53 protein-coding genes, 1 tRNA gene and 1 pseudogene (2 of these 55 running past the window's edge) are annotated in these 57,671 nt (G+C 42.3%); 8 read left to right on the top strand and 47 right to left on the bottom strand.

The genetic code is table 11. The features are described from left to right. Both ACTJKA_RS02305 and ACTJKA_RS02300 read right to left on the bottom strand, forming a co-directional pair. A protein-coding gene (locus ACTJKA_RS02305; protein ID WP_440607616.1) for an amino acid permease crosses the window boundary here: on the bottom strand, window positions 1–354 show its 5' end (the start). The gene continues 1,032 nt to the left of window position 1, outside the view; 354 of the gene's 1,386 nt are visible here — the first part of the coding sequence; its start codon is at window positions 352–354; its stop codon lies beyond the left edge, outside the window. 138 nt (window positions 355–492) lie between these two features. After that, on the bottom strand, window positions 493–1,686 hold the full coding sequence (locus tag ACTJKA_RS02300) for an ornithine--oxo-acid transaminase (RefSeq protein WP_025207994.1): 1,194 nt from the start codon (window positions 1,684–1,686) through the stop codon (window positions 493–495). A gap of 209 nt (window positions 1,687–1,895) precedes the next feature. Between ACTJKA_RS02300 and ACTJKA_RS02295 the strand changes: the two genes are divergently transcribed. Further along, complete coding sequence (locus tag ACTJKA_RS02295) at window positions 1,896–3,338, top strand: sigma-54 interaction domain-containing protein (RefSeq protein WP_440607605.1); 1,443 nt, start codon at window positions 1,896–1,898, stop codon at window positions 3,336–3,338. A 27-nt stretch (window positions 3,339–3,365) separates the two neighbouring features. Here the strand turns inward: ACTJKA_RS02295 and ACTJKA_RS02290 are convergent, their stop codons facing one another. Together ACTJKA_RS02290 and rpoN are read right to left on the bottom strand one after the other, a co-directional pair. Further along, on the bottom strand, window positions 3,366–4,103 hold the full coding sequence (locus tag ACTJKA_RS02290; protein WP_440607604.1) for a FadR/GntR family transcriptional regulator: 738 nt from the start codon (window positions 4,101–4,103) through the stop codon (window positions 3,366–3,368). A 173-nt stretch (window positions 4,104–4,276) separates the two neighbouring features. Further along, complete coding sequence (gene rpoN / locus ACTJKA_RS02285) at window positions 4,277–5,575, bottom strand: RNA polymerase factor sigma-54 (protein WP_440607603.1); 1,299 nt, start codon at window positions 5,573–5,575, stop codon at window positions 4,277–4,279. A gap of 70 nt (window positions 5,576–5,645) precedes the next feature. Here rpoN and yvfG point away from each other — a divergent pair, with 70 nt between their 5' ends. Then, window positions 5,646–5,861, top strand: coding sequence for a protein YvfG (yvfG, locus tag ACTJKA_RS02280; RefSeq protein ID WP_017359206.1), 216 nt, complete (start codon window positions 5,646–5,648; stop codon window positions 5,859–5,861). Window positions 5,862–5,885: 24 nt separating this feature from the next. Here the strand turns inward: yvfG and ACTJKA_RS02275 are convergent, their stop codons facing one another. The 19 genes from ACTJKA_RS02275 to ACTJKA_RS02185 all read right to left on the bottom strand — a co-directional run bounded on the left by ACTJKA_RS02275 (window position 5,886) and on the right by ACTJKA_RS02185 (window position 26,201). Next, entirely contained in the window at window positions 5,886–7,211 is a 1,326-nt protein-coding gene (locus ACTJKA_RS02275; protein WP_440607602.1) for an MATE family efflux transporter, read from the bottom strand. Between the two features lie 63 nt (window positions 7,212–7,274). Beyond that, window positions 7,275–8,090: an ABC transporter ATP-binding protein gene (locus tag ACTJKA_RS02270; protein WP_440607601.1), complete on the bottom strand. Its 816-nt coding sequence runs from the start codon at window positions 8,088–8,090 to the stop codon at window positions 7,275–7,277. Window positions 8,091–8,103: 13 nt separating this feature from the next. Continuing rightward, window positions 8,104–8,910, bottom strand: a complete 807-nt coding sequence (nikD, locus tag ACTJKA_RS02265; RefSeq protein WP_440607600.1) for a nickel import ATP-binding protein NikD — start codon at window positions 8,908–8,910, stop codon at window positions 8,104–8,106. A 13-nt stretch (window positions 8,911–8,923) separates the two neighbouring features. Beyond that, window positions 8,924–9,757, bottom strand: coding sequence for a nickel ABC transporter permease subunit NikC (gene nikC, locus ACTJKA_RS02260; protein WP_017359202.1), 834 nt, complete (start codon window positions 9,755–9,757; stop codon window positions 8,924–8,926). Next, window positions 9,754–10,698, bottom strand: a complete 945-nt coding sequence (nikB, locus tag ACTJKA_RS02255; RefSeq protein WP_017368084.1) for a nickel ABC transporter permease subunit NikB — start codon at window positions 10,696–10,698, stop codon at window positions 9,754–9,756. Before nikB ends, nikC begins: the two co-directional genes overlap by 4 nt. 18 nt (window positions 10,699–10,716) lie before the next feature. Next, entirely contained in the window at window positions 10,717–12,336 is a 1,620-nt protein-coding gene (gene nikA / locus ACTJKA_RS02250; protein WP_283931112.1) for a nickel ABC transporter substrate-binding protein, read from the bottom strand. Between the two features lie 164 nt (window positions 12,337–12,500). Then, complete coding sequence (locus ACTJKA_RS02245; RefSeq protein WP_283931113.1) at window positions 12,501–13,664, bottom strand: DegT/DnrJ/EryC1/StrS family aminotransferase; 1,164 nt, start codon at window positions 13,662–13,664, stop codon at window positions 12,501–12,503. Continuing rightward, window positions 13,661–14,350, bottom strand: coding sequence for an acetyltransferase (locus tag ACTJKA_RS02240; protein ID WP_440607599.1), 690 nt, complete (start codon window positions 14,348–14,350; stop codon window positions 13,661–13,663). The genes ACTJKA_RS02245 and ACTJKA_RS02240 overlap by 4 nt, the downstream gene beginning before the upstream one ends. Further along, window positions 14,313–14,906: a sugar transferase gene (locus tag ACTJKA_RS02235; RefSeq protein ID WP_272511136.1), complete on the bottom strand. Its 594-nt coding sequence runs from the start codon at window positions 14,904–14,906 to the stop codon at window positions 14,313–14,315. The genes ACTJKA_RS02240 and ACTJKA_RS02235 overlap by 38 nt, the downstream gene beginning before the upstream one ends. A gap of 20 nt (window positions 14,907–14,926) precedes the next feature. Further along, window positions 14,927–16,456: an MATE family efflux transporter gene (locus tag ACTJKA_RS02230; RefSeq protein ID WP_440607598.1), complete on the bottom strand. Its 1,530-nt coding sequence runs from the start codon at window positions 16,454–16,456 to the stop codon at window positions 14,927–14,929. A 28-nt stretch (window positions 16,457–16,484) separates the two neighbouring features. Beyond that, entirely contained in the window at window positions 16,485–17,513 is a 1,029-nt protein-coding gene (locus tag ACTJKA_RS02225; protein ID WP_017359196.1) for a polysaccharide pyruvyl transferase family protein, read from the bottom strand. After that, the gene (locus ACTJKA_RS02220) at window positions 17,513–18,541 is read right to left on the bottom strand and encodes a glycosyltransferase family 2 protein (protein ID WP_017359195.1); all 1,029 of its coding nucleotides are present in this window, start codon (window positions 18,539–18,541) and stop codon (window positions 17,513–17,515) included. Before ACTJKA_RS02220 ends, ACTJKA_RS02225 begins: the two co-directional genes overlap by 1 nt. A 27-nt stretch (window positions 18,542–18,568) precedes the next feature. Continuing rightward, complete coding sequence (locus tag ACTJKA_RS02215) at window positions 18,569–19,672, bottom strand: EpsG family protein (protein ID WP_440607597.1); 1,104 nt, start codon at window positions 19,670–19,672, stop codon at window positions 18,569–18,571. Between the two features lie 14 nt (window positions 19,673–19,686). Then, the gene (locus tag ACTJKA_RS02210) at window positions 19,687–20,817 is read right to left on the bottom strand and encodes a glycosyltransferase family 1 protein (RefSeq protein WP_440607596.1); all 1,131 of its coding nucleotides are present in this window, start codon (window positions 20,815–20,817) and stop codon (window positions 19,687–19,689) included. Next, entirely contained in the window at window positions 20,810–21,649 is an 840-nt protein-coding gene (locus tag ACTJKA_RS02205; RefSeq protein ID WP_326115007.1) for a glycosyltransferase family 2 protein, read from the bottom strand. Before ACTJKA_RS02205 ends, ACTJKA_RS02210 begins: the two co-directional genes overlap by 8 nt. Window positions 21,650–21,651: 2 nt before the next feature. Next, entirely contained in the window at window positions 21,652–22,791 is a 1,140-nt protein-coding gene (locus ACTJKA_RS02200) for a glycosyltransferase family 4 protein (protein WP_440607595.1), read from the bottom strand. Next, on the bottom strand, window positions 22,757–24,631 hold the full coding sequence (locus ACTJKA_RS02195) for a polysaccharide biosynthesis protein (protein WP_024719856.1): 1,875 nt from the start codon (window positions 24,629–24,631) through the stop codon (window positions 22,757–22,759). The genes ACTJKA_RS02200 and ACTJKA_RS02195 overlap by 35 nt, the downstream gene beginning before the upstream one ends. A 165-nt stretch (window positions 24,632–24,796) precedes the next feature. Next, a complete protein-coding gene (locus ACTJKA_RS02190; RefSeq protein WP_048001965.1) occupies window positions 24,797–25,480 on the bottom strand; it encodes a CpsD/CapB family tyrosine-protein kinase in 684 nt (227 codons plus the stop codon). Then, entirely contained in the window at window positions 25,470–26,201 is a 732-nt protein-coding gene (locus ACTJKA_RS02185; protein ID WP_024719858.1) for a YveK family protein, read from the bottom strand. Before ACTJKA_RS02185 ends, ACTJKA_RS02190 begins: the two co-directional genes overlap by 11 nt. Before the next feature lie 257 nt (window positions 26,202–26,458). Between ACTJKA_RS02185 and slrR the strand changes: the two genes are divergently transcribed. Next, window positions 26,459–26,929: an HTH-type transcriptional regulator SlrR gene (gene slrR / locus ACTJKA_RS02180; RefSeq protein WP_017359189.1), complete on the top strand. Its 471-nt coding sequence runs from the start codon at window positions 26,459–26,461 to the stop codon at window positions 26,927–26,929. Between the two features lie 280 nt (window positions 26,930–27,209). Here slrR and ACTJKA_RS02175 read toward each other — a convergent pair whose 3' ends face one another. The 4 genes from ACTJKA_RS02175 to ACTJKA_RS02160 all read right to left on the bottom strand — a co-directional run bounded on the left by ACTJKA_RS02175 (window position 27,210) and on the right by ACTJKA_RS02160 (window position 30,542). Next, window positions 27,210–27,434, bottom strand: a complete 225-nt coding sequence (locus ACTJKA_RS02175; RefSeq protein WP_008347764.1) for a phage holin — start codon at window positions 27,432–27,434, stop codon at window positions 27,210–27,212. Window positions 27,435–27,578: 144 nt separating this feature from the next. Then, the gene (locus tag ACTJKA_RS02170; protein ID WP_007500130.1) at window positions 27,579–28,475 is read right to left on the bottom strand and encodes an iron-hydroxamate ABC transporter substrate-binding protein; all 897 of its coding nucleotides are present in this window, start codon (window positions 28,473–28,475) and stop codon (window positions 27,579–27,581) included. Window positions 28,476–28,491: 16 nt separating this feature from the next. Then, window positions 28,492–29,493 (bottom strand): FecCD family ABC transporter permease, encoded by a 1,002-nt coding sequence (locus ACTJKA_RS02165; protein ID WP_322536041.1) that lies wholly within the window; start codon window positions 29,491–29,493, stop codon window positions 28,492–28,494. Further along, window positions 29,490–30,542, bottom strand: a complete 1,053-nt coding sequence (locus ACTJKA_RS02160; RefSeq protein ID WP_409222516.1) for a FecCD family ABC transporter permease — start codon at window positions 30,540–30,542, stop codon at window positions 29,490–29,492. The genes ACTJKA_RS02165 and ACTJKA_RS02160 overlap by 4 nt, the downstream gene beginning before the upstream one ends. Before the next feature lie 310 nt (window positions 30,543–30,852). On the opposite strand from ACTJKA_RS02160, the gene ACTJKA_RS02155 reads away from it, so the two are divergent. Beyond that, complete coding sequence (locus ACTJKA_RS02155) at window positions 30,853–32,262, top strand: polysaccharide deacetylase family protein (protein WP_017359186.1); 1,410 nt, start codon at window positions 30,853–30,855, stop codon at window positions 32,260–32,262. Window positions 32,263–32,278: 16 nt separating this feature from the next. Here the strand turns inward: ACTJKA_RS02155 and abc-f are convergent, their stop codons facing one another. From abc-f to ACTJKA_RS02135, 4 genes are all read right to left on the bottom strand, one after another. Next, complete coding sequence (gene abc-f / locus ACTJKA_RS02150) at window positions 32,279–33,838, bottom strand: ribosomal protection-like ABC-F family protein (RefSeq protein WP_345911122.1); 1,560 nt, start codon at window positions 33,836–33,838, stop codon at window positions 32,279–32,281. A gap of 396 nt (window positions 33,839–34,234) precedes the next feature. Then, on the bottom strand, window positions 34,235–35,401 hold the full coding sequence (locus ACTJKA_RS02145) for a macrolide family glycosyltransferase (protein ID WP_345911123.1): 1,167 nt from the start codon (window positions 35,399–35,401) through the stop codon (window positions 34,235–34,237). Between the two features lie 186 nt (window positions 35,402–35,587). Then, the gene (locus tag ACTJKA_RS02140) at window positions 35,588–36,139 is read right to left on the bottom strand and encodes a hypothetical protein (protein ID WP_017359180.1); all 552 of its coding nucleotides are present in this window, start codon (window positions 36,137–36,139) and stop codon (window positions 35,588–35,590) included. 499 nt (window positions 36,140–36,638) lie between these two features. Continuing rightward, window positions 36,639–36,714: transfer RNA gene (locus tag ACTJKA_RS02135), tRNA-Arg, on the bottom strand. Between the two features lie 253 nt (window positions 36,715–36,967). On the opposite strand from ACTJKA_RS02135, the gene clpP reads away from it, so the two are divergent. Continuing rightward, a complete protein-coding gene (clpP, locus tag ACTJKA_RS02130; protein ID WP_007500118.1) occupies window positions 36,968–37,564 on the top strand; it encodes an ATP-dependent Clp endopeptidase proteolytic subunit ClpP in 597 nt (198 codons plus the stop codon). Between the two features lie 55 nt (window positions 37,565–37,619). Here the strand turns inward: clpP and ACTJKA_RS02125 are convergent, their stop codons facing one another. Beyond that, a complete protein-coding gene (locus ACTJKA_RS02125) occupies window positions 37,620–38,198 on the bottom strand; it encodes a TIGR00730 family Rossman fold protein (protein ID WP_041091288.1) in 579 nt (192 codons plus the stop codon). Window positions 38,199–38,334: 136 nt separating this feature from the next. Between ACTJKA_RS02125 and ACTJKA_RS02120 the strand changes: the two genes are divergently transcribed. Further along, window positions 38,335–38,676 carry a MazG nucleotide pyrophosphohydrolase domain-containing protein gene (locus ACTJKA_RS02120; protein WP_008347798.1) on the top strand — a complete coding sequence of 114 codons (342 nt, stop codon included), beginning with the start codon at window positions 38,335–38,337 and terminating at the stop codon, window positions 38,674–38,676. A gap of 230 nt (window positions 38,677–38,906) precedes the next feature. Here ACTJKA_RS02120 and ACTJKA_RS02115 read toward each other — a convergent pair whose 3' ends face one another. After that, a complete protein-coding gene (locus ACTJKA_RS02115) occupies window positions 38,907–40,529 on the bottom strand; it encodes a SulP family inorganic anion transporter (RefSeq protein WP_171465796.1) in 1,623 nt (540 codons plus the stop codon). A gap of 37 nt (window positions 40,530–40,566) precedes the next feature. Next, window positions 40,567–41,148, bottom strand: a complete 582-nt coding sequence (locus tag ACTJKA_RS02110) for a beta-class carbonic anhydrase (protein ID WP_017357909.1) — start codon at window positions 41,146–41,148, stop codon at window positions 40,567–40,569. A 562-nt stretch (window positions 41,149–41,710) separates the two neighbouring features. Between ACTJKA_RS02110 and ACTJKA_RS02105 the strand changes: the two genes are divergently transcribed. Together ACTJKA_RS02105 and ACTJKA_RS02100 are read left to right on the top strand one after the other, a co-directional pair. Continuing rightward, window positions 41,711–42,688: a 2-hydroxyacid dehydrogenase gene (locus ACTJKA_RS02105; RefSeq protein ID WP_345911133.1), complete on the top strand. Its 978-nt coding sequence runs from the start codon at window positions 41,711–41,713 to the stop codon at window positions 42,686–42,688. Between the two features lie 342 nt (window positions 42,689–43,030). Next, window positions 43,031–43,357: pseudogene (locus ACTJKA_RS02100) on the top strand (ribonuclease); the annotation flags it as partial. A 166-nt stretch (window positions 43,358–43,523) separates the two neighbouring features. Here the strand turns inward: ACTJKA_RS02100 and ACTJKA_RS02095 are convergent. The 13 genes from ACTJKA_RS02095 to hisIE all read right to left on the bottom strand — a co-directional run. Then, a complete protein-coding gene (locus tag ACTJKA_RS02095; protein ID WP_345911134.1) occupies window positions 43,524–44,765 on the bottom strand; it encodes a dicarboxylate/amino acid:cation symporter in 1,242 nt (413 codons plus the stop codon). A 13-nt stretch (window positions 44,766–44,778) separates the two neighbouring features. Beyond that, on the bottom strand, window positions 44,779–46,089 hold the full coding sequence (locus ACTJKA_RS02090; RefSeq protein ID WP_234900739.1) for an aminotransferase class V-fold PLP-dependent enzyme: 1,311 nt from the start codon (window positions 46,087–46,089) through the stop codon (window positions 44,779–44,781). Window positions 46,090–46,688: 599 nt separating this feature from the next. After that, window positions 46,689–47,561: a MurR/RpiR family transcriptional regulator gene (locus ACTJKA_RS02085; protein ID WP_039963728.1), complete on the bottom strand. Its 873-nt coding sequence runs from the start codon at window positions 47,559–47,561 to the stop codon at window positions 46,689–46,691. 248 nt (window positions 47,562–47,809) lie between these two features. Then, window positions 47,810–48,562, bottom strand: a complete 753-nt coding sequence (locus ACTJKA_RS02080) for an arylamine N-acetyltransferase family protein (protein ID WP_345911135.1) — start codon at window positions 48,560–48,562, stop codon at window positions 47,810–47,812. Window positions 48,563–48,600: 38 nt separating this feature from the next. Further along, entirely contained in the window at window positions 48,601–48,858 is a 258-nt protein-coding gene (locus ACTJKA_RS02075; RefSeq protein ID WP_008348124.1) for an HPr family phosphocarrier protein, read from the bottom strand. Between the two features lie 26 nt (window positions 48,859–48,884). Continuing rightward, window positions 48,885–49,835, bottom strand: coding sequence for a DNA-binding protein WhiA (gene whiA / locus ACTJKA_RS02070; RefSeq protein ID WP_008348125.1), 951 nt, complete (start codon window positions 49,833–49,835; stop codon window positions 48,885–48,887). Window positions 49,836–49,852: 17 nt separating this feature from the next. Further along, complete coding sequence (locus tag ACTJKA_RS02065; protein WP_008348128.1) at window positions 49,853–50,812, bottom strand: gluconeogenesis factor YvcK family protein; 960 nt, start codon at window positions 50,810–50,812, stop codon at window positions 49,853–49,855. Continuing rightward, a complete protein-coding gene (rapZ, locus tag ACTJKA_RS02060) occupies window positions 50,813–51,700 on the bottom strand; it encodes an RNase adapter RapZ (protein WP_345912327.1) in 888 nt (295 codons plus the stop codon). A 39-nt stretch (window positions 51,701–51,739) separates the two neighbouring features. Further along, on the bottom strand, window positions 51,740–52,204 hold the full coding sequence (locus ACTJKA_RS02055; RefSeq protein ID WP_008348133.1) for an 8-oxo-dGTP diphosphatase: 465 nt from the start codon (window positions 52,202–52,204) through the stop codon (window positions 51,740–51,742). A gap of 357 nt (window positions 52,205–52,561) precedes the next feature. Beyond that, window positions 52,562–53,512 carry a thioredoxin-disulfide reductase gene (gene trxB / locus ACTJKA_RS02050; RefSeq protein ID WP_029575420.1) on the bottom strand — a complete coding sequence of 317 codons (951 nt, stop codon included), beginning with the start codon at window positions 53,510–53,512 and terminating at the stop codon, window positions 52,562–52,564. Window positions 53,513–53,746: 234 nt separating this feature from the next. Further along, window positions 53,747–55,120, bottom strand: coding sequence for a C40 family peptidase (locus tag ACTJKA_RS02045; RefSeq protein WP_113746949.1), 1,374 nt, complete (start codon window positions 55,118–55,120; stop codon window positions 53,747–53,749). Between the two features lie 364 nt (window positions 55,121–55,484). Beyond that, window positions 55,485–56,945, bottom strand: a complete 1,461-nt coding sequence (locus tag ACTJKA_RS02040) for a tetratricopeptide repeat protein (protein WP_265153791.1) — start codon at window positions 56,943–56,945, stop codon at window positions 55,485–55,487. Window positions 56,946–57,075: 130 nt separating this feature from the next. Next, a protein-coding gene (gene hisIE / locus ACTJKA_RS02035) for a bifunctional phosphoribosyl-AMP cyclohydrolase/phosphoribosyl-ATP diphosphatase HisIE (protein ID WP_079919149.1) crosses the window boundary here: on the bottom strand, window positions 57,076–57,671 show its 3' portion. Its footprint extends 34 nt past the window's final position; only the last 596 of its 630 coding nucleotides appear in the window; the start codon falls outside the window, past its right edge; the stop codon is at window positions 57,076–57,078.

The following is a 57,671-nucleotide window of genomic DNA, read 5'->3' as shown; positions in this document are numbered from 1 at the left end:
ACACCAAAGCCAAACTGGGATATCAGGAAACCATCTTTGGAGTAGAATACCTGCTGACGTAAACTCCAGTCCAATTGTACACGCCCAGCTAAACCAATAAAGCCAGCCGATCATAAAGCCTGTGGACGGACCAATATATTTGGTTGCATACTCCTGAAAGGAACCAGCTGTCGGCATCGCCACTGCTAATTCACCAAGACAGAGCATGACCAAATACATGAGCAACCCGCCAATGATAAATGAAAGAATGGCTCCCCCTGGGCCTGCTTGATGAATAATGAGTCCTGATCCAAGGAAAAGGCCTGTTCCGATGACCCCACCTAAGGCAATCATAAAGAGATGTCTGCTTTTCATGGAACGCTCTAGTTCATTATGCTGTTCTGGCTTCAAATCCGTTTCCCCACTTTCACTCTTCTATTCATCAACCTTTGACAAAATTCGCCGTTCATTGAAAGAGAAAGGGAGAATTTGAAGGATTCTCCCCTTGATCATTTATGCTTGAAACAATGATTCAATATGATTGATTGCCCAATCCAAGTCTTCTTTTGAAATGGTAAGCGGCGGTGCAAATCGAATCACTGTCTCATGGGTTTCTTTGCATAACAGCCCCTCTTGCTTGAGCTTCTCACAATAAGGTCTAGCTGCCTCAGTCAGTTCCATCCCAATAAAGAGTCCACGCCCGCGTACTTCCTTAATGACAGGACTTTGAATGCGTGACAGTTTGTCTTTGAAATATTGCCCTAGCTCCAATGAGCGCTCGGCAAGCTTCTCATCGATTAACACATCTAGTGCAGCAAGTGATACTGCGCACGCAAGAGGATTCCCGCCGAAGGTAGACCCGTGAGACCCTGGATTAAATACACCTAAAATATCACGGTTTGCGACAACACATGAGATCGGGAATACCCCACCGCCAAGTGCTTTACCAAGAATCAGCATATCCGGCTCAATGTCTTCCCAGTCGCATGCAAACATCTTGCCGGTCCGCGCTAATCCCACTTGAATTTCATCTGCGATCAATAACACATGTTCCTTCTCACAGATCGCTTTTGCCTCTTTTATAAAGCCCTCAGGCGGCATGACAATGCCCGCTTCTCCTTGAATCGGCTCAAAGAGAAAAGCTGCTGTTTGCGGAGTGATTGCTTCTCGTAACGCCTCAATATCTCCATAAGGGATGAGCTTTATGCCTGGGAGCATCGGACCGAAACCTCTTTGATATTCTGCTTCCGAAGAAAGTGACACAGCCGTCATTGTACGACCATGAAAATTCCCGGTACATGCAATGATTTCTGCCCGATTCTCTTCGATTCCCTTGACATCATAGCCCCATCGTCTCGCTGCCTTTATCGCCGTTTCCACAGCCTCGGCACCTGTATTCATCGGCAATGCCATCTCTTTATTCGTTAATTTGCAGATTTTCTCATACCATGGGCCAAGCTGATCATTATGGAAGGCCCTTGATGTGAGTGTCACGCGGTCAGCTTGTGTTTTAAGCGCTTCAATAATGCGGGGATGGCGATGTCCTTGGTTCACTGCAGAATATGCACTGAGCATATCCATGTAGCGGTTGCCCTCAGGATCAGTCACCCACACTCCCTCAGCCTCTGAAATCACAATTGGCAACGGATGATAATTCGCCGCACCGTATTGTTCTGTTTGATGAATCAATGCTTTTGTCTGTGTCATCGTGTATTCCTCCTTCTATAAGCTTGCCTCTTTTGATTGGGTTCATCTTCACTCTTATGTTATGCAAGGATCATGCCAACTTAGTGATCGCTCTGTGCCTAGGATTGTGCTCATCTTTAACGCAAAATAATTTTGCATATGCAAAATTATTTAGAGGAAACCGCAAAATTTTTCATGTAAAATAGAGGTAATGTCTGGAGGTGGCGCAAGTGAAAAAAGATCAGCATACCGCAAAGCTCGAAAATGAGATTGATCTATATAAACAAATGCTCGATTTAATTGATGTTGGGGTTCACGCCATTGACGAAAATGGCAATACCATTGTTTATAACAAAAAAATGATGGAGATCGAATCTTTAAAACGTTCTGATGTCCTTTATAAAAATGTATTAGACCTCTTTGTGTTTCAGGATGAGATGCACAGTACACTTGTCCAAGCGCTGCGAACCGGGAAACAGACGGTTCATGCAAAGCAGACGTATCACAACTACAATGGTAAAGAAATCACAACGATTAACCATACATACCCGCTCGTACGAGACGGTTTGATTCAAGGGGCAGTTGAAATTTCGAATGATGTCACGAAACTGGAACGGCTCATTCATCACAATATGAAGAAAAAAGGAAACACACGCTTTACATTTGATTCAATCATTGGGGAAAGTCCTGCCTTTTTAGAAGTGATTGAACATGCGAAACGAGCCACACGTACCTCTTCTTATGTGCTGATTGTTGGTGAGACAGGGACGGGGAAAGAGCTATTTGCACAAAGCATTCATAATGGCAGCAGCCGTTCATCTGGACCATTTATTACGCAGAATTGTGCAGCACTGCCTGATAACCTGATTGAAAGTCTGCTTTTTGGAACACAAAAAGGGGCTTTTACAGGGGCAACAGATCAGCCCGGTCTATTCGAACAAGCACAAGGAGGTACACTGCTTTTAGATGAGATCAACTCATTACACCCAGCTCTTCAAGCAAAACTATTGCGCGTCTTGCAAGAGAAACGTGTAAGAAGGTTAGGCAGTACAAAGGAAGTCGCCATTGATGTGAGAGTGATTGCTAATATGAATGAGGACCCTGTGGATGCGATCGCAGGTGGACGGATGCGAAAGGATTTATTTTACCGGCTTGGCATTGTCACCTTGTTTATCCCGCCACTCTCTGAGCGAAAAGAAGACATCCCCACATTTGTCATGCATTTTATTCAAAAATATAATGAACTGTTTCAAATGAATGTGAAGGCGGCTGATGAAGAGGTACTTGCCCTGTTCCAAACGTATCATTGGCCGGGCAATGTAAGAGAACTGGAGCATGTGATTGAGGCTGGAATGAATATGATGATGGACGAAACATACTTAAGCATGCATCACCTTCCTTACCATTTCCGTTTCAAGCAAGGAGAAGGACGTCCTAGTGAACACATGCAGATGAGTCCGCTTAATCTATCAGCTGCAGCTGATACGTTTGTCTACACGAGCTCAGATCATACAACTGATTTCCAAACCCAAATGGAACGATTTGAAAAACAATACATCGTCCATTACTTAAATAAAATGGACGACAATATTTCACAGACTGCAAAGATATTGGGCATGAGCAGGCAAAGTCTGCAATATCGAATGAAAAAATTGCATATTTCTCGTCAATAATAGAGCTGTGCCGTTTTTCGGCACAGCTTATTGAATATCTGGCTTTCCTTCCTGTTCTTGTAGCACATCACCAAGAAGTTGTTCTACTTTTTCCAAATGTGTAAGCATCGCCCTCTCCGCTTCTTCTGGCTGCTTGTCCATGACAGCTTGATAAATACGTTCATGGTCTTTGTAAAGCTGACGTATGGACGCTTTTCTTGAAAATAACACGATTTTTCTCGTTTCCCGCATCGTTTCAATTAATAAGGATGAGACCTGATTCATTAACGCCGCTAGTAAATGATTCTTTGAGGCTTTGGCGATGGCAAGATGAAATGTGAGGTCTGCCTCCTCACCAATTTCTTTATGCGCTTCTGCACGCTTCATTTGTTCTAGTGCCTCCTGCAGTCGATGGAGGTCATCGTCTGTCCGCAGCAATGCTGCCTTTTTGACAGCACCTGATTCAATGATTGATCTCACTTCAAGAAGCTGTGCGATATCCTGCTGCTTCATCAAAAAAGCAGGAGATAAACAAAATGTGAGCTGCTCAGGATCGAACTGCTTCACATATGTGCCTTCTCCTTGCTTCATCTCTATTAATCCGATCGCTTTCAGAGCGGACAGCGCCTCTCTCACAGCGGAACGGCTGACTTGAAAATTTTCAGAAAGTGCTTGAACCGAGTCTAATTTTTCGCCTGGAAGAAGCTCCCCCGTTCGAATGGATTCGACTAATGCGTCCGCAATTTCTTCATATATTTTTTTCGTTTTGATTTGTTTATATTTCAATTGGTCTCACCTCATCACTGTTGTCTACCCCATCGGCTCATGCCCTATCTTATACTTTACCCCAAAATTCAGATCACACGTCTTCCCTTTTTTCAATTCTCAAGAAATCTTCTCTCACTCTTCCACTCATCAAAAAAGAAGCACGTGCCATTGTTTCTGGCATGTGCTTCTTTTTAATCATATCGCTTCCGTAGCGTGGAAGACGGAAGGTTCATTTGTTCACGATATTTAGCAATGGTTCTGCGAGAGACACGGATACCAAAGGTTTGCTGAAGCTGCGTCATGATTTGCTGATCCGAATACGGTTTTTTCTTATTTTCTGATTGAATCAGCTCCGCAATGTGGGTCTTCACTGTGTAGCTGGATGCTTCTTCGAGCGAATGCCCTTCTAGTTTCGCTTGGAAAAACTGTTTCATTTCCATTAATCCGTAAGGGGTCTGCACCATTTTCCCTTTGACTGTTCGACTCACTGTCGACTCATGCACTTGTAATATATCTGCAACCCGCTTCATCGTAAGCGGTTTCATTTTATGCTTCCCGGTCAGGAAAAAATCAGTCTGTTGTAAGATAATCTCACGAACGACATTTGTCATCGTTTGTTTTCTCTGCTTCAGCGCTTGAACAAGCCAATTGTACTGCTGCTGCTTTTCCTTTAGATACGTGTATGCTTCATGCCGCTTTTGATCTTGAATCATGGCGAAATACCCTTCATTCATTTCAATGTCCGGAAAAGCACGCTGGTTCAGCTCGAATGTGATGTGACCTCCCGCAGCTGTAATCAACACATCTGGTTCTATATACACATCCTCTTCTTCATAAGAGAAATGAAGGCCTGGTCTTGGTTCGAGAAGCGATACCTCATCTTGTATGGCTTGCAGGGTTTTCAACGGCATACCTGTTTTAGCTGCGATTTCCTTCCAAGCCTTCCTTGCGAAAAGAAAGAAATGCCCTTCGATGATCAGCTCTGCTTCATACCAGCGATCCTTTTTTCGTCTAAGCTGGAGCAGGATGCATTCTTGCAATGATCTAGCGCCAATACCGGCAGGCTCTAATGATTGAAGCTGATGAAGAACGGCCTCTACTTCTTCTGCCGAAGCCTGTAACACAGCGGCCATTTGGTCAACCGGTTCATTTAAATAGCCATTGGAATCAATGGACTCAATCATGAATTGAAAAATCCTTTGATTCTTTTCACTTAAATTCAAATCAATGGCCTGTCTCTTTAAATACATTTGCAGGCTTTCTTTTTGATGCGTACGATACGGCTCTGTCATTCGATCTTGCGTTCTTTTATGATAAACTGGTTGATAGCTGTCCGTGTCTTTCCGCTCAATCAGAGGGTTCTCAAGCGCTAACTGATCAAGATACTCACCCAGCTCTGCACAATTCAATTGCAGCAGCGTAATCGCCTGCCTGAGTTCTTGTGTGAGTACCTGCTTTAATACTAGTTCTTGTTGCAGTTTAAGGCTCATTGTCTCCCCTCCCTCTCATCATTTTACATGAAGATTGACGGACCGTATATACGAAATAGGAGTGATTTCCATGTCTGAACTTTTTTCCGTTCCATACTTTATTGATAACTTAAAACAGCACATTGCCATGAATCAACATGAAGACAAGATTCATGCCATGAACGCTTATTATCGTTCGGTGGTTTCTACACTTGTGCAGGATCAATTGACGAAAAATGCTGTTGTCTTGAAGCGAATTCAGCATCTCGATGAAGCGTACCAAAAGGTGAAAAAAGAAAGCGAATAAATGGACGACAAACAACACCCTTTCTCATGATTGCAAAGGGTGTTTTTCATGCAGGAAAAGCTTTTGATCCAGCTTCGATTTGTACATCATCAAAAAGCCGGACCGACCTACAGTATAAATGATAAAGGCAAACCATAGTCCGTGATTGTGCCATATCGGAATGACTGCCGCCTGAACAGCCACAAACAAAATCATCGCAAACAGCATTGAATTCCTAACAGGAGCAATTTCTGTCGCACCTGTGAATACACCATAAATCACCAAACCAAAACAAGCAGCGAACGGATAAAGAACGAGCCAATCGGCATATTGCAGTGTCACATCAAGAAGCTGAGGCAAATTTGTAAACAGGCTCAAAATCGGTACTTTAAAGAAAAAGTAACCTGCCGCAATGACACATGCCATCACAACTGCCCATTGTCTCGAAAGGGTTAATGTTTTATCATAAAGCGCTCGGTCGTTCGCACCTACTGATCTACCGACAAGGATGCTGGATGCATTGGCAAATCCATCGAACAAATAGGCCATGATGTAGTGAATTTGAAATAAAATGGCATTCGCCGCCAATTGCTCCGTTCCGAAAGACGCTCCCTTTGCTGTAAACATGTTGATCACGACAAGCAGACAGATCGTTCGGATAAACAAGTCTTTATTCACATGAAACATTTTCTTTACTGCACGTGTGTCCATCACCTGCTGGATAGACGGCATCCGAAAACCGTTTGACGTATGCTTCAAGATGATCAAGGCCCCTAACACAAAAGCAGTGAGTTCAGAGATCAATGTCGCCGCTGCCACACCTTTGACGGCAAAAGAAAACGCATGAACTAAGATCAATGCCAAGATCATATTCATGACATTGATCAAAATTTGTAAAGAAAGGGCTTCTTTCATTTTTGCCATCCCCATCAGCCAGCCGAGTATGACGTAATTCATCAAGGTAAATGGCGCTCCCCAGATCCGAATATGAAAATAGTCCGCTGCATATTCGCGCACATCAGCAGCAGGAGAGATGATCCATAATGCGGATTGAATAATGGGCCATTGAAGAGCAATAAAACAAAGCCCGACAATAATAGCCAGCAAAAAAGGCCTTAGAAAAGCAAGAACACCCTGCTCCTCGTTCTGCGCTCCGTTTGCTTGGGCAGCAAAAGCAGATGTACTTACCCGTAAAAAGCCAAACAGCCAGTACAATGTACTAAAAATGAGACTGCCGACTGCGACGCCTCCTATATAAGCGGGGTTGGCAAGCTGTCCGACAACTGCTGTATCGACAGCTCCAAGTAATGGCGTGGTCATCGTTGAAATGGTTAAAGGGATCGCCAAAGCTAAATATGCTCGATGGTTCACGATGCCACCTGCCTTTCATGAAAAATAGCCTCTCTTAAAAGAGGCATTGAGGGAATGAAAAAGTTAACGAACCGGCCTGCCAATCGTTCGAGACAAAGGGTGGCTGGCGAGCATTGCCTCCCTCATTTTCAGCACAGCTTCGTGCTCTGATATAAAGAAATCATCCTTCGATTGAAACTGAGCCACAAGCTCACCCTGATCAAGAATCGCTAATTGATCACTTAAATGATAGGCCGCTGTCAAATCATGTGTAATAAATAAGTATGCAAGCTTCAGCTCTTTCTTTAATTCGACTAACAAATCTAAAATGACAGCCTGCGTAACCATATCTAAGCTACTGACTGATTCATCCAGCACAATGAGCTTTGGCTGAAGCACCAGTGCTCTGGCGATGTTGATCCGCTGTAGCTGGCCGCCGCTAAATTGGTATGGGTACTTGGACAAATCCTGCTCACTGAGCCCTACTCTTTCTAACCAGTGAATCAGTATATGCTGACGTTTTTTACGGTTCATTGGTTCATAGTTTTCAAGCGGCTCAGATAGAATTTGTTCCACTGTCCACCTTGGATTCACCGCTGAATATGAATCTTGAAATACCGCTTGTACATTTCGGCGGAAATGCTGATGTGTCCGCTGATCTGCACGAATGATATCCTGACCTTCAAACAGAACTTGTCCGCTACTCGGCTTCTCTAGTCCAAGGATGATGCGGCCGAGTGTACTTTTCCCTGCACCACTTTGACCTAATAATCCAAGACAAGTGCCTTCTTCTATGGTCAAATGAACGTTTTTCAGGACAGGGGCTCTCCCTTTTGTCCTCATCAGAAACGATCGGTTGCCATATGAATGACTAACTGCTTTCATTTCTATTAAATGCAACGGTCTTCTCACCTCAAATCGGGCAAACAGCTGGAATGGATGGACGAGCTGCTAAAAGTTTCTTTGTATAATCATGCTTCGGGTGTTCAAAAAGCTCAAGAACTTCAGCCTTTTCAACGATTTTTCCTTGTTTCATCACCACGACCTCGTCTGCCATTTCTGCAATCACACTAAGATCGTGGGTAATGAGCAAAATCGCCGTTCCGTATTCATGACGAATTTGATTCAAGTGCTCAAGCACCAGCTTCTGATTGTGTACATCTAATGCGGTTGTCGGTTCATCTGCGATGATCAGAGGCGGATGCATACAGGCAGCCATAGCAATCATGACACGCTGGAGCATCCCCCCGCTTAATTCAAAAGGGTATTTACTCAGTAATTGATCTGGATGCGGCAGGTTCATTTTCTCTAAGGCTTTCATTGCCTGGACCCGTGCCTGCCTTTTACTGACAGCTGTATGCCGGCGGATTGTTTCAATCAATTGATGTCCAATTGTCCATACAGGCGTAAAGCTATTCATTGGATTTTGCATAATATATGAGAGATCTTTGCCACGAATAGACCGCATATGCTGTTCACTCAAACCGATCAATTCTCGACCTTGTAGAGTGATACTGCCAGTCACTTCCGTTGTTTTTCGATCAAGCATGTTTAAGATCGACATACTTGTCACCGTTTTTCCGCATCCGCTCTCACCAATTAATCCAACAATTTGACCGTGCTTTACCTCAAATGCTATTTCTTGAACAAGAGAAATGGTTCCTTGCGGCGTTTTCGTATGCACATGCAGGTTCTCTATGTTTAAAATAGACTCTTCCATCTGACTCATTCCTTTACACACGACGTTTGATGCCATATTTCTCTGAAAGGGCTTCTCCCAGTAAGTTGAATAGAATGACCACAGCCATAATCACAAGACCCGGATAAAGCATCAGCTGAGGATTTGTTTGAATATAAGATTTTCCTTCATGGATCATCGCTCCCCATTCAGGCGTAGGGGGCTGAACCCCTAAGCCTAGAAAAGACATGGCTGAAATGTCCATAATCGCCCAGCCCATTTCAAGTGTGCCCACAACCGCGAGTGGCGGCAGTACATTCGGAATCATATGCTTTCTCATGATATTCCAATGGGAAGTACCACTAATCTTCGCAGCTGCAATAAAGTTTTGTTCTTTTAAACTAAGGACCATCCCTCGAAAGACGCGAGCGTAATACACCCACTGCACAAGCATCAAAGCCAGCACCACTTGAGAAAGCCCCGGTCCAAAAATACCGACTAATCCAAGGATCAGTACCAAATTCGGAAATGCCATGACCCCGTCGCACAATCTCATCAATACGTGATCGATCCAGCCGCCTTTATATCCAGAAATCAGCCCTACGATTAAACCGATAGATAGAGAGGAAACAAAGATTAACAACGCACAGCCTAGTGAAATACGAGCACCATATAGAATACGAGATAAATTGCATCTTCCCAATTGGTCGGTGCCTAGAGGATACTCCCATGAAGAACCCTTTAGCTTCATTGCAAGATTGACAGCCGCTGGGTCATGCGGAGCGATCCATGGTGCACATATCGTCACAATGAGCAGGAGACCGAGCAGCAGCACACAGATCGAGATCATCTTTTGATGATAGAAAAGATGTTTTACTTTTGTCATCATGGCTGGCGGCCTTCCTTTCTAGAAATACGGGGGTCAATGAGCAGCAGAAGAAGATCCACTATCAAGCTGCTTAAGATAAAGATACACGCCGCCATCAACACATAAAATTGAATGACCGGCAGATCCCGGTTAAAGATCGCTTCAATAAAAAATCGTCCAAATCCAGGCCATGAAAAAACAGCCTCTACAATAATGGTCCCTGTGAGCAGCTTGCCAAGATTCACGCCAAGTCCTGTCAGCATCGGTGATATCGCCATTCTGAAGACATGTTTGAACATAATCGATTGTTCCTTTAACCCTCTCATTCTCGCATATTGAACAAAAGGCTCGTGAAGCGTCTCACTCACACTCGCTCGCAATAATCTCGTATACATCGCAATTAACGGCACAGCCAGTGTAATGGATGGCAGTACAAGATGTTCCCATGTACCAACACCTTCAACAGGTAAAAGATCGAGTTTCACTGAAAAAAAGAAGATGAGCAAATACCCCAAAACAAAGGTCGGGATAGATGCTCCTAGGAAGGAAATCAACCGGCTCACATGATCTACAACGCCATTTTTTCTCACCCCGCTGAAAAAGCCCAGTGGAATACTGACACAAATTGCGATCAGCAGACTAGTGAACGCCAATTGAATCGTCGCAGGTATTCGATAGATCACCTCATCAAGCACAGGCTGATTGGTCATATACGACCGCCCAAAATCAAGACGGACGACTTTTTCAATCGTATGAAGGTACTGCATGTAAAAAGGTTCATCTAAACCAAATTCACTTCGTTTTTGGGCTAATACCTCATCAGTAGGCTGAATATGAGCCGCTGCTAAATATGCCTCCGCTGGATCAACTGGTGACAGATGAATCATGCCAGTTGTGAACAGTGTGGCTAGTAGAAATACAGGAATGATAGATAACATTCGTTTGATGATATAGCGGCTCATTTGCTTACCTTCCTTCTGTTACTTCAGCTTGATGCCTGTGAAAGGATGTTCATCTCGATTCGCAGGGAAATCAAAGTCCTTCACATCTTTTTGATAAACAGCTGTCTTTTTAAAATAAGAGATTGGCACAATCGCCCCTTGATCTTGCAAGGAAGATAAGACGGACGAATAAAGTGCTTTGCGTTTGTTTTCATTTGTTGTCGATGGAATCTCCGTCATTTCTTTGATCAGCTTATCTTTATTCGGATACGCTGAGATCGCCTCTTTGAATCCAAAACCATCTGATGAGACAACGTTCATAAATGTATGCGGATCATACGGCGCTCCGTAATTGCTAAAGAAGTTCATATCAAATTTGTTCGCTTTAAACCGCTGAACCTGCGTCGCCAGCTCGACACCTTCAAGTTTGACGCCAACGCCAATGGCTGCCCATTCTGCCTGCAGTGTTTCAGCCATTGTTTTTTGAATCGATTCTGCTGAGTCATACATCATACTAAACTCAAGCGTTTTTCCGTCTTTTTCGCGTATGGTTTTTCCTTTTGGAAGCGTCCAGCCCGCTTCATCCAGTAAAGCCTTCGCTTTGTCCACATCATACTGGAAAGATTTCACCCGGATGCCTGACGTATATGGCATGTTTGTCGGCAAGATGTGATCTGCTACATCCTCTAAGCCAGAGGTCACACCTTCCACCAATGATGTTTTATTGATCGCATACTGAAGGGCGTGACGCACTTTCTCATCTGACAGCTGATCGACTTTTGTGTTCATGACAAGCTGTCTTGTGGCTACAGGCTCTGACATCTTCGTTTCATACTTGCCGCTCGCCTCTAGTTGTTTAAAAGCATCAAGGCTAATCGTTCCTTCTCCGTAAAGTAGATCTACATCGCCTTTTTCAAATGCCATCACTCTTGTTTCGGCATCTGGAATGACCTTCACTTTGATTTCTTTGACCTTTGGTTTCTCTCCCCAGTAGTGGTCATTTCGTTCAAAAATCGCGTAATCATCTTTTTTGTACGTCTTTAATACCCAAGGACCTGTTCCCACTGGTTTTTCGATTCCTTTTGATGTATCTCCGTTTTTCGGAAAACCTGCTTCTCCTAGGAAACGAACGGGGCGCACAACAGCTAACTCTTGAACAGTTGGATAATAAGGCTCAGTTAATGTGAGTTTAAACGTTTGCTTGTCCACTGCTTCTGTCTTTTTGATTTTCTTTATGACACCTAACCAGCTATGTACTTCTTTGTTTTTTAAAATCGCATCAAAATTCTTTTTCACAATGTTCGCATTAAATTTAGATCCATCTGAGAACGTGACATTGTCTCTAAGATGGAACGTATACACCTTGCCATCCTTGGAAACATCCCATGATTTTGCTAATTCAGGTTTAAGCTCTCCATTTTTTTGATAGCTCACCAATGGTTCGTAAATCATGGATTGGGCAAACAATTGTGATGGATTGTATATGTGTGGATTCATTTCGCCAATATCTCTTGGCCATGCCATGGTGATCATATCAGGATGATCCTTGTCTCCACCTGCTCCATTATTTGCTTGAGAACAGCCTACTAGTAAGAAGATGAGTAGGATAGGTAATATTGTATTTATTTTAATTTTCGGAAAATTACTCCAAATAGACATAAGTTGCTCCTCCTAATTGATGCTGATAATCATTTTCATTTTAAGGAGGAAGGACTCTGTTGTCAATATCATATTTGAAACGAAATGACAATATATATTCCTTATTATTCCACAAATTAAGGGATTTGTTAAAAAGAGAGGCAGGCTGCTGATGAACGAGCAGCCTATGAGGAGGGTAATGCTTTCTTTTGCAGGGCGTTGTACAGTGTATCAATGACAAGCTCCTGTTCCGCGTCTGTCATGCTTGTACCAGATGGCAGGCAAAGACCTGTCTCAAATAACAACTCAGATGCAGGGACTTCATCGGCTGTTGTATAAAAAGGATAACCATGAAAGAGCGGCTGCTGGTGCAGCGGCTTCCATACACGCCTTGCTTCGATCTGCTTTTGTTCTAAAGCATCTATCATCTCTACTGGAGACATCTGTGCATGATGATCAATGGTGAATGTGGTCAGCCAGCGGTTTGATGTGGTGTCTTGATATTCTGGCATAAATTGAAGGCCTTCAATATCGGCTAAAGCATCTTGATAACGCTCGAAAATGCGGCGTTTTTGCTGAACACGCTCCTCTAACACTTCCATTTGTGCAATTCCTACACCTGCGAGCAGGTTGCTCATCCGATAGTTATATCCCCCCTCTTGATGTTCATAGTGTAGGGCATGTTCTCTCGCCTGTGACGCGAGAAATCGGCAGCGGTCGATGGCTGCTTCATCATCACTGACAAGCATTCCGCCTCCTGATGTTGTAATGATTTTATTTCCGTTAAAAGAGTAAACACCGAACCTGCCCATTGAACCGCTTTTTCTTCCTTTATATATACTGCCTAACGATTCAGCCGCATCTTCAATGATTGGCACATCATATGCCTCACACACCGCTATGATTTCATCCATTTTTGCACTTTGTCCGTATAAATGAACGACAATAACCGCACGGGGTCTTTTCCCAAGTCGTTTTGTTTCAGCAAAGGCTTTCTCTAACGCCAGCGGACACATATTCCAAGTCTCTTTTTCTGAATCAATAAAAACAGGCGTCGCTTGTTCATATAAAATAGGATTTGCACTGGCAACAAATGTGAGAGTGGAACAAAAGACCATATCTCCCTTTTGAACGCCAAGGAGTTTTAAGGCAAGGTGAATGGCTGCTGTTCCTGAAGATAATGCTGCTCCTCTCTTCACCCCTGCATAATCCGCGACCACTTGCTCAAATTCATTTACAAGCGGTCCTAATGGTGCAATCCAATTGCTCTTAAATGCCTCCTCTATTTTCATCTGTTCTTTTCCACTCATATGAGGAGGAGATAAGTAGATTCGTTTCCTGTCTCTCATGATTTCCCACCTTCTCTTCGATCTTTGATCTCAATTGCAGGAACGCCTACGGCGACTTTCTGATCATGTATATCTCGGGTCACTGCCGCTCCTGCGCCGATCACTGCCCAGCTTCCAATGGTTCTGCCAGGTATGACAGCAGCCCCAGCTCCAATATGAGCACCCTCTCGCACAGAGACACAGCCGGTGAGCACGGCTCCCGGGGATAGGTGCGTAAAGGATTCGAGAAAGCAATCATGCTCCACGATAGAACCGGTGTTGATAATGGCATGCTCACCAATTACTGCATCTGCTTGCACAACAGCCCTTGCCATCACAACCGTTCCCCCGCCAACCTTCGTTGACGAGCTCACAACTGCCTCTGGATGAATCAGTGTGGCAAATGCCCTCTCTTCAAATTCGAGACGTTCTTTGATCCTCTGTCTGATTTCGTTTTGCCCAATGGCAATAAGCCATTGCATATCAGGTATTTCATCTCTTACCTTTTGACTCATAGAAATCGGACCATACAGAATGCCGGTTTGAGTGTCAGCTTCCTCAAATCGATCGTCTAATACCGCACACAATGAGTAATCAGGATGCAAAAAAATCAACTCCTGAATGACCTTGCTGTGTCCGCCAGCCCCTATTAAGCCAATGGGTTGCTCTTTACGTATCGGTTCCTTTGAATTTTTCAGCTGTTGCATGATTTGGCTGCTGCACCCCTTCTGTTTTGATGACTTTCAGTAAGGTCATCCATAAGATTTTTATATCGAGCCAAAACGATTGGTTCTCTACATACCAGAGGTCATAGGTGAATTTCTCCTCCCAAGAGAGAGTATTTCTCCCATTCACCTGGGCCCATCCAGTGATACCAGGCTTCACAAGATGACGCTTCGCTTGCTCCTCTGTGTACATTTGTAAATACTCCATTAAAAGCGGTCTTGGGCCAACGAGACTGATTTCCCCTTTGAGTACATTGACAAGCTGCGGCAATTCATCAAGACTGAGCTTACGAATAAAGGTGCCGGTTTTTGTTAATCGAAGATGGTCTGGAAGCAGTACGCCATGTTCATCGCGTTCCTCGGTCATCGTCCGAAATTTATAAAGCATAAACGGCTGTCCGTACAGACCAGGCCGCTCTTGTCGAAACACCACAGGAGCTCCGATTTTCCACCTAATGAGTCCATAGATGAGAAGGAAAAGAGGACTCCCTGCGATGAGCAGTGTCAGTGCCACGACCACATCTATTATTCTTTTCATCATTGCTTCTCCTTTCCACACTAGCGGGAGACAGCCCGTTCAATAGCAGCTTGTTTCACCTTGCGCATGAGCTGTATCCGCTCTTGTTTTGTTCCTGCAAATTGATACAAATAGCCTAAGTAGAGAACGAAACATATTCCGCCAATACAAAATAGCTCCCACCATCTCGTCACATCATACACAGCCTGAATGCCGGCACAGATCCCCCATATGAATAGAGCCCCAAACAGCGGAATGACTGTATGTTTGTAAAAGATGGTGCTTTTCTGTTTCGTGATCTTGGCTGTATACAATGGGAGAAAAACGATATTTTTCATCAATAAAACAACGGCCCCTGCTGATGCAATGCCGTATAACCCAAGCTGAAGTAGGTGAGTCAGTCCATAGGCTAAGAGGACATTGGAACCGCCTAATACGAGTGTCACAACCGCCGGCACTTTAAATCGGTTAAAGGCAGTCGGTACATAGGTCAGCGGTAAAAACATCAACGTGAAACACAAATAAGCCGCATGAATCATCAGCAGCCATTTCAGCTCCTCAAAGGCTGGTCCAAGCCATAACAGCATGAGCGGACCGGCAAGACCTCCTAACAGAGCCGCGGGGAATGCCACAAATAAACCACTCCATTTCATGGCTTTGGCAGCGTATTGAATGAGCCCCTGCTCGTCTTGATTTGAATATAATTTTGTGATCGTTGGCGCAAACACAACCGCAAGTGTCCCTGCAAGGGTGCGCAATAATAATGGAAATTGTAAAATGGCGGCATACTGTCCAGTCGCTTCTGCCCCAATCAGTAAGTTGGTCATCAATAAATCGATTTGTAAAAACAACAAAATGCCCATTTGTTCAAATGAATGCCACACCCCTGATCGAACCAGCGTGAGACTTGAAGATAAAAAAACGTACCGCCACTTAAACGAAAACCAAGGAATGAGTTTCTTAAAATAATAGAGACCCATTCCCAAAGCGGCGAGACTCCCTATAACGGCTGCAAGCGGAATATGCCAAATGGCTGGTGTTGTCACGGTAAATAACAGAACAATCACAAGCGCCCTGCCAAACATCTGAATGGCCTGTCCAACACTCGATACATATAATTTGTTCGCATAAAATGGTGCCGCCCCAATACCAGACATGACGAAATTGAGCATAAATAAAAGACCCCCTAACACAAAGGCGATCTGTGTATCTTTTGCAAGATGAGCAGGCACATGGAGCCAGTCAACCAGCTGCTGAGACATGAATAGACAAAGTAAAAAAAGACAGATGGATAAAAAAAGAGAACTGACAAAATAGGAAGCGAGATAGCGCTGCGCTTGTTCCATCTCTCCTTTATGAGCGGCAACAGAAAAAAAACGCACCACCACAGCACTTAATGAAGCCGTAATGACCGATAAATAATTGATCATATTTTGCGTCAGATGAATCAGACCAAACGCTTCCACTCCAAGTGTATGAACAATGTAAGGCGTTAAACAAACAGACATCAGCATCATCAAGATAAACGTCATCACATTTGCACTGACATTGTAAAGAAACGCACGGTTCATGGTGATTTCACGCAGTGTTTAAGGGCCTTCATCCAGCTTCCTCTCCCTTTTGTCCGCTTGTTTTCATATGCTGATGAATGGCCTTTTTCACCGCTTCCTCCGTTGGTTCCTTCAAAAGGGTCATAAATGGCAAGTGCGCTACCCATTCATATCCTTCCATGACTTTATGATCAAACGACCTGATGACAACACACGGTGTATGTGTGATCGCACAAAAGATCATGCCATGCAGTCGATCTGTCACGACGACTTGTGCCTGTCTTAACTGCGTCCATAACGTGGATAATTCCTCTAAACGAGTCGTTCGATTCACTCGCTTCCCAATGGTTGTTGTGATAAAACCAACTTGATCATACGTTTCTTTGATATGCTCCTGCAGTTGTTCTCGTTTCTCTTTCGTGAGATATGCCTCCTTATCCTCACGCAGACAAAGCAGCACTCCTTTACGGGTTTGACTCTTTGATGTTTCGTCTAATGTCAGGACCATATCAGGCTGTTTCCACACCTCTTTATTAGGAAAATGCTGCTTCATCCATTGATAGGTGGTTTGATCTCTTGCCATCAAAAGAAGCCTCGGGTGTTGCTGATATGCTTGAATGGCGCGGCGTTCTTCTCTTTTCCCTCTCTTTGTTTCTGTAAAATGAGCAGTAGCGGGCAGCTGAATGACGGGATAGGACTTAAAGGCGTTCATGATAAATTGTCTTGTCCATTCTTCATATCGGTATAAATCGCCCATGTTGCCCCCGCCGATGATACAGACAATGTCCTCTGGGTGCCGCGCGTGCTTCAGCGGACGTGCTAGACGATACATCTCCTGCATGTCTACTTCTATGATTTGATAGTCTGGAAAATGCTTTTGTAAAAAACAGCAGCTCGCATAGGCAATCGCATGATCACCTAAGTTGTCATGTGCCGGTAGCAGCGTGAGAATGATCTTCTTCTGATGACGCAGCTCTGGCAGTCTTTGGCGGCTCAACCTATATTGAAGTGGATACTTGACCTTTAAGAGCAGCCACTCTGCGGCATGTGCTTTTAATTGCTGGAATGTCACACTCATCACCCCGATTTTCTCGTTTGATATTCAATCCATTTTTGATAGCTTGAAGCTGCGGCAGAGAGCGGATACACCCACTGCAGCCTAGCAAGGAATAAGATCATTCGCTTTCGCACAGTCAGCTTCGATGGTTCCACTTGTTTCACAGCCTTCTGAAAAGCTTCATGTGTCACCATTTCACGCATATGACCAAGCTTTTTTTGAAAGGACAGGGAATTTTGGCTCTTCCATTCATTGAGCATACAATGCAGCGTATGATTCACGATAAAAAAACAAAAAGCCTTCTCATATGGTGTCAGCTCATCATGCTCTTTTAAAAACAAACGCTGCGCGTCATAAAACGCCAGTCCATGCTGAAAATACTGCTTTTGATATCGCTGGACAATGGATGACAAATGAACCCGGTAATAATAAAGCGGCTCATGAACAAAGGCAATGACACGTGATAAAGAAAAACAGCGCAGCGTGACATATTGATCTTCAATATTCTCAAGCTCACCTCTCAACGGAAAACGGATATGATGCTTTTCGATAAATGCCCGCCGATACAGCTTATTCCATGAAAATCCCGTGATCTCACCATGTAATAACGATTCTATTAAACTTGTCTTATCGGCTTTCTGCTGAGCTAACAGCGTCGTCGGTATGATCCGTTTTGACTGTTCAAACTGAATCCAATATTCACTAACAACAAGATCGGCACCAGTGTTTTCGGCTTCTTGATATAAAGCCTCACAGTATTGAGGAGCGAGAACATCGTCTGAATCAACAAAGGCAAGATACGTTCCTGTTGCTTCTTCTATGCCCCTGTTCCTCACCGCTCCCAGCCCTTGATTGGTTTGGTGAATCACCCGAAATCGCTCATCACGCGCAGCAAACGCTTCAAGGATGTCTCCACTGTGATCGGTAGATCCATCGTTAATGAGGATGACCTCTATATCTGAAAAGCTTTGGTCTGCAATCGATTGAAGACACTGCTCCACATATTGACTAGTGTTATAGACTGCGACCAATAGACTGATAGCTGGCATGACAGCAAGCCCCACCTTTCTTCAAATCTACTTTGTAAAAATTGTTCGGTACGGTAAAACAGAAGAATCAAACGGCATCAGCATGATGCTGTACAAAATATAGCAAACCCCAATTCCGATATACATAAAAAAATTGGTTCGCTGATCAAAAATCCGTGTGAAATAAGGCAGTAAAATGAGCTGATACAGACCAAAGTAAATATGAAATCTTGCATAAATGACATCCTTCGTTGCAAGGATGCCAAACAAAAAACCAAGCAAACAAAAATTCACAATATAATCACTCTCTGGCGTCAGCTCACGAAGTCGTTTTCGACAAAAGAACGCAAGCAATAACGGCAAAATCAAGACACCAATTTTCGTCACATTCATTCCATTCGTATTCGTTGTCAGCCACTCCTCGTAATGACCATAAGAACTCCCTTGCAGCATCACCACAAACACGGAGACAAAGCGGTCATACAGAGCGGTTAAGCCTAGAAAAATCATACATAACACAAACATCATCCAAGACCATGCCTTTGTTCTGACAATGAAATAGACTGGAATCATAATGAGTGCCGATGAATGAAATAGCGCGCATACAAGCACGAGCGGAAAATACCATTTCCACTGACCTTTGATGACAAACTGGATGGCATAAAAAAGAATCGCTGCCACCATATACTGCCGCATGCCATTAAACGAAGCGTAATAATGAAATGTGCCGAGAAATAGTAGCATACTAAGCTCAAATGGCCGTCCATATCGCACAAGTGTTTTGATAATAAAAAAATAGGTGATGATCCCAACTGTGATATACATGATTTGCGGCTCATGTGACAGTTGATTGAGCATCCATAAGATCAATGTAAACCCCGGATCAGTGGCGGCCTTGTCTACACCGAATCCGAAAATATGCCAAGGCTTGTCATAGTTGACGGAGAACTCATACATTTGTCCATAGGTGACGAAATCAGTTCCTACTTTGTAGCGTATGCCCGCCACAATACAAAGAAATAAAAATGGAAAAAACACCAGAAGCTTGTTCGGCCGCCAGCCGCTTTGTATGGTATCATCACGTCTGCCATAAAATGCGGCAAAGCTCGACCATAAATAGACCATGATCATGTTCACCAAATAAACCGCCATCTGCCAATCCTTCCTTACAATCCATACACATTCATCACACGGGTGATGTTCTGTTTCACATCAAATCCTCTAAGGCCAAGCTGAGAAATAATCGTCTCCTGAAGAGGAGGGTCTGCATGGTAGGCTTCTAGTATGGCTTTCATCCACTCATGTGCTGAATCTTGCAAGGATTTCCGTTTCACAAGCCCACAACCTAAATCGACTTCCTTTGTGATATGATCTGAAATCACACATGGGAGTCCAGATGCCTGCGCTTCCACTAATACGAGCGGAAGACCTTCAAACAAAGACGGCATCACAAACACATCAAATGCTTTCATATACTGCGGAACCTCTGAGACAACGCCCGTAAACACAATGTCTTCCATTAATCCTGCTTTCACTGCATACGATTCAACCACTGGCCGGAGCGGCCCATCTCCTATGAGAACTAGCTGAAAGGAGACCCCTTGTTTTTTCAGTGTCTGCGCTAATTCGATGAAAAAAACATGGTTTTTCTGCTCATGAAATCGGCCAATATGTCCAATAATCAGTTTTCTCTCGTGAAGATGGAGGTCTTTTTTCATCTTCACCTTCGCTTCTGGCTCCAACTGAAAAAAAAAGTCCAAATCAATCCCATTTGGTAAAATGTCCACTCGTCCATCGTGCATTCTTTTTTGTCCAAATAAAAAGACACCGGCATCTTCACCGCATGCAACAAGCTGCGTAGAAAAGGCAAAGATCAGCTGACGAAATCCTTTGAGCATCAAATGATCAACCCGGCTAGGAGACTGTTTCCAAGCCGTATTATGTGAATGGCAAATGCGTATCTTCACACCTGCCAGTTTCGCAGCAAGGGCAGAAAAGCCCGTTTGAAAATCTGTATGTGCATGCACCGCCTGATAAGGTCCCGTTTGCTTGATCGTCTTCGTCAACGTTTTGACAAACGTCCATGGAGAGGACGTTCCAATACTTGGGACATAAAAAATCCGCCCGCCAAGCTGACGAATTTCCTCATCGTAATCACAGGCATCCTCCCGGTGGGTAATGAAATCAAATTGAAGAACATTTCGGTCGATTGCACGATAGATATTCATGATCATCGTTTCTGCACCGCCTCTGTTCATTCCGCCCACAACATGAAGTACACGCTTTGGCTCACTCATCCCGAATCGTCCTCCTTTTCACCATAGATCCTCCAAGTTTCCGCTGATGATAAAACCTCATGATCTTTGGTGACATACAGGCACGGATGACCGGCTTAAGCGCAAAGAGATAATCAAACGGCGACAATTTTAATTGCTTGCATGCTTTTAACACAAGCCAGGCATTGTCCATTGAGTATCGGAATTTCCGGCGCTGAAAGGCCGCTTCATCCTCCCTTACAAGGTATAAGGGCTCTTGCAGATTAAAGCCTTTTCTCCCCGCAGCAAAAAAACGAATCCAAAGATCGATATCTTCCATCCGTCTAGTTGTTTTGACAGAACGATAGCCATTTAAAGCCTTGTAGGCAGACGCTCTCATCATAATCGTTCCATGACAAAAAGGCGTTCCTCTTGCTAGCACCCTTCGATCAGGCTCTGAGACAAGTGCTCGAACACCCTTCGTCCCTGACTCATCAAACACCGTCATCGCCGTACCAACTACATCATATTCCGGATGTGCATCAAGGAAACGAACCTGTTTTTCTAATCGTGTAGACACCGATATATCGTCGCCATCCTGTCTTGCAATCAGTTCTCCATTCGCTTCAGTGAGACAACGATTTAAACTGGCGGCAAGTCTTTGATTGTGTTCATTTCGGATGAGGCGAATTCTATCGGGATCACGCATGGTATAGTGCAGCACTTTTTCATAGGTGCCATCTGTTGATGCATCATCACATATGATGAGCTCCCAGTTTTCATAGGTTTGACGAAGAATCGATTCAATGCTTTCTTCTACTGTCTCTTGGCAATTGTAAACACCCATGATAATCGAAACTTTCGGCTGACGCATGCTCACATCACCTTCTCTTTTTGATCCATATACGTTGTGTAAATTTCCTCCATTGCACTTACCGTCTGCTCCTGTGCAAATGCGTGAGCCATAGAACGTCCCGCTTTCCCCATTAGGTGAAGCTGGTCCTTTTTATGATAGAGCTGCTGTAAATAAACGGCTAAACCATTCACATCATGCGGTTTGACTAAAAAGCCGTTCACTCCATGTTTGACGAGCTCACAATGCCCTCTATTTTCTGTTGCAATCACTGGCTTTTCAGCAGACATCGCTTCAAGAAGATTCATCCCAAGTCCTTCTCTCAAGCTGGTTGATACACATACATCGCTCATATGCATCCAATCTTCGATGTGTTTGCAAAATCCCGCAAACTGTACATGTTCCTCAAGATTCAGCTGACAGACCAGCTTTTCATAGGACGACCGACTTGTCCCTTCTCCAGCAAATACAATTTTCACTTGTGGTATATTCCGATACACCTGCGCGCAAGCTTTGATGAGCATTCCTTGATTTTTATTGTCATTTAATTCACCAGCACACAGCACGATAAAATCTTGCGTGGTAAAACCATATGCTTTACGAAGGCGGTCTTTTTCTGTGTCATCAACTGGTGCAAATCGCTTCATATCGACACCCATACCGGGAACATAATGCACAGCCGCCTTCTCTTTTGACAGACGATCGGCTCTTTCATAGTCTTCTCCATTAATGGTGATGAGTGCATCTGTATATTGAACGAGCCATCTCTCAACTGGATAATAAAGCAGCCAATTTTGAAGCGGTGCCCCCTTCCAAAAGTGAAACCCATGCGCTGTGTAAAGAACTTTCGTCCCTTTTTTGCGCGTCCCTTTAGCCGCTAACCTGCCAATGACACTCCCCATCGGTGTGTGACAATGGATGAACTGATAATGCTCTTTTTCTAACAGCTTTTTCAGCTCCACATAAGCAAGCCGGTTGTGCAAATGAAAAGGGGAACGCTGAATCGGAATGGAATGCGCTTGATCCACATACGGTAGCTCCAGCTGGCCATTTGCCGCTGTATGCACTTCCCATCCTTGTTCCTGAAACCATCTGAAATACGGGAGGTGGAATGCCTTAAAATGATAATCAACCGTTGCGCAAAACAAGACTTTTTTCTTCATTAGCAAGTGGCTCCTCCTCTCGTTGCATCGGTTCAGGCAATACATCATGCGACTCAATGGCGGCAAACAAGGCCTGTCTTAATTGATCGTCACTCATCATATTAAATTCGTGAATAAAGCGGTTCAGCACATACGGATCACCATCCAAGGCATGCCCGATATGGATTTTCGGGAAAATTTGCTCCTGTGCTTTTTCATGTTGGTTGAGTAACTCCTCGTACATTTTCTCTCCGGGACGAATCCCCGTAAATGTGATTGGAATCTGGTCTGTGGTGTAGCCTGAGAGGTGAATGAGGTTTTCTGCGAGGTCGACAATTTTGACTGGCTCCCCCATGTCTAAAACAAAAATCTGCCTTCCTTCTGCTAGTGCACCAGCTTGAATAACAAGCCTTGATGCTTCTGGTATCGTCATAAAATATCTTGTCATGGCTGGGTGCGTGACAGTCACTGGCCCGCCTTTTTCAATTTGTTTTTTAAAGATCGGAATGACGCTCCCCCTGCTTCCGAGTACATTCCCAAACCGGACGGCGACAAATTTCGTTTCACTGCTTGCCCCCATTTGCATAATCACCATTTCAGCAAACCGCTTTGTCGCTCCCATCACATTGGCAGGGTTGACCGCTTTGTCAGATGAGATGAGGACAAATGTTTCAACTCCGTGCTCATGTGCAGCTTCTGCCACATTTTTTGTCCCGATAATATTGTTTTTCACCGCTTCTTTCGGGCTGATTTCCATGAGCGGGACATGTTTATGCGCAGCGGCATGATAAATCATATCCGGCTGAAAATGACCAACGATTTCACTCATTTTTTGTTTATCTTGAATATCCGCAATTTGTGGATATAGGCTAATGCTGTCTCCATACAATTCTTTCAGCTCTAGTAAAATAGAATGAATGCTAAATTCTCCATGTCCCACAAGCACAATCGCCCGAGGGGAAAATACACAAATTTGACGACAGATTTCTGACCCGATAGACCCGCCAGCTCCTGTCACCATAATCGTTTTTCCTTTTAGGTGAACGGATAGACGGCTTGTATCTAATTGAATCGGCTCTCTTCCAAGCAAATCCTCTGGCTGTACATCCCGCAATTGATTCAGCGCATGGGTTCCTTTTAAAATCTGTTCCATTTCCGGCATAATCTGTGTTTTGATTCCAGTCGCTACACATTCCTTATATAGTCCTTTTAATGTGTGACTGCTTTTGGATGGAATAGCAATAATGATTTTTTGAATATCCATCATCGCAACAGCCGTTTGAATATGTTCTTTTCCCCCAAGAACAGGCAGCCCCATAATTTCAAGCTTATGCTTTGTTTTGTCATCATCAATGAAAGCGACCGGCTCAATATGTACATCACTCGACTGCTGAAGCTGACGAACGATAATGGTCCCGGCTGATCCAGCGCCAATGATTAGTGCCCGCTCCTTTTCAACTTGAAACCGCTTGGCACCATCATGAAACAGCCTGGATGCCATTCGTGATGCACCGATGAATAACACATGGAAAAGCCAGACAATAAATAAAAAGCGAAATGGCCATGTCTGCACAAAAATGTACAGCATCGTCATGGAAAATAAAAATGAACACGCAAAGGTCTTCATTAAAGAAAATAGCTCTCTAACCCCTGTATAGGCCCATACTTGCTTGTACACGTGAAAAATATACGAAAACAAATGGTGCCCGATCAGTAGACTGAGCGAAGAAATGACGAGCATTTCAAATGTATATACGGTTAACGCCGCCTCTTGGACAAATTGAAAGCCAAAAAAGACGGCAACTAAGATGAGATATGAATCTAGTGCCACGATGATTGATAATCTTTGGGCGTAAGTCAACGCTCCTCCCCCTTTTTAAAACATCACTATTCTTACGTAAAATGGGCATCAAACCCGTCCTCACATCCCACTACCGATGACGAGCATCTAAGGCATATGTCATGCCCACAGCAGGATCGAGTGCCTCCGTTGTTAAAGATTAGGAGACATCACCTATTAATCTCTTTAATACATATAGTGCCTTCCCTTTTTCACTTTCTTGCCATTTAGCATCGCCCCAAGCAGTTTCCCTGTCGTACCCTCTAATACTTCTTTTGATTTCTTCACAGCGGCAATCTTCGTTTTACCGCTTAAAACCACAAGAATGCTTCCATCCGTCCGGTTTGCTAATATTTTGGCATCGGCTACAGGCAGAAGCGGTGTGGAATCAACAATCACCATGTCATACTGCTGTTCAATCTCGTAAAATAGCTGCTTCATCAAAGAGGAGGAAAGCAGCTCAGCGGGATTTGGCGGAATGGTCCCACTCGGAAGCAGTTCTAAATGCTCAATTGGTGTAGGTAAAATGGCTTCTTCCAAACTGCAATTATTTAATAGCACATTGGTCAATCCGGTGTGCGGGCTTAGATCAAAATATTCATGAATGGCAGGTTTACGTAAATCAGCATCCATGAGCAAAACCCGTTTTTTCTGCTGTGCAAAAACAGCTGCCAAATTTGCAGCCGTAAATGATTTTCCTTCCTTCGGCAAGGAGGATGTGACCAATATCGACTTCAGCCTCGTTTGAATCGACGTGAATTCGATGTTCGTTCGGATCGTTCGGAATTGTTCCGCAATGACAGAGTGAGGATTTAATACAGAAATACAGGATAAATCTCTTTTTTCTCGTTTTTTCCTCTTAAAAATCAATGTTCTGTCCTCCCGTTATGACGGACTGCTTGTCTTTTTTTGCCCTCCTGTCTGCCTGCATCTGATAGACACTGCCGAGGGATGGCAATCCGATCTCTTCTCTTATTTGATGTGTTCGTTTCACCGTATCATCGAGTAAATTCATTAAGAAAATGAGTGTCATTCCCCCTAATACAGAGGCGCCTAGTGCCAGAACGATGTGAACGAATTTACGTGAGTTCATTAGTATCGTGTTAGACAGCTTGGCTTCAGACAAAACATTAATGCGATCCATATTCATGGTTTTTTTGATTTCTTCTTGCAGCACCTCTGTGGCTGTATTCGCAATGGCTACTGCCTTCGCTCGGTCCTCATCTTGTACAGAAATATTTATGACCTCTGACTCATTTTCTGTACTTGTGGCAATTTTGTGTTTTAATCCTTCTGCCGATTCTGTAAGATTGAGTGTTTCTTTTACTTTTTCAATGACAATTGGACTTTTTAATAGGACTTGAAAGGTACGTGTATATTGAAGGTTCATCTGAATATCGTTTAAATTCGCTTGTGCATCACTGCTTCGTTTATGAACAAGAATTTGAGTGGTTGCCTGATATACAGGAGTCGAGACATAGAACTGATAGTAGGCTGAAATGCCCGTTACGATCAGGACAATCAGGATCAGAAGGGCCATTTTCTCTTTTATGACAGAAAACAGCTGCTTAAAACCTATATTCTCATTCATAGATACCTCCCGATTTCATCATAAAAAGGTTATATATGGTTTCTTTTTGTTAATGATTGGATTATAAAAGATAATACCCGCAAAGAAAAATGTCATAATAGGTCTTATAGTTCTTTTTAAAGAACGAAATCGTTCGTTTTCTTTTGTTTACTTCCTGTTTCTTACGTTTTTGAATTTTATAAAGAACAATTTATTTCTTATAATGAACGAAAAGGTCACAGAACGATTCGCCGGGGAGAAGGGAGATCATATATCGAATGATAGGCAAGGTGATACGAATTTACCGAAAGAGGAAAGGATACTCAATCCAGCAGTTGGCTGAAGATGCCCATGTCTCTAAATCGTATTTGAGTAAAATTGAGCGTGGTGTCCACCGTAATCCATCTGTCCAGTTTTTAAAAAAGGTATCCTCATCACTAGAAATTGATTTACAAGAGCTGTTTGATGCAGAAACGATGATGTTTCATTACGCTGAGGGCGGTGAACAGGAGTGGCGGGATCATATCGTTCATGCCGTCCAATCCGGCATGCCTAAAGAAGAACTGTATCAGCTGCTCCAAACCTACAGAAAGGAGCAGGAAGGAAAGACATTACATGTCCATCATAGAAAGCTGACCGACTCAAATATGTCAGAATGGAAGCGTCTCATGAGTGAAGCAAAGGCCATTGGCTTAACCATCGAGGAAGTGAAAGCGTTTCTTACCAATATGGGAGAACACCGGGCGTAAGCCACTGAGATCAAACCAATTTGCGGGGAGAGGCGCTTGTCGCTTCGATGAAATAGAGCCTTTTTATATGAAAAGGCTCTGTTCAGTTTATGGACAAAGGGCTAAAATGAACTTTATTTTAGCTCTTTGTCTTCTTTTCAGCGTGATAGCAGTCTAGGAAGGACAGCTACTTTTGCGGAGCGAATTTGACATTCGTGAGTACCCGCGCAGGACTGACACCGAATGCGAGGGTTTCTCTACACGCTGAGAGCCTTTTTGCATGAAAAGGCTCTGTTTTCTATTATTCTTCTTTTTTCGTTCGTGCTTTTTTCGTAATATCATTGTTCTTCCAATAGGCCCATAGTGATGTGATGCCAAGAAAGGCTAACGTAATGAATTGCTGCACACCTTCTTCATCAATTGGAATTGGGCTTTTCCCTGCAGCGGTGAGAGCGCTGTTCACAAGTGCCAATAAAAGCAGCACAAGCCTCGCTATAGTGCCTGCACTAATTTTTTGAACCTTCAATGTAACCCCTCCCCTTATCCTTTCATACGGGCGATACTGCTCGTTCCCTCTCATATGTATGCAAAAAGCGCATGAATAGAAGAATGAATCAAAAAAAGAGACATCATTCCTATATGCGGAATGATGCCTTGATTTATGTGCTGATTATTTAGAGAACATCTTTTTTGCCTCATCCATTGCCATTTTGTTGCCTAGAGCTGAATAATCAAGCCATGGCTGATCGGCAATCGGATACACTTGGTTTTTCTTTACGGCTTTTAGGCCTTTCCAAATCGGCGTCTGCTCTAACTGTTTGAATGCCTGCTGCGCCTTATCATCACGGTTCACGACGACAAAAATAGCATCTGCATCAAAGTCAGGAAGCACTTCTTGAGAAATGACTTCAAATGGACGTTTGCTGTCCAGCTTTTTCACACCATCTACAGGTGTCAGTCCTAAATCATCGTATAAAATTGGCCCCATCGGACGTTTCATACTAAATACTCGAAGCTCTTTTGCTGTTACACGAATTGCCATCACTTTTCCATTCCCAATCTTTTTCTGGATGAGTGATTTGACTTCTTTTGCTTCTTGATTGTAGTCCTTAATATATTGATCGGCTTCTTTTTCTTTATTGACGAGCTTGCCGATTTTTTTCAAATGATCACGCCATGTGCCATCATTTAAATTGAACACTTCGGTTTTGGCAATTTTTTTGTATTTTGATAAGTCTTGTCCAGCTAGTTCTTCATCAACGTAAATGACATCTGGTTTTAAAGCAAGCAATGACTCCATATCAGGATCTGCTGCGATGCCCAGCTTCTTCGTTTGGCTAAGCTGCTTTTTCGCATGTGGAAGGAAATCTTTTAAGTCTCCCCCTACAACAGAGCCAGCAGGTTTTATCCCGAGTGCTAATAAATCATTTGTTAAATGAATCGACAAGGATGCAATCTTAGGTGTTCCGTTTTCATCTTGATTTGTTGTCTTCTTTGTTTCCTGTTGACCACAAGCGGCCAGAATCAAGAAACAGAGCGTTAAACCAAACACAAGTACTTTTTTCATGATGAGTTCCTCTTTCTTATTTTGTTTTTGTTAGTAAATAGAGAAAATAAGGTGCTCCGATAAAAGCCACAACCACACCCGCTGGGATGGCATTTGGGGCAAATATGGAACGTCCGAGTGTATCAGCACTGACCAAAATCAACAATCCAAGCAAGGCGCTCACTGGTAAAAAATATTGGTGCAGTGAGCCGACAAGACGCCTCGCCAAATGAGGTGCAACAAGGCCAATAAAACCAATTCCGCCTGTCATCGATACACTTGCACTCGCTAGACCAACAGCTAAGGTGAGAAGAAAAAGTCGTTTGCGCTGTACACGTACTCCGACACTTGAGGCGACGGCATCACCTAACGTTAACGCATTGAGTGTGCTGGACTGCATGAGCGTAAGCGGGACAAGACATACGATCCAAGGTAGGAGCGCAAGCACATGAATCCAGTCTCTTCCCCATACATTTCCCACAAGCCACCTTGAAGCGAAGGTGTATGTATCTTCATCCAGTTTCAATGACAAATATAACGTCAATGCACTAAACCCCGCAGCTACGGCAATTCCAACAAGGATCAGCCGGATAGGTACAAGCCCTTCATGCCTGTCGTACGCAAGAAGAACGATGACTGACGCCGCAAGTAGGCCTCCACCAAACGTAAAGAGCGGAATGAGTAAAGATGGATTTCCTTCTAGTACGTGAAAATACGTCACAAAGATGATTAAGCCGAATGCGGCTCCTGCATTCAGACCGATAATCCCAGGATCGGCCAGTGGATTGCGGGATAAACTCTGCAAAATGCCACCTGCGATGCCTAGACCTATTCCAGCTAGTATCGTCACGACGATTCGAGGGAGACGATAATCAAACAGCACCGTCTCACTTTGGAAATCTCCAAAGCCAAATAACGTTTTGACGACAACGAGAGGACTGAGTTTCAGCGTGCCGGTATTTAAACTATACAGCACGACAGCCGCACTCAGACAAAGCAAAACGGCTGTCACGACAAGAGCACGCCGTTTCTCTTTCATGACAGGTTCCTCCCTTCTTTTCTGGCAATATATAAGAAGAAAGGAACACCAACAAGTGCCACCATAACGCCAATGGCAAGCTCTCTTGGCGGATTTACTGTCCGGCTGGCAAGATCAGCGAAGACGAGAAGCATTGCGCCTAAAATCGCTGACATCGGAATGACGAAACGATAATTGACCCCAACCAGCTTTCGTGCAATATGCGGAATGACAAGCCCGACAAACCCAATAGACCCAACCGCCGATACAGAAACGCCTGCCAGCAGAACCGCAGCTGCCATACCTAGTATTCGCACTTGCCGGGTTTTCACCCCTAAATTCGCAGCTACATCTTCACCAAGTGATAATAACGAGAGGGATCGTCCTAATAACATCGCCCAAACGATAACAATGAGAATGACTGGAGCAAGGATCACCAGCTGCGGCCATTTGACACCTGCCACACCCCCTGCATACCAAAAAGCCAGATCCTGACTGAGATCAAAGTAAATGGCGATACCCGAGCTTAGCGCATGCAGCAATGCGGCAACAACAGCTCCAGCTACAGTGAGCCGAAGTGGGGTCAGCACGCCGCCAGCCGCCCCAATGGCAAAGATCAGCAGCGTACTGAGAACGGCCCCAAAAAAAGAAAATAACATCAATGCCGAATAAGGCATTCCTGGAAAAAAAGCAAAACAGAGAGCGACTACAAACATCGCACCGCCGTTAATGCCTAATATCCCGGCATCTGCCAGCGGATTTCTTGTAATGCCTTGCATCAGCGCACCTGCCACAGCAAACGCCGCTCCAACAAGTGCAGCTCCTAGCACACGCGGAAGCCTTATTTCATGAATGATCTGCTGCTCTGTCACATGAGCCTGATAGTCAAATACAGCTGTCCAGACCGTTTGCAAAGACAATGACTTTGCACCGTAGGAAACAGCCAAAAACATAGCCGCCAATAAACCAATGACAGCGAGAAAAAACAATAAAAAGAACAAAATAGGTGATGATCGTTTTTGTTGAGATGTTCGCTTATCCGGCAAAATCGGTGTCATCCTTTTCTTCATTAAAAGTCAGTTTGAAAATGAGAATCATAATCATCAAAATTATAGCCGTCAGCCTCTGAAAAATCAATGTACGGCTCAATTTTTTAATTATTGAAGGTATTGGTAGACGGCAAATAAGAGAATTCTTTCCTTCTGCTTTTTCTCGTTCTGAAAGACCTATCATTTTTTACAGTAGTTTAATAGGAAAATAGTTGACATTCCGCATGAAAATCCCCTAAAATTACAAAAGTAAGTCAAATGTTATAAAAATATTACAAACAGATGTCAAAGAAATAAAGAATGACCCGTCATGAGAGGAGAATTGAAAGTTGTGTCAGTAAAGGGAAAATGGAGTATCATCCTATTTGCGCTTGCCATCGTCATTGGAGCAGTTGCATTCTTTCAAAATCAGCAAGCAAGCGGTACAGAGAAGAAAAATGTGAAGCAGGATACGAATTATAAAAATGTTGAAATTGTCACTCTTGTAAATGACGGGAAGTTTATGAGATATGCGGTGAACTATCCACTTTTTCATCAAAAAAAGCTAGATGACAAGATTCAAAGCTATGCGAATTCAGCATTAGAACATTTCAAAAAGACATTTAGTGAAGCAAAGGACATTGATGAAAACAAACGGTTTGAACTGAATATTGACTATGACATGGTGCACTATGCAAAACAATCTGCGGCCATTTATTTTACGACCTACACATATACAGGTCAGCAAAATGGAACCACTCATCACGTCACAATCAATTTCGATTTTCAGAAAAAAGACTTTCTTGACACAAAAGATTTATTTCAACCAAAAAAGGACTATTTGAAAAAATTATCCTATATTACATACACGGAGCTTAAAAAAGATAAAACCTTGTCTAAGGATCTATCACTCCTTCAAAAAGGAACAGCCCCTACTGATCAAAACTTCAGTCAATTCGCCTTAAAAGAGAAATATATAGAGTTCTATTTCCCAGCTTCTCAAGTAGCCGCAAAGGACTTAGGTCCGCAAACGCTGGCGATCAAAAAGACGCTACTAAAAGATATCTTGAAGCCGGAATATATGAATAAGACCAAAAATCAGAATGAAATCAAAGAACCAAATCCAAAAAGAAAAGCCGTCAAGCTGCCGCAAAAGCCAAAGCTTGATCCGAATAAAAAAGCCATCGCACTCACATTTGATGACGGTCCAAACCCAGCCACAACTTCAACCATTTTAGCAGCGCTGAAGGAAAATAAAGGACACGCCACCTTTTTCGTATTAGGAAGCAGGGTTCAGTATTATCCTGGAATGCTTGCCGACATTTTAAAGGGCGGAAATGAGATCGGAAACCATTCATATAACCATCCTTTATTAACGAGACTCCCTCTAAAAGAAGCGGTCAAACAAGTAAAAGACACGCAGAAACTGATTGAAAAGGCCAGCGGTTATACTCCTACGCACTTTAGACCGCCATATGGAGGAACAAATCCCGACATCAATCAAGCGGTTGGCATGAACGTTTCATTGTGGGATGTCGATCCTGAGGACTGGAAAATTCGCAACAGCCAGCAGATCACAAACCATGTTCTCTCACATGCAGCAGATGGCAAAACCGTACTCATGCACGATATTTATGACAGCTCTGCTCGAGCAGCAGTGAAGATCATACATGAACTCACCAAACAAGGCTACCAGCTTGTCACAGTCAGCGAACTTGAACAATTGAAAAAAGAACGAAACGAACAGACCCCTGTGCAGTAAACACAGGGGCTTTTTTTTATGACTCTAACAACTTCTTTCTTTTTAACAATGCTTGAAACGTCTCTTCAAGCTCATGAGAAGGCTCGATGCTTAAACGACTGAGCACTTCAGACAGCTGCATATCAATCAGCAAGAGCTCTTCTTCTTTCTTTGTAGCAGCTGGCTTTTCTTCCTTTTGTTTATATTCTTCATAGGTGCCATCAAAGCGTTCAATGATTCCCTCGTGCACATGAAGAATACGAGTAGCCACCTGCTCAATGAGCCTTCTGTCGTGGGAGACAAACACAACTGTGCCCGGGTAATCTTTTAAAAGTCCTTCAAGCGCTTCTACTGCCGCAAGGTCTAAAAAGTTCGTCGGTTCATCAAGCATCAGAACATTGGCATCACTGACGAGCAGCTTGGCAAGCATCGTCTTCACCTGTTCCCCGCCGCTTAATACGTTCGTCAGCTTATACACATCGTCTCCCCGAAACCCAAGTCTCGCTAAAACGGTGCGAACGACAGTCTCATCTTGAATCGCCTGTTCCAGTGCATTTTGTAAGATCGATTCATCTAGATTCAGTCCTGAAAGATCTTGGCTGAAATAACCAATCTTCACGGCTTCTGAACGAAAAATCCCGGGATGACCGTTTACAAGCATTCGGAGAAATGTCGTTTTACCGCTCCCATTCTTCCCAATGATCGCGACTTTGTCTCCGCCTCTTACTTCTACATTCGCCTTTTTCCAAAGGACTTTATCTCCTGCCTTGCCATCTACATGTTCGACACGAAAAATGGTGCGGCTTGCCACTTCCTTCATGGTGTGCTGCGTCATTTGAAGAGACTGGGCTTCCTTTACCTTCTCCACCTTTTCTAATTTCTCCATTCTTGTTTCAATAGATTTGGCTGTTTTTTGAAGCTTTTTTTGCTTGTTTGCATAATAAGGCTTTGCAATTTTAGGCCCCGAGGATTTCAGCTTTGGAGATGGCTTTGTCGCTTTGTCGGCTTTTTTCATTTTCTTTTGCAGTGCATGTTCTAACTGTTTTTTCTTCTGGGTATACGCCTCGTACGCCTCCACTTGCTGACGATGTTCGAGTTCTTTTTGCCGGGCAAAATCGCTGTAGTTGCCTTTGTATAGTTTGAGCTTCCCATCTTCTAATTCCCAAATGTCTGTACATAACGCATCTAAAAAAGCACGGTCATGCGAGACGACAATCAGAGCACCTTGATGATAACGAAGCTTTTCTTCTAGCCACTCAATATGCTCCGTATCTAAGTGAGTCGTGGGTTCATCGGCTAATAAAAGGGCAGAAGGCCGGCTTAAAGCTCTCTCAATATAAGCTTGAGTCATCTCTCCGCCACTTTGTCTGCCATCTCCTGTCTTTAGTTGAGGAAGCAGCGTACAAGTTGTAGTGTGTGCAAATGTGCCGCTATCTGGTTTTTCCCTCCCCGCCAGTACATGGAGCAATGTCGTTTTCCCACTGCCATTCGTCCCTACAAGGCCGATTCGGTCCCCTTGATGAATGGCCAGCTCCTCTATATCAAATAACAAGCGATCCTTTCGAAATACTTTTAATTGGTGGGCTCTCAGTAACATCCAACCCTCTCCTTTCGTATCAGGAGACATGAAAAAGCCTCCCATTCTCAGAATAGGAGGCAAAATGGTGTACAAAAATAAGCGTATCGATACAGAATGACATGCGGTTCATCAAATGAGCACACATCTCCCCCGTATCCATCACTTCAATCTTTGATTCCCAAGCTGTACCATCCTATTCCGAAGCTAAAAAATGAAAACGCAGCAAACATAGCAACACATATCGTTTGCTCACTGCCCTCGTTCTTTCATTTTGCTTACAGGTCATAGGATTAGTACTTCATTGCATTGGGTCACCCTTCCGTCGTTTGTTACGTATACGATAAAAGATTGGTTATTTTTTGTCAAGTAGGTTTCCTATTGAGACAGGCTGGCCAACTTGGGTAAACACCTTACCTATTGCATCTGTTTCGCTTGCATAAACTGATCAATGACACGTAATGCTTTTTCTGTTCCACCTGCTGTTTGGAAACTTTCTTCAATCATTTCAATCCCAGCACGATATGTGTCACTTCCGAGTACACTCTCTACAGTATCTCTCAACTGTTTTGCTGTCAGCTGGTCTTTATCGAGTGCACGAGCAGCAGAGAGATCCGTCAGTCTTTTTGCCACCATCGGCTGATCTTTGTCAACCGGGATGACAACCATTGGAACATGATAATGAATACCTTCATTGACACTGTTCATCCCGCCGTGGGTCACAAACACATCTGTCAGTTCAAGGACTTCAAGCTGCGGCACATAAGGCTCGATGAGAAAATGGGATGGCGCTTCTTTTAGGAGAGACATGTCGATTTTTTCACCAGTTGCGAGAATCACTTTTCCATCAAAGTCGGCAAAGGCATCAATACACATATTAAAGAATGCTTCAGTATCTCCAAGAACCGTTCCCATTGAAATAAAGACAACCTTCTCTCGCTCAAGCGTTTCTAACGGGAAATCATGCTGGTCAGCACGTTTTAGGAAGCTCGGTCCAATGAAAACAAACGAATCATCCAATGCATCAACAGACGGCTGAAAATATTCACTTGTATACACCATATTCAGTTCGCCGCGGTTTTTCATGAATTGCATCAAATGTGTTGGCTGAACGCCAAAACGTTCATGTATTTCTTCTAACAGATGAGCCGCCTTCTCATCTTTTCTGTATAGAGGTGTATCAAAATGCGCCTCTTGCAGCACAAAAGAAGGATTCGAACCAATGCCTGGAATCTGTAAGTAATCCCGCACAAGCTCACCTGCTCCAAACATATCAAAATAGACCAAATCAAATGAATGCTGTTGAGAAAGAGTTTCCACCACTTCTAAAATGTCTAATGACGTTTGTAGCATGGCATGAAAAAATGGCTGCATTGACTCTAAATCGCTTTCTTCGACACTTAATGTGCGAATATAATCTGGATGTATATGTACGTGAGCGCCTAAGCGTTTGATCCGCTTTTGATAATGTTCAGTTGTGACCACATGCACTTCATCACCTCGATCAACAAATGCTCTTATCATTCCTAACATTGGGTTCACATGTCCTTCAGCTGGGAACGTAATCATTAAAACCTTCGCCACAAGAATCCTCTCCTTATTGTCAATTCCCTTCCATGTTAATCTTATACAGTGATCGAGCTCAACAAATACGCCTGAAAAGGGCAGAAATGAGTCTTATGGCTAGTATTTTAAGAGGATAGCAGAAAAAAAGACAAAGCCTCCTATTTAAGTGCTTTGTCTTTTAGATCGGATCTGATATTTTGATATTTATTCAAAGCAGGCTGAATACACATTTCCTATATTGAAAAATTCAAGTAGTGCTCTTTTTGCTTCAGGACTAGCATTTTTCGCTGCTTTATTTACAGCTGTTTTTACAGCATTCGCCTTACTTTTTCCTGCCTCTCTAGCCGCTTTATACGCTGGAATCAATGTTTTAACAAATTTTGTAGCACCTCCTGCAGCTTTTAATGCGGACTTGACTTTTGCGATTTTTGCTATCGGTATAACATTGGTTATAATGGCAGTTCCAACCGCGGAAATACAACCAACTACCCCCATAGTAACAACCTCACCTTGTCGTTGAAGAGGGATATTAGAGTTCTCTTCCAACCATTTAACTACAGCTTCATCCCCTTTGGCAATAACGCTGTCAGGTAAAGCTTCAATCGCCAATAAAACCTCTAGCAACTCTTGATACTCTTCATCCACTTCTGAATTAGGACTAATTGCTGTTGCATTCGCAGTAAAAATCGTTGACAATAGCATGAAAAGAGCTGTTATGAAGCATATTACACTCTTTTTATGAAAAATAGTTTTCATCCAATATACCCCTTCCTTGTTTATTTTTTGAATACGAGGTAAAAATATCATATTATAATAATTGTTTCAATTTTATAGATTCATATTGGAGGGATATTTTGTGAAAGTCTTGGAGAAATACAGTTATTTAATCATCATTCTTTGTCTGGCGGCAATGATAGTGACAAACTTCACTGTGAATGACAATATAGTAAAAAATACTGTATCCGTGATTGGATTTATCATTGTTCTTTTTACAATTATACCTGCGGCTATTTACAGGAAAGGCCAAAAAGGCAGGTAACCCCTTTATAGCAAACAACCCCATTCTTATGTTAAGAGTGGGGTTGATTTTATTATACTCGGATAGATGTTGCTGGCTTGCAGCCAAACCATTTTATCACTTGCTTATCCTAACTTTATTAGAAGAAAACGATCAATTCGATTAAACATAAAAAACCCCTCTTCATATGAAGAGGGATTCATGAAAGACCTTTATCATCGTAAGCAAGGTCAAGTACGCGCTCGGAGGGATTCGAACCCCCGGCAGACGTGGTACCGGAAACCACCGCTCTATCCAACTGAGCTACGAGCGCACGATATGTTTTTTAAACGTCAGCATATCAAATTATAAGGGAAATGCTGCAAGAAAGCAATGATTAATCGCCAGCCCTGTCGATGTATTTTCTTCATTCCCATACATATAATCATATGATGGTTTGAAGTGAAAGGATTTTGGGGAAAATGGATAGGGGTATTTGATTTTAGGTCAGCATTTTGTTTGACCTTTATTGACCAAAAATGTATCATTGAATTACATACTTACCTAAAAGGTGAAGGAGGAACATTATGAATTTAATACCTACAGTCATTGAGCAAACAAATCGTGGGGAAAGAGCTTACGACATTTATTCTCGTCTTTTAAAAGACCGTATTATCATGCTTGGTTCTGCGATCGATGACAATGTTGCCAACTCCATCGTATCACAGCTTCTCTTCTTAGAAGCCGAGGATCCAGAAAAAGATATCTCTATCTACATTAACAGCCCTGGCGGTTCGATCACAGCTGGTATGGCCATTTACGATACGATGCAATTTATTAAACCAAAGGTATCAACTATTTGTATTGGTATGGCTGCATCTATGGGTGCGTTCCTGCTTGCTGCTGGTGAAAAAGGTAAGCGTTATGCCCTTCCAAATAGTGAAGTGATGATTCACCAACCACTAGGTGGTGCGCAAGGTCAAGCAACAGAAATTGAAATTGCGGCAAAACGAATCCTTTCTTTACGCGATAAACTGAACCAAGTACTTGCTGAACGTACTGGTCAGCCAATTGAAGTCATTGAGCGCGATACAGATCGTGACAACTTTAAAACAGCGGAAGAAGCACTTCAATACGGACTCATTGACAAAGTCTTGACCCGTAATACAGAAGAACAAAAATAATCACAAAACAAACCGTCTGCTCTTTGAACAGACGGTTTTTTGTTATGCATCTATTTTAAGACAGCTCCGTCCATTTCTGTTGAAGAGTTGGTGTTTGATAGGAAGCCATCTGTGAAATCAATTCTTCCGGTTCTCCAGAGGCATGTAGCAATTGAAGGTGTGATTCATTCGAAAAACCTTCCTGTACACTAAACTTCACCATGTCTATGAGCGGATTGAAATAGTCATTCACTTGATACAATCCGATTGGCTTTTGATGGATGCCAATTTGCGCCCAACATAGCACCTCAAATAATTCTTCATATGTACCAAAACCACCTGGCATGGCAATAAACCCATCGGCCAGCTCGCTCATTTTCGCTTTTCGTTCATGCATCCCTTTGACTTCAATCAATTCGGTTAGCTCTTGATGCACAACCTCTCCTCTAAAAAGCCCTTTTGGCATGACTCCGATCACTTGCCCGCCGTTTTTCAATACCTCATCCGCTATAGCGCCCATTAAGCCAATTCGTGAGCCACCGTATACAAGGCGGATTCCTTGCTCTGCCATATAAGCCCCTAGCTCGACAGCTTTTTGTTTGTAGATGTCATTCACACCTGGATTCGAACCAGCAAACACACAAATCGTTTTCATCAAAACAGCTCCATCTCTCTCTATGATTTCTTCACCCACTCATTCTACTATAATTCATTGTAAAGAAACAGCCGCTCTATCTATATATAGTGTAAAATCAGAAGGTGAACACCATATAAGGAGCTGTATAAAGAGAATGCAAACAACTGAAATGGAAAAATGGATCAAAGATTTCTACAAAATGAGAAATTGGACAGAATACGGGCCGTTTATCAGGTTAGGTTTCCTGATGGAAGAAACAGGTGAACTCGCTCGCGCAGTCAGGGCGGTCGAAATTGGACGCGATCGACCTGATGAGAAAACACAGGAGGACGCCGCGTTAAGAAAGGACCTTATTGAAGAAATGGGAGATGTCTTAGGAAATCTACTTGTTCTAGCTGATCTCTATGATGTAACAGTAGAAGAGGTCTTCTCTTCCCATCAACAGAAACTCACACAACGGTTTTCTAGTGAAAAAGAGCAGGTAAAAAGCCCGTGACCGACATGTCACGGGCTTCAGATTGTTGACAAAGGGCTAAAATGAACTTGATTAGCCCTTTGTCTTCTTTTCAGCGTGATAGAAAACCTTTGCAGTCTAGGAAGGACGAGTACCGGCGCGGAGCGAATTTGACATTCGTGAGCACCGGCACGCAGAACTGACAAAGAATGCGAGGGTTTGTCTATACGCTGAAGCACGTCGCCGACATGTCACGTGCTTTTTTTAGCCTTTTATAGCTGCTGTGGTGAAATATCATCCGTTCGTTCAAAGAAATGCTGCTTTCCAATGTGATGGAAAAGACCGGTACGATGCAAAAGCTCTTTTGGCTGTGATTGAAGCCCTACAATCATCAATTTTCCATTGTGATGCTTTAAACGATTAGAAATGTTCATCAGAACCGCTTCTGCTGAGGTGTCCATATAATTCACTTTGTTCATAAGCAAAATGAGTGTTTTCGGCTTTGTCTGAACATGATCCAAAATCGAATTTTCCAATGAATCGGTTGTACCGAAAAAGAGTGGCCCTTCAATCGAATACATACTAATCCCTTTCTGATCGGTCTCCCTTTCTAAGGCAGCTGCGGTTTCGATTTGAGGAACAGCGACATTTGTGTGGATATTCGTTGTCTGGCTCATTTTTTTGATAAAGGCGATAAACGCTAAAATGAGACCTGCAGTCACCCCTATAATCAAATCACCGATGACCGTTAGCAGGAAGGTCACGACAAGCACAAGGGAATCCGCATTTTTGACTTTGACAATATTGATAAACTCCTTTTTCTCACTCATATTCCACGCCACAAACATCAAAATCGGTGCCATGGCAGCAAGTGGAATCATCGATGCATATGGTGCAAATAACATTAAGATGAGCAAGACAACGACACCATGCACGACTCCTGAAATGGGGCTTGCTCCACCATTTTTAATGTTTGTTGCCGTACGAGCAATCGCTCCAGTCGCTGGGATCCCTCCAAAAAGCGGTGCCGCCATATTGGCAATTCCTTGTCCGACGAGTTCTTTATTGCTGTCATGTTTAGAACCTTTCATATTATCAGCTACCATCGCGGACAAGATCGACTCCACGCCGCCCAAAAGCGCAATGACAATAGCCGGCGGCAGCAAATAAATCATTTTTTCAATCGTCAATTCAGGAAAAGCGAAAGTTGGTAGCTGACGAGGGATTTCGCCATATGCAGAGCCGATGGTTTCAACTTGTCCTTGAAAAAAGAGAACAGCTATAAATGTTGAAACGAGTAGACCTAATAGAGCACCAGGTATTTTGGGAATGTATTTTTGTGCCGCCAAAATCACGATGAACCCAACAATCGCTGTGAGAATGGCGAGACTGTTTGCGGTACCGAGATGGACCACGATTTCTCTCATATTGAGGAAAAAGCTTTCATGTTTTTCAACACCCTTTAATCCGAGGAAGTTGGCAATCTGTCCTGAAAAAATAATGACAGCAATGCCGGCAGTAAAGCCGATGATAACCGGACGAGGAATAAATTTCATGAGCTTTCCTAGTTTGAATATTCCGAATAAGACAAGCATACAGCCTGCCATAAAACCAGCAATGAGTAAGTTTTCAATACCGTACTGGCTGACGATCCCGAATAAAATTGGAACAAATGCCCCGGTCGGTCCGCCAATCTGATACTTTGAACCACCAAACAATGAAATCAAAATGCCGGCAACGATGACTGTGTATAATCCGTATTCTGGTCCGACACCAGATGCAATGGCAAAAGCCATGCCTAAAGGAATTGCCACAACGCCCACGACAAGCCCAGCGATTAAATCGCGTCTAAACTTTGATGAATCATAACCTTCAAATCTTCCATAAAAACGCATGGTATGTGTTGGCCTCCTTCAAGTATGTGTAGATGATTTAGGTATATTGCGGGTCGATCTGTTTATCTTTTATAACGACATCCAGCTTTCCTGTTGCCGGATGAATCACTAGTCCATGAACAGCTACATCACTTGGCATGAGCGGGTGCTCTTTGACTAATTTCACACTTTGGGATACGCTCTCTTCCACTGAATCAAAGCCTGTCAGCCAGCCCTTTAAATCGACACCTGCGCTTTTCACAATGCTCAAACACTTTTCCTCAATTCCCCGTGCTTTTGCCTTTTCAAGTAAAGGGTCTGCCGCAAGGCCTGCCATTCCGCATTCATGATGTCCGACAATGCATACTTCCTCTGCTTTCAGCTCATAAATGGCTAGTAAAATACTCCGCATGACACTACCAAATGGATGTGTGACGATGGCTCCTGCATTTTTAATGATCTTCGCATCACCATTACGAAGCCCCATGGATTGCGGTAATAATTCCAACAGGCGTGTATCCATACAAGTTAATATAACCAATTTCTTCTCAGGAAATTTTCCCGCCTTGAAAGGCTCATACTGTCTCTCTTTCACAAAATCTGCATTGTGCTGAAGAATCTGTTCTAATGTTGATTCCATCCTGTCATCTCCTAACTTTTTTAAGTGATTGTAACGCTTACCTGGCCTCCTTTTCCCTTGTGTGTTCTCAAGCATAGAGAAGAAAAATGATAGAAAAAAAAGAAAAAAATGAGAAAACGATGAGAGAATATGTAAGCATTTTCTCTATTTTGCTCTTTGTTCCGCTTCAGCACAGGGGATATGCGGCTTTTGCTTATAAACGATGGCTCACATTTCACCAAAAGACGATGAAAAGGTTTAGTAGAAAATGACCGTCCCGTTTAATACACTGCAAATATAATAAATTTTCTATCAAAAAGTCTCGATCTATTTTCCAGTTTGTCAGATTATCTCTCGAAACATCTAGCATTTTTCTATGACTCATCTACTAATCACTCGTTTTTCTACATCATAAAAAGACATCAGATGGCCATGTCATTTACTCTTTCACTATAAAAATCTCTTCTTTTCCGTTATTTCAGTATATTAAATATTGAGCAGCTCATATTCAAACGTGTACTGCCAAAATGGTTGCTTTATAATAAAAAGAGAAAGGTGACCATGTGAAAGGAGCGAGCTGATGATGAAACCACATATTTTTGTCGCCAAACCCTTACCTGCCTCTTTTGAAGACATGCTAAAGGAACATTGTACATACGAGGTATGGCAGTCAAAGGACCCGATTCCAAGAGATGTGTTATTTGAGAAGCTGCAGAATGCTGATGGCCTTTTAACATCTGGTACGAAAATTGATCAAGATTTATTAGATCATGCACCCCAACTCAAGGTGGTGAGCAATAATTCAGTCGGCTATGACAATTTTGATCTAGAAGCCATGAGACAAAGAGGCGTGATTGGTACGCACACGCCTTATACACTCGATCATACCGTTGCTGATCTTGCCTTTTCGCTCATTCTCTCTTCTGCAAGGAGAATTGCCGAGCTTGATCGTTTTATCCGTAAGGGAAAATGGACAAAATTTGTTCAAGAGGAAGATATATTCGGCATTGACGTCCATCATCAAACGCTTGGGATCATTGGGATGGGACGAATCGGTGAGCAAGTAGCCAAACGAGCCGCTCATGGTTTTGACATGAACGTCCTCTATCACAACCGGAGCCGGAACGAGAAAGCCGAATCGGCCTACGGCGCTGTATATTGTGCACTGGATGACTTGCTGAAGCAAGCTGATATCATTGTGTTAATCACACCGCTGACTGATGAGACGTACCATATGATAGGAAAGCGGGAATTGAAATTAATGAAGCCGACAGCTTTATTCGTGAACATCTCCCGCGGAAAAACCGTCGATGAGAAAAGCCTCATTCAAGCACTGCAGGAAGGGTGGATCAAAGGAGCTGGTCTGGATGTGTACGAGCAAGAACCGCTTCAGGAAGATCATCCTTTCAAAGAGATGGACAATGTCACACTTGCCCCGCATATCGGTTCCGCTACTGAAACGACAAGAGACCTTATGCTGAAACGAGCTATTCATAATGTGCTTCATGGAATTGACGGCAAAGCCCCTGTTGATATTGTGAAGGAGCTTGCCTCATCTTAATTGAAAAAAGGCGCAGGGAACTGCGTCTTTTTGTATACGTCATCTAGAGACAGTAGGTCAAAAAGCCTCATTTTCACCAATCTCCTGATTCTTTACATTCTCTTCATATGCCGGTGCTATAATATGAGGTAGACAAGCATCAAGAGGACGGCATCCCATTTCCTTTTGAGGAGGATCAAGATGAAAAAAATAAGTTCGATTTTTACTCTGTTCGCTCTGATTGCTGCCATTCTGTTTTCTGGATTTATCCCGCAGCAAGCCCATGCAGAAACACCACTTACACCAACAGCCACAAATGAAACTGCTTCCGTACAGCTTGCACCAGACCTTCGTACCCTTGCCGTCATTAATACCTTTGATGGTGTAGCAGATTACTTAATCCGTTATAAACGACTACCTGATAATTACATCACCAAATCACAAGCGAGCGCCCTCGGATGGGTTGCATCAAAAGGAAATTTAGCTGAAGTCGCGCCGGGCAAAAGCATCGGTGGAGACGTATTCTCTAATCGGGAGGGACGCCTTCCATCAGCTAGTGGTCGTACATGGCGTGAAGCCGACATCAACTACGTCTCCGGTTTCCGTAATGCTGACCGCCTAGTATACTCTAGTGACTGGCTCATTTATAAAACAACCGATCACTATGCGACATTTACGCGGATTCGTTAATCAATGAAAAAGACAGCCCTTTGATGAGCTGTCTTTTTTATAATGTTTGCTTGCGAGCTGCAAACGTTGTGTCAATTGATATTGCTACATGAGATTTATCACTAGGCAATCATGTTATTCAAAACAGACAGAATATTAAGTTAATTATATCTTTACATCCACTCTTTTAATATTTTATATCGTTTATTTTATTCACATTTAGTTGTTCATCTTCAATCATATTTTCACTACGCGCAATACACAGTGTACTGACTACGTCACCTGTCACGTTAAGTGAGGTGTGTCCCATATCGATGATTCTATAGATCCCAGCAATCATTCCAACTATCTCCATAGGGAGCCCTAATGTAGTTAACAGCATAATGGTCATAACGATACCACCTCCAGGAATGCCGGGCGATCCAACTGATATTAAAGTTGTCATTAATATGACTAGTAATTGCTGGCTAATTGGCATGTCAATCCCATATATTTGCGATACAAATATGATGGCAGCAGAGTAATACACAACGGCACCATTCATGTTCATCGTTGCTCCAATAGGAAGGGTAAATTGTGCTAATTCCTCTTTCACCTTAAAATCTTCTTTCGTCACAGAAATAGTAACAGGTAAAGTTCCAGAACTGCTTGTCGTACTCGCAGTCACTACCCAAATTTTACCGATTGACTTAAAGAATTTGGATAAAGGAATTTTCGCTATGAATTTTAACATAAACAAGTACATCAAAATGATGACAGAAATCAAACCTATATAATCAACTAAAATAAATTTGCCCAAAGGCCCAAATATTTTCAAACCGTATTCCCCAATCGTACAAGCCATTAAAGCAGCCACACCTATAGGTGAAAATGCCATGATGATTCCTGTCATTTTATACATTACCTGTGTACCTTCTTCAAAAAAATGTCTAAAGGTGACTGATTTATTTCCTACTAAAACGATGGATATCCCCAAGAAAATAGAAAAGATGATAATTTGCATGAGATTTCCTTCTGCTAGAGCCTGAACAGGATTTGATGGAAATAGACCTAATATCGTCTCTCCAAAAGTAGGAATATTGGCAGCTTTATATTCAGACGATGTCTTGATACTATCAATATCGATTCCATTCCCCGGTTTAAATATATGCGCAACCAAAAGACCGATTCCACCTGCTATTAAAGTCGTTCCAATATAATAAATCAACGTCTTTGTTCCGATTTTCTTTAATTTTTGAACATCACCAATACTAAAGATTCCAGAAGTGATGGAGAAAAAAATGAGCGGAACCACGATCATTTTAATGAGTGTTAAGAATATATCCCCAATAGGTTTAATGATTAATATTTTTTCTTTAAAGATTAAACCTAGCAATATACCGATGACAAACCCAATAAATACTTTTGTACCGAGACCTAATTTCTTCATTAGTAGTTCCCCCCTAGTTGATGAGTTTGCTCATTCTCTTCGTTTCAGATAACTCTTTTGTTACACATAAAAATTGATCGATGTCCTCTTCTGTATGACAATGGAACGGCGAAACCCTTATCGCACCAGTTAATCCAATGGCTTCGAGTATACGTTTTGAGTAGACACTAGTATTCACTCGTTCATAAACGGTAATGCCTCGATCTTGATAATCCTTTCTCAGTTGTTCATCATCTATCCCCTGAATTCCCATTGCAACGATAAGATCTCTTTTCGTTAAATCAGGGTCATCCGCAAAAACTTTTACGTTCTCCATGTATCTCAATCCCTCGATCTTATCACTGCCTTCAAGAAGTCTATGGAGGAGTGCTCTTTCGTGAAGAACTATTTTTTTCATACCCTTTAGATACTTCTCTCTTCTAGACATTTCTCCAATACTGTCGTACGAACCCAGCCAGCATACATAGTCGATAACAGCTGACATAGATGCAAATAGCGAAGGTGTTGGTGAACCAAGTTCCCATTCACGATCATCCTTTGCTATTAATTTTTGATGTGGAAGTTTCGATAATCTGTCTGAAACATAGGCGAATCCAATACCTCTTGACGCCATAAATTTATATGGTGCAAAGTTTGCTCCATCTATACCAAGCTTTTCTACATGAAGAGTCCCATGCGGCATATGCTGGACTGCATCAACAATAATATATAAATCTGGTTTTTTCTTTCTAGCAGCTTTTATCATTCCTTCAAGATCCATGATATTTCCCGAAATATTACTGGAAGCAATGACGCTTAACAAAATCGTATTCTCGTCAATTTTATCAGCGATCGCTTCGGGATCAACAAAGCCTGTATTCACATTTGCTTGAGCAACTCTAAATTCTTTATTGTTCTTTTGACAGTAAAATTCTAATGAGTCATACGCAGAAGGATGTTCAATATTAGTCGTGACGGCATTCGTTCCCTCAACATTTTCAATAATAGTTGAGACCATTTTAAACATGGCTTGAGATGCTGTTAAATCTGTTATTAAAGAACCAGACTCCGCTCCGAACATGACACTCAATACATCATTCTTACATTTGTCCATCATATCATTCAGATCTGTTGCTCTTTGATGGTACCTTTCTGGACAATCCGGTAACAAATCAATCTTTTCTTTCACCTTGATGGCTTCCTTTAACCTTAAAGAGCCTCCTGAATTATCAAAAAAAAGTCTTTCCCCATAGTCTGGGTCAAAGGATAGAAACGAAAATTTTTCACGTAATTCCTTTAATAGCTGCTGATCCATTAATTTCCCTACTTTATAATCATTCAACATACTTCCTCCTTTACAACACATAAAATGTTTTTTGAAATTCTTCAAAATAATATGAATGAATAATTTTCTTCATAATTATGATGATATAAGCTTCTTTTTCTGTCAGTTATCTTGTTAAAAAACATGCCGGTTTTTTTTCACACTAAATATTTCTTCCAAATCACTTGAATTAATACACTTTATAGAAATCAGCATGAAGAACCAGTCACACAAGCAAGCGTTTTCATTTATTCTTTTTTAAAAAAATATGAAGAATTTATTTCATTTTGATTTTATCATAACCATTTTGTTAATAACAATATTTTTTTGAAATTTTCAAAAAATATAAGTTTATCATTTCCTAGTCTTGTTCCATTTTTATCTTCTCAACACATGCACAGTTTCTCAGAATTTCTCCATTGATCATGTAAAGTAAACAAACAATAACCCACCAATTAGAAAAACTGGTGGGTCGTTTTTTCTTCAACTTAAGTGAAGTTCTGTGCCAATTTACTTTATTGGAGTCATACATGATTGTAGTCATACAAGCTTGACCTCCCTTAAAGAATTCAAATATACCTGCAAAGGTCAGATCATATTTATATCAACTATACTTTTTATTAATACATACCAAACTGGCTAATATGTTTATTAATTCTTTCTAATTTTTCCTCACTATGAGCGACTGTCGCTCGACTGACATGTGTACATATTAACTCAGCTAAAAATAATACAGGTGTGTAAGAATTGAAGAATGCATTACTATCCACTGAAACTAAAAGTAGGACATCAGCAAAATGTGCTATAGGTGCTGTGGCTTTATCAGTAATGATGACAACTTTCGCATTGATTTCTTTTGCCATTTTGGCTGCTGCAAAGTCTACTTCAGAGTATCTTGGGAATGAAAAAATAAGGACACAATCATCCTGACTACATGAAGCTAAGGAATCAAACGGAGTAAACGATTGTTGACTATTAATCACTACATGATCAATGATCTGATTTAGGAAAACTCCCATTATTTCGGTTAACCCAGTTCTAGCTCTACTACCTAAAATATAAACTCTTCTAGCGTCAATGATATAATTGATTGCCTTGTTAAACTCTTCAGATGAATTTTTCTCTGAAATAGAATATATATTTTTTTCAAGAATTTTTAAATTGTCATTCAGTAAATCTGACTGTATCACTTTATCATAACTTAATTTTAATCTTTCAGAGGGAATGGTCACATCATCAGAAATGGCTAAGCTTTTGTCATAGTACTGTTCTCTAAGATATTTTTGAAAGTCACTATATCCAGAAAAGCCTAACTTTTTCGGGAATCGAACAACTGTAGCATTACTCACTTTTAATCTATGAGCTAGTTCTATTGAAGTAACAAGACATGCTTCTCTTACATTATTTAAAATGTATTCCGCTATTTCTTCTTCCTTTTTTGTTAGTTTCGTGTTGCTTATCATTGTTTTCAACGATTTTTGCGATACATCCATTTGGCATCCCTCCATGTTCACTTATATTGATTCATTATATTAGGGGAATAGAATGATGAAAAGCACTTGATAAAGTACGATACTAACCCCGGCTTTTTTGACAGCAATTATGAGCGGTGAGTCATACGCCTAAAGGGGGATGAGCGATTCAGCTAGGCAAGCCGGGGTGCACATTTAACATTCGTAAGCGCGACAGTAGGTACAAGAGTTTGTCTATCCGCAAAGACAACCATTCAAGCAAACTGTCTCTATGATTTAGGTGCAAGATGTGTTTGTACATATACTTCAAAAGGTTGAGGAAGCAAGTTTTTCGATACTTCTTCCTGTTCATGTATCGTGACATGATCCTCTGTCACGATCACACGACCTGTTGGTGTCAGTTTGGATGCAAGCAGCCTTTTGTTAAAAGGAGAGGCTTCATTTTCATAAATCTCATGCCGCAATTGCACAAGTGTATCTTCACCGACTTCTTTTAATGTGAAAGCATAACCTGTTTCAGCACCTGCTCCCCTATCCAATTGGAGTAGATGGGTTCCTTTTTCTGTTTCCTCTGCGTTCACGCGAAAACGAAGGGACGGTGCTTCCACCCATTCACCTGTAAAAGGGACGGGCTGAAGGGGTAAATTCACACCAAATCCTGCATCAATGAGGTAGCGCTCATGATGATGTTGAAGGACGATGGCTACATGCGTCCCATCAAGTGCCCACTTCTCCGCTTCTTTGTTATATACGGTCCCTTGAACGAGCTGTACAGCGAGACCTGCCTCTTTTAAGACATAATATAAGAGCGGATTGAGGTCATAGCAAAGACCACCTCTGCTGCCTTCCAGAAGATGATGCTTCAAACCTTCTGGATCCAAAGCATAGGCGTGTTTACCCACCACAGATCTATTTTCAAAAGGAAAGGTATAAGCCATCTTCCTTAGTAAATCAGGCAATTGATCAAAGGTAATGGACGCGGCTTCGTATCCAATTTTCTGTAAAAAGGCTGATTGAATCACAACTTTCCCTCCTAAAAAAACTGAGCCCTTGAAGAGACTCAGTTTTCTTGATTGATAAAATCCGTTAACGCATCGATGGCTTCTTGTTCATCTGCTCCATCAGCTATTAGTTTGACGGTGACCCCAGAGCTGATCGCAAGGCTCATCAGTCCCATAATACTCTTCGCATTGACCTTTTTCCCATCTTTCTCTAGAAAAATATCAGCACCAAAACGATTGGCTTCTTGAACGAACAAAGCAGCCGGACGTGCCTGCAAACCCGTTTTCAGCTGAATTGTGACCGTTTTTTCCACCATATGATCTGCCTCCCTTTTTTATTTCCCTATTTGAGTGTAACAGCTTGTCCGTTTCTTAATTGTTCTGCAATTTGATCTAGCTTTCTTAAACGGTGATTAATGCCTGATTTGCTGATCTTGCCGCTTTCCACCATTTCGCCAAGTTCCTTTAGTGTGACTTCTTGGTAGTCAATACGCAGTTGCGCAATTTCACGCAGCTTATCTGGTAGAGCGTCTAGTCCAATCTTTTCATCAATGAATTGAATATTTTCAACCTGGCGCAGTGAGGCACCGATCGTTTTATTCAAGTTTGCTGTTTCACAATTGACGAGCCGGTTCACAGAATTCCTCATATCTCGGACGATGCGCACGTCTTCAAAACGAAGCAATGAGTTATGAGCACCCACAACACTTAAGAATTCCGTAATTTTCTCAGCTTCCTTCATGTATGTGATAAAGCCTTTTTTTCGTTCAAGTGTTTTACTGTTAAGATGGAATTGATTCATGAGCTCACAAAGGGCATCATTATGTTCTTTGTATAGTGAAAAAATCTCAAGGTGATACGAAGAGGTTTCTGGGTTATTCACAGAACCTCCTGCTAAAAAAGCACCTCTCATATAGGAACGCTTGCAGCATCTTTTCTTCACAAGTTCTTCTGAAATGTTGCGTTCAAATACAAATTGTTCACCTAATATCTTTAGGTCCTCTAAAATGGTTTTCGCTCGTTCTACCAGTCTGACAATATACACATTATTCTTTTTTAATCTCATTTTTTTACGAACGAGCAGCTCGACAGTCACATCGTATTTCTTTTTCAAAAGGGTATAAATACGTCTTGCAATGGCTGCGTTCTCTGTCTGTATATCTAAAATCAATTTTCGATTAGAAAAAGATAATGAACCGTTCATACGGATGAGGGCAGAAAGCTCTGCTTTTGTGCAGCAGTCCTTCACTTCCAGATTAGTCAGCTCTTTTTTTGTTTCGGATGCAAATGACATCCTTGCCACCCCCATTCCTATTTTTTCTGATGCAGCAAATCGACAAGCAGCGCAGCTACTTTCAGCGTATCATGACGAATCACATGCTGGTCATATGTAATGATTTCCCCAGGGATGACTTCTAGTCCCATGGCTTTGAGTACATCTGTGTCGAATTGTACAGGCTGCGCTTGTTCTTCTGCATATTTTGCTTTGATTTCTTCTGGAATTTCTTTATTGTTCACAAATATCGTATCGATAAATGGTCGGTCCATATGATCGTTTAGTGCCTGCACATGATCAGCTGCACTGTAGGAAAGCGTTTCCCCCGGCTGTGTCATGACATTGCAAATATAGACTTTTTTCGCCTTAGAACGAATCACTTCTTCGCCAATATGCGGTACAAGCAAGTTTGGCAAGATACTTGTATACAAGCTGCCAGGTCCAAGGACGATCAAGTCGGCTTCACGAATGACTTGAATCGATTCTGGGAGCGGCTCAATCGTATCGGGTGTAAGAAAGACTCGTTTAATTCTTTCGCCGTAGGTCGGAATCTTGGATTCTCCTGTTACCACTTGCCCATTTTCTAATTCCGCATGAAGAACAACACTTGAATTCGCTGCTGGCAATACTTTTCCTCTCACATTTAAGACCTTGCTCATTTCTGTGACGGCATGAAAAAAATCACCGGTTATATTCGTCATAGCCGCAAGAATGAGGTTGCCGAGAGAGTGGCCTGTTAAGTCATTCCCTTTATTAAAACGGTGCTGAAATAAATCTTCTACAAGCGGTTCGACATCAGAAAGTGCCGCAAGGACATTCCGAATATCGCCTGGAGGCGGAATATTCAAATCATGTCGCAGTCTGCCTGAGCTGCCTCCATCATCAGCAACCGTTACAATAGCGGTAATATCCACTGGCTTTGTTTTTAGCCCTCTGAGCAAAACAGATAAGCCAGTGCCTCCGCCAAGAATGACCACCTTTGGAAGTGTCGTCATCTATTTTCTGCTTCTCTTTTCAATGTCCCGGTGAGTGACATGAGTATAGTAGTCATTTTTAAAATACTCCGATAAGTAGTTCGCTAGCGTCACTGATCGGTGCTGTCCACCTGTACAGCCAATAGCGATCACCAGCTGACTTTTCCCTTCTCGTTTATAGGACGGAAGCATAAAGCTGAGAAGGTCGATTAATTTCTCTGTGAACTTTTGCGTTTCACTCCACTTCATGACATAGGAGCGTACTTCTTCATCATTTCCAGTCTGTGGACGCATGCTCTCAATATAGTAAGGATTCGGCAGAAATCTCACATCAAATACAAGATCAGCATCAATTGGCAAGCCGTACTTAAAGCCAAATGACATCACATTCACTGTAAACACTTGCCCCTGATTCGTAGCAAAGTGTGTGACAATCTTTTCTCGAAGCTGTTTCGGTTTCAAATCCGATGTATCAAAAATCATTTGAGATCGGCCTTTTAACTCTTCTAACAGATCGCGTTCCATCGCGATTCCTTCGAGCGGCAAACCTGTTGTCGCAAGAGGATGCGAACGTCTCGTTTCTTTGTATCTTGAGACAAGTACCTTATCGTTTGCATCTAAGAATAATATTCTTGGTGTGATCCAACCAAGATCACTCATCTCATCTAAGGCAGCAATTAAGCTATCAAAGAATTCACGTCCTCGCAAATCCATCACAAGGGCCACCTTGCTCATCTTTGAATTGGATTCCTTCATGAGCTCTAGAAACTTCGGTAAAAGTGATGGCGGTAAGTTATCCACACAAAAGTAACCTAAGTCTTCAAAGCTTTGGATGGCAACGGTTTTCCCCGCACCTGACATCCCTGTAATAATCACAAGCTGAATATCATCTTGTTTGTGCGTATTCATGCCTGCTCCCTCTCCTTCTTTATGAAAACGGTTCATTTATTAGTCTCCTTGAGGATCTAATCGATAAGCAATCAGCTCAAAATCTGGTGTATACGTAAAAGTGCCGTGGAGAAGTCCTTTCCCTTTCAACATGAAGTCAAGAATATGGGAATCTCCTGGAGCCATCGGCAAGCTGGGCACATCTTTTACATCATGCCATTTTAAAATGCCTTCCTCCGACTCTGATACGTTTTTTCCTGTAAAGGAATCTGCCATAAAGGTGAACATCATCCACTCTTGAACGATTTGATCGCCTTCTTTTATGATAAAGGTAAACACGCCTTTTAGCTGAGGATTTAAAATATAAATGCCTGTTTCTTCTCTAAATTCTCGAACGACTGAATCCTTGACCGATTCTCCGCTCTCCATTTTGCCGCCAGGTGCTACCCACCAGCCTCGTCTTGGCTTTTGCAGCAAGAGAACTTGATCTTCGTGATGCAGCACACAATTGGTTACTCGTTGCATCAGCTGTCACCTACTCTTTTATGTCTTTTTCTTATTATACAGGTTCATCATGACTCCCACAATGAACATGCCCGTTCTTCACTGAAAACAGACAGGTTTTCGTATGAATATGGCGACGGGCACTTTCTCTATTCTTTATTTTACAACATGTAACGGTTCTCCATGCGTCATTTGTGAACATCTCGTGAATTTCTGATTTTAAGCAAAAAAAAGGACACGGATTCACATCCGTGCCAAACATGTATTCCTTATAAAAGGGGGTCAATTACTAGTTTCATCATAACGGATAATTATTTCACCCGTGTTACATTCCAGTTAAAAGCCCGTGACGCAATATTAAGGATTTACGACAGCTGTTTATTTCATTGCTTTTAGCTTTTCAGCAAGCTCTTCTACATAATGCTGTGCACTCTGTGCTGCAATACTTCCATCACCTGTTGCTGTGACGATTTGACGAAGGGTTTTTTCACGAATGTCGCCAGCTGCGAAGATTCCTTCAACTTTTGTTTCCATTCTTTCGTTTGTCTCGATGTAGCCCTCTGCATTTGTAATCCCTAGATTTTCAAATGGTTTAGACAGCGGCAGCATACCGATGTAGATAAAGACGCCGTCTGTTTTGAAGTCTTCTTCCTCACCTGTCACGGTATCAATTAATGTCACACTGCCGACTTTCCCGTTCTCTTCATTGATTTCTTTGACGGTTTTGTTCCACATAAAGTCGATTTTTTCATTATCAAATGCACGTGCTTGTAAGATGCTTTGGGCACGAAGTTTGTCGCGTCTATGGACAATTGTGACTTTAGACGCAAAGCGAGTGAGGTAAACACCCTCTTCTACTGCTGAGTCTCCTCCGCCAATCACGACAAGCTCTTTGTTTTTAAAGAAGGCACCGTCACATACAGCGCAGTATGATACGCCGCGGCCGCCAAGTTCTTTTTCGCCTGGTGCACCGATTTTTTTGTATTCAGCACCTGCCGCAATAATGACAGAGCGTCCTTTGTATTCTTTTGAACCAGCTTTGACGGTTTTGTACTCTTCACCATCTACAATTTCTTTAATATCGCCATACGCATACTCGGCACCGAATTTCTTTGCATGCTCAAACATTTTATTTGAAAGTTCCGGCCCTAAGATGCTTTCAAAGCCCGGATAGTTCTCGACATCTTCCGTATTCGCCATTTGGCCGCCTGGAATTCCTCTTTCAATCATCAGTGTTGAAAGATTTCCCCGTGATGTATAAACAGCGGCTGTCATTCCGGCAGGACCCGCTCCAATGATGATCGTATCGTAGATTTTTTCTTCTGACACAACTGTCACTCCCTCTTCAATTGCTGCTAGCATTTCTTATTAGAATGCCCTTGGGTGATGCTTCCATTCATGACAGAGAGCATCATTTCCACTCTTAGCTTTTATTCCTTACCCATATCCTATTAAATCTGCGGATAATAAGCGAATCATTTGCTCATATCTTCAAAAAAAGAAAAAGCTTCCTTAAACTGCTGTTTAAGGAAGCCTGTTTACGGTTATATAGTAAGTAATGATTTATTCAACGACTCTTCTTACAACGCCATTGAATGCTTTTTTCCAGTAAACGTTGCTCATAGAGTCAACTGAAACACCGCGAGAGCTGTTATCGTTCAAGAATGTACCGTTTCCTAAGTAAATACCAACGTGTCCATTTACTTTATACGTATCAAAGAACACAAGGTCTCCGCGTTTCATGTCAGATGCACTTACAGCTCTTCCTTTACCTACAAGCGTATCTGTTGTTGTACCGCCAACTGGTCCAAGGTTGATGCCTGCTGATGCAAATGCCCAGCGAACGAATGAAGAACAGTCAAAACGACGTGCGTCAATATCGGCTTGTGATCTGCCGCCGCCCCATTTATATGGAGATTGTCCTACAATGGTAGAACCTGTGCTGATCGCACCTTCGATTCCGCCTACGTTATTGCTGACAGGTGATCCACCGCCAGAAGATGGCTTTTTGCTTGGTGAACTGCTGTTATTGTTATTTGAAGATCCACTGTTATTTGAAGAAGAACCGCTGTCGTTATTAGAGCTGTTGTCTTCTGCTTGAACACTAGCTTGACGTTGCTGTTGTCTTTGTGCTTTTTCTTCTTTTGCTTGTTGAGCAGCTTCTCTTGCTTCTTTTTCAGCTTGTTTTTGAGCAGCGATTGTTGCGTCTTTTTCAGATGCAATGCTGTTTGCCTCAGTGTTTAACTCGCTGATTTGAGAAGAGGCACTTCCTTTTTGCTTTTTCACTTGCTTGAATAGCTTGTCTTTCTCATCAAGCTGTTTATTTAAGTCTGTTTGAAGTGTTTCAAGCTTTGCAAGCGTCTTTTGAACATCTTCAAGCTTTGTGTTTAATTCGTTTTCAGACTTTTGTAATTCCGCTTTGTCTCTTTCTTGTTCTTTAATGATTTCGCTGTCTGCGTTGATTAATGTAGATACAGCACCTGCACGGCTGATGAAATCGCTAAAGCTTTTTGCTCCTAGTAATACATCTATGTATTTTGTAGAACCACCGCTTTCTTGAAGCGCACGTACACGCTTTTTCAAGAATTCGTTTCTTTCTTCGATACGTTTTTCTGTATCAGCAATTTCTTTTTTCAGTGCCTTGATTTCTTTTTTTGTTTTTTCGTTTTCTTTTTGTTTTTCTTCGATTTGATCACTTGTTTTTAAAGCTTTTTCGTCAATTTCTTTTAGCTTTAGCGCAAGTGCCTCTTGTTTTGCCTCAAGCTTTGAAAGCTCTTCTTTTTTCTTTTGAAGATTCTTGTTTACCTCTGACTGCTTGCTGTCTAGTTCTTGTTTCTTTTGTTCAAAGTTCTGTGCATTTGCTTCATGAGTAAATGGAATAAATAAACCGCTCGCTCCAATCACCGAAGCTAAACCGAAAGTAATAAACTTTTTCACGTATAGTTCCTCCTTTGACAATTTCCCAAGCGACATGAGAAAGCAGCAAATTCTCTGCGACCAATCTGTGCTTCCTGTGTCTTTCTTCCTGATGATTCAGTCAGATGTTGACCAGATTGTTTCTATCACTAGGTATTGCATTATGTATAGTAAAATATTTAAATATATGTCTTTGTTTTAATCCACGAGTTTCATTATACATGACACATCGACAAAATGAGCTAATATTTTTATTACATTTATGTTTCAAATAGATGTCGAGATTGTCATACTTCGCCAAATCCTAGCAAATCCCACCTTTTTATCCAAGAAAAAAGCATGACCTTTTCGGCCATGCTGCTGTTATCTGAATCTATTTACCTATTCAAACCATGAACGCACAAATAATATTCTCATATTTTGACAGCGTTTGAACGCTGATCTGAAAAGAAGCTGAGATCTCTTTTTTGCTGACAGCTGATTCTTCTTGTTCATTCATCCATAGATAATAAGAAGCTGCTGCCCATGCAATGGCATTTTTCTTCTCTACGCCTGAAGCGCGTGCTTGCTGAATAATATGGAATAACCAAAAATATGGCATGTGGCTATCAGGCTGCACCGCTTCTTCCAAAGCAGATGCCGCCTGTTTTGCGAAGACCGCATCTTCTGAAAACGATCGTTCTTCCATTTGATCTTCATATAAAAGTAACTCAATAAACTGCTGTTCAAAGGCCGTTTTCGCAGCGCGGGAATCAAGAACAGATTGCAAGACGTCACGTTCACCTTTTTGTTTGCTGACATAGTAGGCAGTGAGTCGTTCCTCAATTGAAACCATTGGCTCAGACTCCTCTGGTTTATCTTGCCACGGCTTGATTTCATCTGCATCAATATCTTCTTCCACCATCTTATCCCAGACGGTTTGCGCCAGCGTTTTGTGGCCCGTATAATAGGCTGCACTTGCCAGCCAGTATAAAAACGTACTATCACCTTGGAAACCTGTTTTATACAAAGAATAAAGCCATTTAAATGCCCATTCAAATTCTCCAACAAGGGCAAATGTCGCGCCAAGCTTATAACGCTGTTCACTTAATATTGGATACACGTGCGTTAATTGCTTCGCTAACAGATTGACCTTTTCTTCTTCTTTTTCATAATGATAGAAAACAAGCTGATTACAAAGGGCATGCAGATTACCGGGATTTTCATGAAGGACCCGGTTCAACATTTCTTTTGCCTGATCGATTTGGCCAGAATAAAAATAGGCCAAAGCGAGATTATTATACGCTGACCAAAACTCTGGATACTCAACAATCATCTGTTCCAGCATCTCGATTGCTTCATCCAGCCTGCCGCTTTCTAGCAAATGGTTGGCTTGATCCTGCTTTACAATCAGATCATCCTGATCATAAGGGAAATCTTCATCAACATCGTCACTCATATCAAGCAGATCGAGGAGATCGTCATTTTCATCTGCAAATTCCCCGTCTTCTTCCAGCGCAGCATAAGCAGTGGCGCATCTATATGCCTCTTGAAACAAACCGAGATTCGCATAATTATTGGCTTTAAAGTAGTGACACTCTGACATATTCTCATCCAAGTGTTCAAGGATAAAATCAAGCAGTTCATTAGATTGTTGGTAATGACCCATTTCAGTATAAATAATGGCAAGCTGCGACAGCATTTCTACATTTTCAGGCTCAAGTACGATGGCCCGCTGTATCAGCTTACTTGCCCTAGACAGATTTCTTTCTCTATATGCTTTTAGACCTTTATGAAAAAAGTAATGCCCATCTTGGAATAGCTGGACGACTTGTGTGTGATTATTTTGAGAAGTGTATTTACTCACCGATACCCTCCATTTCGAACAGTGTACCGTGTGTAGTATAACATACTTCATGAGTCGTCACATAGAACAAAAGGAAAGGAAGGATTTGTTTTTCATTTAAAAGCAAAAAGCCGAGGGTACCCCCAGCTTTTCATTCCCCTTGATGGCGCTTTTTCAATACCTTTAATACATCATCAAGAGGCAGCTGCTGTTCACGTAATAACACAAGAAGGTGATACAGGAGATCTGCTGTTTCCCATTTCAATTCTTCTTGATCACGGTTCTTCGCCGCAATGATCACTTCAGAAGCTTCTTCCCCTACCTTTTTCAGGATTTTGTCGACTCCTTTTTCAAAAAGATAGGTCGTATAAGCTCCTTCTGGCATTTCCATCTGCCGTTTCGCAATGACCTGTTCCAGTTCATTTAAAATGGCAAAGCGGTCTTGTTCTCCCCTTGGCTGTTTCACGCCATCTTCTGAAAAACAGCTATAGCTGCCTGTATGGCAGGCTGGGCCGCTTGGTGTCACTAGAACAAGCAGGGCATCTTGATCACAGTCATAGCGAATAGATGTAACACGCTGGGTGTGTCCAGATGTAGCTCCTTTGTGCCAAAGCTCATTTCTCGATCTGCTAAAAAACCATGTTTCCCCTGTCTCTAATGTTTTTTCATAGGATTCTTGATTCATATACGCCAAAGTAAGAACTTCCTTGCTTTGAGCATCCTGTACAATGGCAGGAATGAGACCTG

The organism is Bacillus sp. 22190, assembly GCF_052045575.1.
Taxonomy (GTDB): Bacteria; Bacillota; Bacilli; order Bacillales; family Bacillaceae; genus Bacillus; species Bacillus altitudinis.
The sequence above is the reverse complement of the archived record's forward strand: the minus strand, read 5'-3'. Positions and strand labels throughout refer to the sequence as shown.

What these genes read in the sequence shown, in the direction of transcription:
- ACTJKA_RS02300 (WP_025207994.1), bottom strand. Translation starts at nt 1,686, where the DNA reads ATGACACAGACAAAAGCATTGATTCATCAAACAGAACAATACGGTGCG.
- rpoN (WP_440607603.1), bottom strand. Translation starts at nt 5,575, where the DNA reads ATGAGCCTTAAACTGCAACAAGAACTAGTATTAAAGCAGGTACTCACA.
- yvfG (WP_017359206.1), top strand. Translation starts at nt 5,646, where the DNA reads ATGTCTGAACTTTTTTCCGTTCCATACTTTATTGATAACTTAAAACAG.
- nikD (WP_440607600.1), bottom strand. Translation starts at nt 8,910, where the DNA reads ATGGAAGAGTCTATTTTAAACATAGAGAACCTGCATGTGCATACGAAA.
- nikC (WP_017359202.1), bottom strand. Translation starts at nt 9,757, where the DNA reads ATGATGACAAAAGTAAAACATCTTTTCTATCATCAAAAGATGATCTCG.
- nikB (WP_017368084.1), bottom strand. Translation starts at nt 10,698, where the DNA reads ATGAGCCGCTATATCATCAAACGAATGTTATCTATCATTCCTGTATTT.
- nikA (WP_283931112.1), bottom strand. Translation starts at nt 12,336, where the DNA reads ATGTCTATTTGGAGTAATTTTCCGAAAATTAAAATAAATACAATATTA.
- ACTJKA_RS02245 (WP_283931113.1), bottom strand. Translation starts at nt 13,664, where the DNA reads ATGAGAGACAGGAAACGAATCTACTTATCTCCTCCTCATATGAGTGGA.
- ACTJKA_RS02240 (WP_440607599.1), bottom strand. Translation starts at nt 14,350, where the DNA reads ATGCAACAGCTGAAAAATTCAAAGGAACCGATACGTAAAGAGCAACCC.
- ACTJKA_RS02235 (WP_272511136.1), bottom strand. Translation starts at nt 14,906, where the DNA reads ATGAAAAGAATAATAGATGTGGTCGTGGCACTGACACTGCTCATCGCA.
- ACTJKA_RS02230 (WP_440607598.1), bottom strand. Translation starts at nt 16,456, where the DNA reads ATGAACCGTGCGTTTCTTTACAATGTCAGTGCAAATGTGATGACGTTT.
- ACTJKA_RS02225 (WP_017359196.1), bottom strand. Translation starts at nt 17,513, where the DNA reads ATGAGTGTGACATTCCAGCAATTAAAAGCACATGCCGCAGAGTGGCTG.
- ACTJKA_RS02220 (WP_017359195.1), bottom strand. Translation starts at nt 18,541, where the DNA reads ATGCCAGCTATCAGTCTATTGGTCGCAGTCTATAACACTAGTCAATAT.
- ACTJKA_RS02215 (WP_440607597.1), bottom strand. Translation starts at nt 19,672, where the DNA reads ATGGCGGTTTATTTGGTGAACATGATCATGGTCTATTTATGGTCGAGC.
- ACTJKA_RS02210 (WP_440607596.1), bottom strand. Translation starts at nt 20,817, where the DNA reads ATGAGTGAGCCAAAGCGTGTACTTCATGTTGTGGGCGGAATGAACAGA.
- ACTJKA_RS02205 (WP_326115007.1), bottom strand. Translation starts at nt 21,649, where the DNA reads ATGCGTCAGCCGAAAGTTTCGATTATCATGGGTGTTTACAATTGCCAA.
- ACTJKA_RS02200 (WP_440607595.1), bottom strand. Translation starts at nt 22,791, where the DNA reads ATGAAGAAAAAAGTCTTGTTTTGCGCAACGGTTGATTATCATTTTAAG.
- ACTJKA_RS02185 (WP_024719858.1), bottom strand. Translation starts at nt 26,201, where the DNA reads ATGAATGAGAATATAGGTTTTAAGCAGCTGTTTTCTGTCATAAAAGAG.
- slrR (WP_017359189.1), top strand. Translation starts at nt 26,459, where the DNA reads ATGATAGGCAAGGTGATACGAATTTACCGAAAGAGGAAAGGATACTCA.
- ACTJKA_RS02170 (WP_007500130.1), bottom strand. Translation starts at nt 28,475, where the DNA reads ATGAAAAAAGTACTTGTGTTTGGTTTAACGCTCTGTTTCTTGATTCTG.
- ACTJKA_RS02165 (WP_322536041.1), bottom strand. Translation starts at nt 29,493, where the DNA reads ATGAAAGAGAAACGGCGTGCTCTTGTCGTGACAGCCGTTTTGCTTTGT.
- ACTJKA_RS02160 (WP_409222516.1), bottom strand. Translation starts at nt 30,542, where the DNA reads ATGAAGAAAAGGATGACACCGATTTTGCCGGATAAGCGAACATCTCAA.
- abc-f (WP_345911122.1), bottom strand. Translation starts at nt 33,838, where the DNA reads ATGTTACTGAGAGCCCACCAATTAAAAGTATTTCGAAAGGATCGCTTG.
- ACTJKA_RS02140 (WP_017359180.1), bottom strand. Translation starts at nt 36,139, where the DNA reads ATGAAAACTATTTTTCATAAAAAGAGTGTAATATGCTTCATAACAGCT.
- clpP (WP_007500118.1), top strand. Translation starts at nt 36,968, where the DNA reads ATGAATTTAATACCTACAGTCATTGAGCAAACAAATCGTGGGGAAAGA.
- ACTJKA_RS02125 (WP_041091288.1), bottom strand. Translation starts at nt 38,198, where the DNA reads ATGAAAACGATTTGTGTGTTTGCTGGTTCGAATCCAGGTGTGAATGAC.
- ACTJKA_RS02120 (WP_008347798.1), top strand. Translation starts at nt 38,335, where the DNA reads ATGCAAACAACTGAAATGGAAAAATGGATCAAAGATTTCTACAAAATG.
- ACTJKA_RS02115 (WP_171465796.1), bottom strand. Translation starts at nt 40,529, where the DNA reads ATGCGTTTTTATGGAAGATTTGAAGGTTATGATTCATCAAAGTTTAGA.
- ACTJKA_RS02110 (WP_017357909.1), bottom strand. Translation starts at nt 41,148, where the DNA reads ATGGAATCAACATTAGAACAGATTCTTCAGCACAATGCAGATTTTGTG.
- ACTJKA_RS02105 (WP_345911133.1), top strand. Translation starts at nt 41,711, where the DNA reads ATGAAACCACATATTTTTGTCGCCAAACCCTTACCTGCCTCTTTTGAA.
- ACTJKA_RS02095 (WP_345911134.1), bottom strand. Translation starts at nt 44,765, where the DNA reads ATGAAGAAATTAGGTCTCGGTACAAAAGTATTTATTGGGTTTGTCATC.
- ACTJKA_RS02090 (WP_234900739.1), bottom strand. Translation starts at nt 46,089, where the DNA reads ATGTTGAATGATTATAAAGTAGGGAAATTAATGGATCAGCAGCTATTA.
- ACTJKA_RS02085 (WP_039963728.1), bottom strand. Translation starts at nt 47,561, where the DNA reads ATGGATGTATCGCAAAAATCGTTGAAAACAATGATAAGCAACACGAAA.
- ACTJKA_RS02075 (WP_008348124.1), bottom strand. Translation starts at nt 48,858, where the DNA reads ATGGTGGAAAAAACGGTCACAATTCAGCTGAAAACGGGTTTGCAGGCA.
- whiA (WP_008348125.1), bottom strand. Translation starts at nt 49,835, where the DNA reads ATGTCATTTGCATCCGAAACAAAAAAAGAGCTGACTAATCTGGAAGTG.
- ACTJKA_RS02065 (WP_008348128.1), bottom strand. Translation starts at nt 50,812, where the DNA reads ATGACGACACTTCCAAAGGTGGTCATTCTTGGCGGAGGCACTGGCTTA.
- rapZ (WP_345912327.1), bottom strand. Translation starts at nt 51,700, where the DNA reads ATGAATACGCACAAACAAGATGATATTCAGCTTGTGATTATTACAGGG.
- ACTJKA_RS02055 (WP_008348133.1), bottom strand. Translation starts at nt 52,204, where the DNA reads ATGCAACGAGTAACCAATTGTGTGCTGCATCACGAAGATCAAGTTCTC.